Here is a 57,671-nt window from a genome sequence, read left to right as displayed (position 1 = left end):
TGCGAGGGCCGCAGTTTCTTGACCTCCAGGAGGAACTGGTCCTTCTGCGCGTTGCTGGCGTACGAGCCGTCCCCGGTGGTCTCCCAGTCGGCCGCCAGCAGGTCGCCGTGGACCGAGGCGCATTGCTCGACGAAGTATTGCGCCTGGGCCGCGATATTCCCCGGCCACAGGAAGTGGTAGAAACCGACCACGGCGCCCGCCTCGCGTGCCCGGGCGGCCTGTGCCGACTGGTGCGGATTGACGTAGGAGCGGCCTTCGGTGGCCTTGATGAATACGAAGTCCAACCCCTGGGCGGAATAACCGGTGTTGTAGGAGCTGACATCGACACCGTGCAGCATGAGCGACCTCCTGCCGAATCGGATCTGCGAAATGCGAAGCGTCATCTGCGCGAAACGGCAGCGGCCCCCCAGCAGTTCAGCATGTTCACGACCGGAGACGCCAGATCGACGCGCTGAAGTTCCCGGCTGCGCAGGCGAGTTGGTGACGCATGGCACCGGTGGGACGGATGGTGCGGGAGGGGGTGCGGGGCCCGCTCAGAGGCCGGTCGTCGGAACGCCGCCGGCGCCGGGCTCCGGCCGCGCGTCCAGGCGCCGCCGCAGCCGCCGGACCTGTTCGCGCCCCCGGGCCCGGCCCGCCGTGGCGGCCCGGCGCAGCACCCGGCCGCGGCGGGTCGCCCGCAGGTCCCGGAAGAGCAGCTGGTACCGCTCGGCTATCGGCTCGGGGTCGTAGCGGTACGCGCCCGCCAGCGCGGCGGCGCCCATCTCCCGGCGGCGCTCCGGGTCCTCGATCAGGTCGAGCAGCGCGCCGGCCAGCGCCCGTCCGTCGCCGCGCGGCACCAGCACACCGTCCGCGCCGTCGTGGACGATCTCGGCCGGGCCCAGCGGGCAGTCGGTGCTGACGACCGGTACGCCGCAGCGCATCGCCTCGACGAGGGGCATCCCGAACGACTCGGCGTCCGAGGCCGAGGCGACGATCGACGCCTTGGCGAACTCCTCCTCGATCGGCGACCGCGGCCCGGTGAGTTCGGCCCGCCCGGACAGCCCCAGCCCGTCGATGAGGTGCTGCAGCCGGGTGCGTTCGGCGCCGTCGCCGTGGATGCGCAGCCGCCAGTCGGGGTGCTTGACGGAGACCGCGGAGAACGCCTCGATCAGCAGGTCGAAGCGCTTGCCGCGGACCAGCCGGCCGGCCGCCGCGATGATCTTCGAGCTGCCGTCGGACGGCGGCCCGGCGGGCGCCGGGACGATGTCGGGGACCGCCAGGATCCGTACGCCGGGCAGCGGCATCCGCGTGCGGTAGACCGCCGCGTCCGCCTCGGTCGTGGTGACCACCGCGTCCAACGCCCGGTAGTGGTGGGCGAGTTCGGTCCGCAGCTCGGCGCTGTGCGCGTCGTGCCGCAGGTGCTCCTGGGCGATCCGCAGGGCGCGGCGGGGGGCGAAGCGGGCCAGGTAGACGTTGATGCCGGGCCGGGTGCCGATGAGCACGTCGGCGTCGCTGCCGCGCAGGAACTCCGCGGCGCGGACGTCGACCAGCCGGCTGTAGTGGTGGTGCCGCTTCTCGGCGAGCGGGAAGTCCACCGCGGGCTCGCCGAACAGCGGATGCGCCATGTCGTCGCTGCCCACCCGGGCGTCCACCAGGGGAATCAGCCGTACCCGGGGGTCCACCGCGAACCGCGGGACCTCGCGGTGCCGCAGCATCGACACGATCTCGACGTCGTGCCGGTCGGCGAGCGCGGCGGCGAGGTTCAGGGTGGTGCGGATGGTGCCGCCGATGGCGTACGCGTCGTGCAGCAGGAGGGTCACCTTCAGGCGGCCCCGGCGCCCGGCCCGGCCCGTACGGCCGGTGCGATCCGCACGGCCCGTGCCGTCCGTGCGCCCTGCGTCATCCGTGCTCTTCATGCGGTGCATATGGTGCTCTTCACGCGGTGTCGGCCCGGTGTGTCCGGGGGTGCCGGCCTGCTGCGGCCGGCCGGGACCCGGGGCGGTGTCGTCCGCCCCCGCCGGCCCGTCCGGCACCGGTCACCGTCCCGGGACGGGGTAAGCCGAGGACGTGCGCCGGGTGAGAGCCCGGTAAGAAACCCACCGGCCGCAGACCCCCCGGACCGGTCTTGGCAGACTTGCCGGGTGACCCATTCCGTACTGCTCGCCGAGGACGACCGCCCCATCCGCACCGCGCTGGAGCGCGCCCTGACCCTGGAGGGGTACCGGGTCACCGCCGTCGCCGACGGGATCCAGGCGCTGGCCACCGCCCACCGCGAGCGGCCCGACGTGATCCTGCTGGACGTGATGATGCCGGGGATCGACGGGCTCCAGGTGTGCCAGGTGCTGCGCGCCGAAGAGGACCGCACCCCGATCCTGATGCTCACCGCACGGGTCGGGACCGCGGACCGGATCGCCGGCCTGGACGCCGGGGCCGACGACTACGTGGTCAAGCCCTTCGAGGTCGAGGAGGTGTTCGCCCGGCTGCGGGCGCTGCTGCGGCGGACCACGGCCGGGCCGGCGGCTTCGGGGGACCGCGGGGCCGGGTCCGCCGAGGCCGGGGAGGCGTACGACGCCAGGGCGGCGGGCAGCGGTGTCGTCGAGGCGGCCGACCTGCGGATCGACGGTCCCTCGCGGCGGGCCTGGCGCGGGGAGCGGGAACTGGAGCTGACCCGGACCGAGTTCGAGCTGCTGGAGCTGCTGGCCCGCAACGCCGGGATCGTCCTGGACCACGCGACGATCTACGACCGCATCTGGGGCTATGACTTCGGTCCCGGCTCGAAGAACCTCGCGGTGTACGTCGGCTATCTGCGGCGCAAGGTCGACGTACCGGGCAGCCGGCCGCTGATCCACACCGTGCGCGGCGTCGGCTACGTCCTGCGGGAGGACTGAGTGCCCCCGTCCCGCGGCCCGCGGTGGTCCGGCCTGCGGCGGCTCGCCGCCCGGCCGGCCACCCGCCTGTGGGGCTGCCGGCCGGTCGCCTGGCTGCGCACCCGCAAGCCCGCCAGCCTGCGCACCTCGTTCGCGCTGGCCTTCGCCGCCGGGGCCGCGGGGGTGACCGTCCTGGTCGGGTTCCTCGGCTACGACGCGGCGGCCCGGCTGGTGCGGATGGACGAGAGGTCCGTGTTCTCCGAGGTCGTACGGGATCTGCGGTCCCAGGTGCGGGAGCGGCCGTACACGCCCGCCGACTACGCCGTCGCCGACCGCGGCCACGACGGGCCGCGCGAGGACCTGACCCGGCCGGCCCGGACGGACGTGCAGATCCTGGGCGCCGGCGGGCGGGTCGTCGAACCGGGCCACCCCGCACTCCCGGCCGGGGACGCCGAGCGGAACATCGCCGCCCACCGTGAGGCGGGCCGCTACGTACAGGGCGAGGCGCAGCTCGACGGCCACGCCTACCACCTCGCCACCGTGGCGCTCGGCGACGGGCGCGGCGCCGTCCAGGTCGCCCGCACGGTCAGCGGGACCGAGGACCTGCTCGCCGCGCTCCAGAAGCGCACCGTGCTGCTGGCGGCCGGCGTCATCGCCCTGGCCGGCGCCGTCGGCTGGTGGCTGGCCCGCCGGATCACCGGCCGGCTGGTCCGGCTGACGTCGGTCGCCGAGCGCGTCGCGGAGCACGGGCCGGCGGACGTCCAGGTACCGGTCGCCGGGCGCGACGAGGTGGCCCGGCTCGGGCGGGCCTTCGACGACATGCTCGGGCGGCTGACCAGCGCGGTGCAGGACCAGCAGCGGCTCGTCCAGGACGCGGGCCACGAACTGCGCACCCCGCTGACCTCGCTCCGTACGAACATCTCGCTGCTCCGGCGCTTCGACGAGCTGCCGCCGGACGCCCGCGGAGAACTGCTCGCCGACCTGGCGGGCGAGGCCCGCGAACTGACCGACCTGGTCAACGAGTTGGTGGACCTGGCGGCCGGACAGCGTGACGACTCCCCGCTGTCGGACGTGCGGCTGGCCGAGGTCGCGGACCGCGCCGCCGCCTCCGCCCGCCGCCGCACCGGCCGCGAGATCACCGTGCGCACCAGCCGCCCGGCGGTCGTCGCGGGCCGGCCGGCCGCGCTGCACCGCGCGCTCGGCAACCTCCTGGAGAACGCCGCCAAGTTCGACGCCGACGGCACCGAGCCCATCGAGGTCGTCGTCACCGGCGCCCGCGTCGAGGTCCTCGACCGCGGTCCGGGCATCGCCGAGGCCGACCTCGCCCGGGTCTTCGACCGCTTCTACCGCGCCCCGGCCGCTCGCGGCCTCCCCGGCTCGGGCCTGGGCCTCGCGATCGTCCGGGAGATCGCGGCGGCCCACGGCGGGCAGGTCTTCGCGACCGTGCGCCCCGGCGGCGGGGCCGGCATCGGCTTCACGGTGGGCGGCGGGGAGCCGGGTGCGGAACAGCGCCGCCCGGCCGCCCCGGCCCGCGGTGCCTCGGGCCCCTGTCTCAGCCCCTGCCCCGGTCCCCGTGGTGCTCGCCCTGGGCCGACTCCACCGTCTGGTGCAGATCTGCCGCCGCCTCCACCGCGGCGGCCGCGGAGAAGGTGATACAGGCCAGCAGCGCGGCGGCTATCAGCCGGCGGCCGTGCAGGCCGGGGTGGCGGCGGGGGTGGTCGGCCGGGTGGTCGGGGGTCAGCAGCGCGGCGACCCGGCGCGGGACCGGACCGGTGGTGGCGGCGAGCGCGGTGCTCGGGCGGGGGAGCGCCGTGGCGTGCGCGCGGGCGGCCAGCGCGGCGCGGCCGATGGCGCGGGCGGTGACCCGGCGGTCGCCCACCCGGGAGGCGGCCGATTCGTCGGCCCAGCGCTCCAGGGCGTACGCCAGCGAGGGCCGCAACCCGCGAAGCAGCGGATGGCAGGCCGAGGCCAGCGCGACCGTCAGCAGGAAGAGGTGGTGGCGGCCGGTGAGGTGGGCCCGCTCGTGGGCGAACAGGGCCTCCCGCTCGGCCGGCGGCAGCGCCCGCAGCATCCCGGCGGTGACCACGACGCGGTCCGGCCGGCCGGGCAGCGCGAAGGCGTCGGGCGCGGCATCGGGCAGGACGCACAGATCGCCGGCGAGGGAGTGCGCGTCGGCGGTGCGCCGGGCGGCGCGCAGCTCGGCGCGGTGGCGCAGCGCGCGGCGGATGACGGCGATCGCGCAGCAGGTCAGCAGCGCGCCGGCCACCGAGGCGGCCGGCACGGTCACGTCCGCGTCGCCGCCCAGCAGCGACAGCGAGAGATGGCCGAAGGCGGCGACCGGCGGCAGCCACAGCGCCCCGGCGGCCAGCAGCAGGCCGAGCGCGGCGGTCGTGCAGGCGGCCAGGGCGGCGGCGCAGCCGGTGAGCAGCCAGGCCGCGGCGCGCGGCGGCAGCGACTCGGCGAGCCGGCGGGCGGCCGGCACCGCGAGCAGCGGCATCAGCAGCGGGATCCAGACGGCGAAGATCATGGCGCGGCCCCGGGCAGCGGGCCGCCGGCGCCGTCGGCCTCGGCGTCGTCCAGCAGCGAGCGCAGCAGCTGCTCGTCCTCGGTGGTCAGCTCCGAGACGAAGCGGGCGAGCGCGGTGCCGCGGTCGTCCTGCTTGTCGAGCTCGCTGCGCATCCGCCGGGCGGTCAGTCCCGCGGAGTCGTGTATCGGCGAGTAGGCGAAGCCGCGGCCCGCCCGGGTGCGGGACACCGCCCCCTTGTCGTGCAGCCGGGTGAGGATGGTGGTGACGGTCGTACGGGCGAGCCGGCCGCCCACCGCGCTCTGCACCTCGGCGGGGCTCAGCGGGCCCTCGGCCGCCCAGAGCGCCGCCAGCACGCCCGCCTCCAGCTCACCGGCCGGGCGCCGCTGCACGGGTGATGTCTCCGACATGGAACGCCCTCCACCTTTCCGTCGTCTACAGTTCTGTAGACCGTCTACGGGGCTGTAGACGGTGGGGTCGGCCGCTCGGCAGGCCCGGAACCCATTATGGGAGGGGCCACCGACATGGCCGTAGCCGCCGCAGATCTCCACCTGGGTGCGGTCACCCAGGCGGTCAACATCCTCGACGCCGGCTCACTGCTCGCCGCCTTCGGCGCCCTCGGAGTCGCCGTCGTCCTCTTCGCCGAGACCGGGCTGCTGGTCGGCTTCCTCCTGCCCGGCGACTCGCTGCTGTTCACCGCGGGACTGCTGTGCGCCCCGGGCGTCGGCGGCGCCGTCCACCTCTCGCTGCCCCAGGTCCTGGTGTCCGCCGTCGTCGGCACGCTCGCCGGATCCCAGACCGGCTTCTGGATCGGCAGGCGCGGCGGCGGCGCGCTGCTGGCCCGCGGCCGTTCCCGCAAGCTCCAGGACGGCGCCGCCCGGGCCGAGGAATACCTGGAGCGCTACGGCCACGCCAAGGCGATCATCCTGGCCCGCTTCGTGCCCGTCGTCCGCACCGTGCTCAACCCGCTGGCCGGCGCCCTGAACGTGCCCACCCGCACCTTCACCCTCTGGCAGATCACCGGCGGCCTGGTCTGGACGTTCGCCCTCACCCTCGCCGGATACGCCCTGGGCTCGTCCGTCCCCAACGTCGACCGGTACCTTCTCCCGGTCGTCGGCCTCGTCGTGATCGCCTCGCTGACCCCGCTCGCCCTCGAAGTGCTGCGTTCCCGCAAGCGGCGTCCGGGCGCCGAACAGGGCACCGAACCGGTCGCCGAATCCGGCACCGCGCCTCCGGCACACTGAAGGACCCGGCACACTTGCTGAAGCACGCGGCCGGCCCCGGCTTCCCGAAGGCCGTCCCGTCCCCAGCCCACGCACCACGTAGCGACCCGCCAAGGAGAAACCCCAGTGACCGACCTCGCCTTCGGCGGAGCCTCGATCGACGGCGGCCTGTACACCTCTGTGACCGGCTTCGCCCAGGAGATGCCGCACTTCCTGAACGTCCTGGTCTCCGTCTGGACCGACTTCGGCCTCGGGATCTTCGCGGTCCTGATGCTCGTCGGCTGGTGGCGGGCCCGCCAGCGGCTCGGCGGCAGCTCCCGCCGCCGGCTCGACCCCGGTGAGATGCGGCACACCGCCCCCGTCGCCATGGCGAGGGCACTGGCCGTCCCCGTGATCGTGGTCCTCGCCTACGTGGCCAACGACGTGGTCAAGGCGTTCTTCCACGAACAGCGCCCCTGCCAGACCATCCACACCGTCACCGTCGAGGCGTGCCCCCCGCTGGGTGACTGGTCCTTCCCCAGCAACCACTCGGCCATCGCCGCCTCCGCCGCGGTGGCCCTGATCCTCCTGGACCGCCGGCTCGGCTGGATCGCCGTCCCGGCAGCCCTCCTGATGGGCGCCTCGCGCGTCTGGGTCGGTGCCCACTACCCGCACGACGTCCTTGTCGGACTGATCGTCGGCGCCCTGGTCGCCGCGGTGCTCATGCCGCTCGCCCGGCGCGCCGCCCCGCTCGTCGAACGGCTCCGCGACACCTCGCTGCGCCCCCTGGTGTCCGCCAGGTGACGACGCCGGGGGCGGACCCGGCACCGGGGCCCCGGCCGGGCCCCGGTCCGGAGCGCGCACCGCGCCCCGGACCGGCACCGGCCCGCCCGCTCGCCGTCGCGGCGGCGGCCGCGGCCCTCTTCGCCGCCGCGGCCACCGTCATGGCCGTACGCGACGGAGCCCCGCTCGCCCCCGAACTGGCCGCCCTCCACTGGAGCACGGCCCACCGCGGGGAGCCGCTGCGCTCCCTGGCCCGCGCCCTGACGACGACCGGCACCGGCGTCGTCCCGTACCTGATGGCGGTCCTCGCCGGACTGCTGGCCGGCCGCACCTGGCGCGGCCGGCGCCGCGCGGTGACGTGGGCGGTGGTCGTGCTGGCCGCCGGCCAGGCGATCCGCTACGGCCTGATGGAACTGCTCGCCCGCCCCCGCCCGCCGGTCGCCGACTGGGCCGCCGGGGCAACCGGCTACTCCTTCCCCTCCGGCCACTCCACCACCTCCGTACTGGCCGCCGGCATCCTCGCCTGGGGCGTGCTGCACCGCACCCGCCCCCGCGCCGGCCGCCTCTGGTGCGCCCTGCTCGCCCTCTGGGCCGCCGGCGTCGGCCTCACCCGCGTCTACCTCGGCGTCCACTGGGCCGGCGACGTCCTGGCCGGCTGGCTCCTGGCCACCGCCCTGCTCGCCGCCGCGCTCCTCCTGGAACCGCTGGTCGGCGCCCGCCGGGCCCGGGGCGCGCCGGAAGCTCCCCCCTCCGCTTGTCCATGAATCGCTGACGAACGGCCCAGGTCTTCGCCAAGGCCGCATGGACGCCCGGCACGCCGAGCACCACTGTCCTGGGTACCGGCGACCGGGGAGCGCTCACCGGCACCTGAGCCGATTCACCGTGCACCACCGCGTGACAGGGGGGACAGCAATGGATCATTCGCTTGACGTCCCGACGGCCGGCCGTCCGGCCGCCTGGGGCGATCCCCGCGGCCGCTGCGCCGCCGCCGCGGTCGCCGACCCGACCCCGTGCGAGGGCCCGCGCGACGCCGCCACCATCGTCGCCCGCGACGGCAGAGAGGTCGCCGGCTGCGTCCACCACTGCGCCCGCCTCCTGGCCGGCCTGGACGGCGCCCGCGTCCACCCGTTCGTCCCGTCCGCACAGGCCCTGGACATCTACTCCCGGGCCCGCGAACTCCCGCCCTTCGCCTGGGAGATCGGCAGATAGCCCGGCCCGTGCAGCCGGCCGGACGCCCCCGGACGCCGGCCGGCGCCCCGCCGCCCGGGCGAACTCCTCGCCCCGGAAGGCCGGTTGCCCCGCTCCGTGCGGGACGGTGCCGACCGCCGGGGCCGCGGCGAGGTCGTCAGTCCGTCGACCGAGCGGCCGGCCCCGGAACGGCCGGGTCAGCACTCGATGATGTTCACCGCCAGCCCGCCCCGGGCCGTCTCCTTGTACTTGACGCTCATGTCGGCGCCGGTCTCCTTCATGGTCTTGATGACCTTGTCGAGGGAGACGTGGTGGCGGCCGTCGCCGCGCAGGGCCATGCGGGCGGCGGTTACGGCCTTCACGGCGGCCATGCCGTTGCGTTCGATGCAGGGGATCTGGACGAGGCCGCCGACGGGGTCGCAGGTGAGGCCGAGGTTGTGTTCCATGCCGATCTCGGCGGCGTTCTCGACCTGTTCGGGAGTGCCGCCGAGGACTTCGGCGAGGCCGCCGGCGGCCATGGAGCAGGCGGAGCCGACCTCGCCCTGGCAGCCGACCTCGGCGCCGGAGATGGAGGCGTTCTCCTTGAAGAGCATGCCGATGGCGCCGGCGGCGAGCAGGAAGCGGACGACGCCTTCCTCGTCGGCTCCGGGGACGAAGTTGGTGTAGTAGTGCAGGACGGCGGGGATGATGCCGGCCGCGCCGTTGGTGGGGGCGGTGACGACGCGGCCGCCGGCGGCGTTCTCCTCGTTGACGGCCATGGCGTAGAGGGTGACCCATTCCATGGCGCGGGCGGCGGCATCGCCTTCGGCGCGCAGGGCGCGGGCGGCGTTGGCGGCCCGGCGGCGGACCTTCAGACCACCCGGCAGGATGCCCTCACGGGACATCCCGCGCTCGACGCAGCCCTGCATGACCCGCCAGATCTCCAGCAGGCCGGTGCGGATCTCCTCCTCCGTCCGCCACGCCTTCTCGTTCTCCAGCATCAGGGCGGAGATCGACAGGCCGGTCTGCGAGGAGAGGCGGAGCAGCTCGTCGCCGGTGCGGAAGGGGTGCGTCAGGACGGTGTCGTCGAGCTTGATGCGGTCCTGGCCCACCGCGTCCTCGTCGACGACGAAGCCGCCGCCGACCGAGTAGTAGGTCTTCTCCAGCAGGGGTGCGCCGGCGCCGTCGTAGGCGAACAGCGTCATGCCGTTGGCGTGGTACGGCAGCGAGCGGCGGCGGTGCAGGACGAGCTGGGTGGACTCGTCGAAGGCGATCTCGTGGGCGGTGCCTATCTCGGCGCCGAGGAGGCGCAGGCGGCCGGTGGTGCGGATGCGTGCGACCTCGTCGTCGGCGGTTTCCACGTCGACGGAGCGGGGCGAGTGGCCTTCGAGGCCGAGGAGGACGGCCTTGGGGGTGCCGTGGCCGTGGCCGGTGGCACCGAGGGAGCCGAAGAGCTCGGCGCGTACGGAGACCGTCTGGGCGAGCAGACCGTCCTTCTTGAGCCGGCCGGCGAACATCCGGGCGGCGCGCATGGGGCCCACGGTGTGCGAGCTGGAGGGGCCGATGCCGATGGAGAAGAGGTCGAAGACGGAGATGGCCACGGGGGCGGACTCCTTTGTCTGCTCGTGATGGATGGTGGAGCAAGTCGGGCAGGAGGGGTGTTTCCGTCCCGACTGTCGAGCGTAACCCGCTCGGGTGGTGCTGCCGCCGGACGGTGGGCGTCGGGCGGATGTCGGCGGGAACAACGGAGGAATCCGGGCAGCAGGGCGCGAGCCCGGGGCCGGTGGCCGGCCCCGGGCTCGCCGCCCGCCACGTCCCGGCCCGCGAACGGGCCGGTGCTCACGCCATGAGACGCGTCACAGGGACGGGTAGAGGGGGTACTTCTCGGCGAGCGCCGTGACCCGGGCCTTGAGGGCGTCGCGGTCGTAGGTGGGCTTGAGGGCTTCCGCGATGATGTCGGCGACCTCGCGGAAGTCGTCGGCCTGGAAGCCGCGGGTGGCCAGCGCGGGGGTGCCGATGCGCAGGCCGGAGGTGACCATCGGCGGGCGGGGGTCGTTCGGGATGGCGTTGCGGTTGACGGTGATGCCGACCTCGTGGAGGCGGTCCTCCGCCTGCTGACCGTCGAGCTCGGAGTCGCGCAGGTCGACCAGGACGAGATGGACGTCGGTGCCGCCGGACAGGACCGAGACGCCGTACTCCTTGACGTCGTCCTGGACGAGGCGCTCGGCGAGGATCTTGGCGCCTTCGAGGGTGCGCTGCTGGCGCTCCTTGAACTCCTCGGAGGCGGCCACCTTGAAGGAGACGGCCTTGGCAGCGATGACGTGCTCCAGGGGGCCGCCCTGCTGGCCGGGGAAGACCGCGGAGTTGATCTTCTTGGCGAGTTCGGCGGTGGAGAGGATGACGCCGCCGCGGGGGCCGCCGAGGGTCTTGTGGGTGGTGGTCGTCACGACATGGGCATACGGGACCGGGGACGGGTGCAGGCCCGCGGCGACGAGGCCGGCGAAGTGGGCCATGTCGACCATGAGGTAGGCGCCGACCTCGTCCGCGATGCGGCGGAAGGCGGCGAAGTCGAGCTGGCGCGGGTAGGCGGACCAGCCGGCGACGATGAGCTTGGGGCGGTGCTCCTTGGCGAGGCGCTCGACCTCGTCCATGTCCACGAGGTTGGTCTTCTCGTCGACGTGGTAGGGGACGACGTTGTAGAGCTTGCCGCTGAAGTTGATCTTCATGCCGTGGGTGAGGTGTCCACCGTGGGCGAGGTTGAGGCCCAGGATGGTGTCGCCCGGCTTGATCAGCGCGAACATGGCGGCGGCGTTGGCCTGTGCGCCGGAGTGCGGCTGGACGTTGGCGGCCTCGGCACCGAAGAGGGCCTTGATCCGGTCGATGGCGATCTGCTCGACGACGTCGACGTGCTCGCAGCCGCCGTAGTAGCGGCGGCCGGGGTAGCCCTCGGCGTACTTGTTGGTGAGGACGGAGCCCTGGGCCTCCATGACGGCGACCGGAGCGAAGTTCTCCGAGGCGATCATTTCGAGGGTGGACTGCTGGCGGTGCAGCTCGGCGTCGACGGCGGCGGCGACGTCGGGGTCGAGCTCATGGAGGGAGCTGTTGAGAAGCGACATGAGATCTTCCTGGAGGATCGGGAGGGGTGCGAAGCTCCGGCAGGGGCGGGCTCAGCCGGCGGCGAAGGCGGTGTACTCGTCGGCCGTGAGCAGGTCTTCCGGCTCGCCGCTGACCTTCACCTTGAACAGCCAACCGCCCTCGAACGGGGCGGAGTTCACCAGCGAGGGGTCGGCGGCGACGTCCTCGTTGACCTCCGTGATCTCGCCGTCGACGGGGGAGTAGAGGTCGCTGACCGACTTGGTCGACTCCAGCTCACCGCAGGACTCGCCCGCGGTGACCGTGGCGCCGACCTCCGGGAGCTGCACGAAGACGACGTCGCCGAGCGCGTTCGCCGCGTGCTCGGTGATGCCGACCGTCGAGACGCCGCCCTCGGCGTCCGACAGCCACTCGTGCTCCTTGCTGTAGCGCAGCTGCTGGGGGTTGTCCATGGTTCGATTCTCCTGTACGCGAGGGTGTGGTGGTGACGGGGGTCGCCCCTGGCGAGGCCGGGGGAGGGTCGTGCCGGGAGAGGCGCGGCGGTGCGCCGCTGCCGCTTCCGCGGCCGGTGAACCGTTACTGCGGCGCGGCCGACCGCTACTTCTGCCGCTTGTAGAAGGGCAGCGCGACGACCTCGTACGGCTCATGGCTGCCACGGATGTCCACCCGGACACCCTCGGTGCCCGGCGTGGCGTAGGCCGCGTCGACGTACGCGATGGCGATCGGCCTGCCGAGGGTGGGGGAGGGCGCCCCGGAGGTGACCTCGCCGATGACCGTGCCGTCGGCCGCGACGACCGGGTATCCGGCGCGCGGCACCCGGCGGCCCTCGGCGATCAGGCCGACCAGCTTGCGCGGCGGTGCGGTCTCGGCGCGCTCGGCCGCCGTCGCCAGCGCGGCGCGGCCCACGAAGTCCCCGCCGTTGGTGGTCTTCTCGAACTTCACCACCCGGCCCAGACCGGCGTCGAACGGCGTGGTGGCGGAGGTCAGCTCGTGCCCGTACAGCGGCATACCGGCCTCCAGGCGCAGCGTGTCGCGGCAGGACAGTCCGCAGGGGACCAGGCCCACCGAGGCGCCGGCCTCGGTCAGCGCCTCCCACAGGGCGACCGCGTCCGCCGGCCGGACGAACAGCTCGAAGCCGTCCTCGCCGGTGTAACCGGTACGGGCGATCAGCGCGTCCACGCCGGCGACCTTGCCGGGCAGGCCCGCGTAGTACTTGAGCCCGTCCAGGTCGGCGTCGGTGAGCCCCTTGAGGATGCCGGGGGACTCCGGGCCCTGCACCGCGATCAGCGCGTAGGCGTCGCGGTCGTCGCGGATCGCGGCGTCGAAGCCGCCGGCCCGCTCGGTCAGCGCGTCCAGCACCACCTGGGCGTTGGAGGCGTTGGCGACGACCATGTACTCCTGGTCGGCGAGCCGGTAGACGATCAGGTCGTCGAGGATGCCGCCGTCGGGCGCGCAGATCATGGTGTAGCGGGCACGTCCGGTGGCGACGCCGCCGATGTTGCCGACCAGCGCGTAGTCGAGGAGGTCGGCGGCCCGCGGGCCGCTGACGGTGATCTCGCCCATGTGGGAGAGGTCGAAGAGGCCGGCGCGGGTGCGGACCGCGACATGCTCGTCGCGCTCGCTGCTGTAGCGCAGCGGCATGTCCCAGCCGGCGAAGTCGGTCATGGTCGCGCCGAGCGCGCGATGGGTGGCATCCAACGCGGTGCGGCGGGGGGCTTCAGTCATCGTTCCGGGCTCCCAGGCATGGGTGACAAGACGGTCTCCCCATCTGTCATCGGAACCTGAGAGGTTCACCGGGATCCCGCGAACGGACCCGGTTTGCACCTTGGGTGGAGCCGCGCCTGCAACCGGGCACTGGCTCGCTTTTCAGATCTGCCTCGCCCGCGCGGTATAGGGGCCTGAGAGATTCAAGGGAGGACTTGCTCCTTCGGCGCCCCGCCGTGGTGGCCGGGGACTCTCCCGCGCGGGTTCAAGCGGCCGGTATGGAGTTGGCAGCGCACGAGTGACCAGAGGTGTGCCCGTGGCGGCCACATCATTACACGGGATCGCCGGATAAAGGAGCCCTGGTCGTCGCCCCGTTCCGGTCGGCTCCGCCGGGCCGCCCGCGCGGTTCCGGAACCCGCCGGGTGCGCGGCGCCTCCGGCGGCGGCCGTCGGGCGGCGGCCCGGTGCGCCGTCAGCCCGGCGCCCGCCACCTCGTCGGATCGGGCAATCGCCTTGATGGGCATTACCTTTTCTTGACACTCTGCGGGTGCGGCTCCGGTCCCGAACCGGAGCCGGAACCGGACCGGGAGGGGTGTTCACGGTGCACAGGGGAGCGGCACACGCGGCCACTTCGGGCAGTGCGCCCTCGGCCCCGGTGGACGCAGCCCGGCTCCAGCTCCCGCCCCGGACCCGGCGCCGCCCGCCGTCCGTCCCGCAGTCCGGTCGCCGCCCCCGGACCACCGACCTCCGGGGCGCCCGCCCGGTCCGCCGCACCGCCGAACTCCGTTTCCCGCCCGGGGATCTGGTCGTGGTCTCCGGCCTGCCGGGCAGCGGCAAGAGCACCCTGATGCGGCGCCTGGTGCCGCGGCTGGACGCGCGCGGCGCCGCGGTCCACCGCATCGACTCCCAGGACGCCCGGGAGCGCTGGGAACGCGGCCGGCTGCACCGGGTGCCGTACGGCCTGTACCGCCCGCTGGTCCGCGCGGCGCACTACCTCGCACTGCGCCGGGCGCTGCGCTCCGGCGGCAGCGTGGTGGTGCACGACTGCGGGACGCTGGTGTGGATGCGCCGCTGGATCTCGCGGACGGCCCGGCGCGGCAGCCGGGGGCTGCACCTGGTGCTGCTCGACGTGCCGCCGGAGGTGGCGCCGAGCGGCCGGCGGACCCGCGGGCGCGGGGTGTCCCGGTACGCCTTCGCCCGCCACCGCAAGGCGGTACGGCGGCTGGTGGGCGGCGCGGAGGCGGACCGGCTCCCGGCGGGCTTCCGTTCCGCGGTACTGCTCGACCGCCGGGCGGCCGGCACGCTGGAGGCGGTCGGCTTCGACCGACGGGGGCGGCCGGTGCGCGTACGGCCGCCGCCCTCGCTCCTGTGTGCGGCTCCGGCTGCGGTCGTTGCCGGACCTCCCGCTAGTGTCGTTGGCCAGAAAGCGCGCGGTCGGCAATGGGTGGGTGACATGGACTATCCGGAGAACTATCCGGGGAACTTTCCGGCTCCGGGGGACTTCCCGGACCAGGGGATTCCGCAGCTGGCCTGGCCGGCGAACGAACTCGAAGAGGTGCTGGCCGCATCGGTCGGGCATCCGGAGGCGGGCGGCCGGATCGTCGAGGTGCTGGGCCGCAGCCGGGTGTGGGTGCCGCTGCCCAAGGGCGGTGGCCCGGACAGTGCGGGCTTCGGGGCGGCCGGCCTCGATGTGCCGACCGTGGAGATCGGCGGGGCCGCGTACGTCCCGGTCTTCAGTTCCGAGCAGGAGTTCATGAAGGTCGTCGGGGCGCATATGGGCTTCACCGTCGCGCCCGCCCGGGAGTTCGCCCGCGGGCTGCCGCCGCTGGTGGGCATCGCGGTCAACCCCGACGGCACGGTCGGGGTCCCGCTGCCGCCGCCCGCGGTGGCCGAACTGTGCCGGGCCGGGCGTGCGGAGCAGGCCGGCGGTCTGCCGAGCGGCGCCCGGGTGCGGCTCTTCGAACCGGACTGGCAGGACGAGCCGGTGGACTTCCTCGCCGCGGCCGGACTGGAGTTCTCCGGTGCCGGAATTGTCGTGACTGCCCGGCGCGCCCTGGCAAGTGTCGAGGGCGACACGCCCGCGCTGTTCGTCGGCGTGCAACTCGACGTGCCCGCCGAGCGGCTGCACGACGGCAGCGCCCGCGAGGAGGCGCTGGCGGCCCTGGGACGTGCGCTCGGTGCGGTGCCGGTGCCCTGGCCCGTCCAGCTCGTCCTGCTCGACATCGCCCAGGGGGATCCGGTCGCCGACTGGATGCTGGAGCGCGTGCGGCCCTTCTACGCACGGGACCACTCGTAAGCTGGTTGGATGACGGGCGGGCGCACCCTCACGTGCCCTGCTGACAGAAGGGACGGGACCACGTGAGCGCGGGTGCGCATCAGGGAGCCGCGGCGGCCGGCCAGGTCGAGCAGATGCTGCGACAGGTCTCGCCCGGCCGCTACGACGCCTACGAGGCGCTGTTGCACGCGCTCGCCCAGAGCCAGGTCTGGATGCTCCTCTGGCACGGCCGCGCCGGGATGCCCGACGCCCAGTACGGGAACATGGAGGTCGACGGGCTGGGCTACGCCCCCTGCGTGACCTCCGCCGCCGAACTCGCCGCCTCCGGCTGGAACCGCGACCACGAGCTGGTCACCGGCACGGAGATCGCCGCCTCCCTCTTCCCCGACCGCTGGGGGCTGTGGCTGAACCCGCACGCGCCCGGCGGCGGCGTCGGCGTGCCCTGGCTCGATCTGCGGCGGATCGCCGGCGGCCTCGACCGGCTGCCCGCCGGTCCGCTGCGGATCTCCGAACCGGCCGTCGACATCCCGCAGTTCTACGCCCTGCTCGCCCAGAACGCCCACCGGACGCCCGCCGTGCGGTCGTTGCGCCGGGCCTGGGTGCAACCCGCCCTCGGTGCCCCGTATCTGGCGATCGGGCTGGATCTGTACGACACCGGCCAGCTGTCGGTGGATTCGGTGCGGTTGATGATCCAGCAGTCGATGGGTGCCGTTCCGGACGGTCTGCCCGTTTCGACCGTCGCGATGAACGACGAGTTCGACCCGGTCGGCATGTGGATGCGGGCCTGCGCGCGCCCCTTCTTCGACCGCGACGGCTATGCGCAGCCGCCCGCTCCCGGACCGACCTACGGTTACGGATACCCGCGTTCCTACTGACGCCGGCGGGCCTTCCCGGCGCCGCCGCGGGCTGCCGTACTTGGCTTGAATTCCCCCTGTCCGTACGGAAGTTGGACCCCTGTCGGAACCCCCTTCGGGCCTCCTTTCGGTCCGGTCAGCCCGCACCGTTGTTCGTATAACGGAAGGTCGTGGGCCAGATCACAGTTGTGCATCCATTCCCCGCGGGGGCTGGTGAGTGATCGCCGGTCGGATGAAGACTCCGGCCGCACAGGGCCTCGGTCCTTTGTGCGAGCGGCACTTCTGCACGGCAAGGCAGCACCTCTGATCTACCGCACCACCTCTGATCTTCCGTTGAGTGAACGCCCCTGACGCCATGACGAGTTGGCGGCAGGGGAAGCGTCAGTGATGGGAAACCGGGCCGCTACCGCGGCGGGCACCGGCCGGCCACCGCCGGCCGAGAGGGGTCAAGGGCACCGTGACCACACCGATCGAGACCACCGGGGCGGCTGCGCAGGCGCAGCCGGAAGCGGTGCTGGAGGGCGTGGAGAGCAAGCGGATCGAGGGGCGCTCGCTCGGCCAGATCGCCTGGCTGCGCTTCCGCCGCGACAAGGTCGCCGTGGCCGGTGCCGTCGTCGTCGTCCTGCTCGTCCTGGTCGCCGCGCTCTCCCGCCCCCTCCAGGCGCTTTTCGGACTCGACCCGAACCTGCCGCATCCGGACCTGATCGACCCCAACACCACGCTCCCCAAAGGGGACTTCGGAGGGATGAGCGGCGACCACCTGCTCGGGGTGGACCCCAAGTTCGGCCGCGATCTGCTCGCCCGGATCCTGGAGGGCTCCTGGGTGTCGCTGCTGGTGGCGTTCGGCGCGACGCTGCTGTCGGTCGCCCTCGGCAGCGTGCTCGGCGTCGTCGCCGGCTTCTACCGGGGCCGGGTGGACGCGCTCATCAGCCGCATGATGGACGTCTTCCTCGCCTTCCCGCTGCTGCTGTTCGCCATCGCGATCTCCGCCTCGCTCCAGGGCGGTGCGTTCGGCCTGCAGGGGCTGCCGCTGCACATCTCGGTGCTGATCTTCGTGATCGGCTTCTTCAACTGGCCGTACATGGGCCGGATCGTGCGCGCGCAGACGCTGTCGCTGCGCGAACGGGAATTCGTCTCGGCCGCCCGCGGCCTGGGCGCGCGCGGGCCGTTCATCCTCTTCCGGGAACTGCTGCCCAACCTCGTGGGGCCGATCATCGTCTACTCGACGCTGCTGATCCCCTCCAACATCCTCTTCGAGGCGGCGCTGAGCTTCCTGGGTGTCGGCATCCAGCCACCCCAGTCCTCCTGGGGCGGCACGCTCACCCAGGCGGTCAAGTACTACGAGGTCGACCCCCAGTACATGATCGTCCCCGGCCTCGCCATCTTCGTCACCGTGCTCGCCTTCAACCTGCTCGGTGACGGGCTGAGGGACGCACTCGACCCGCGCGGCCGCTGACGGCCGCCGGGCGCCCGATCTGCACCACCGCCGTTTCGTAAGGATGTTTCACGACGAACGAAGGGGATACCGACCACTATGCGAAGGTCAGTTCCGGTCGCTGCTGTCGCGGCCCTCACCAGTGCGGGCCTTTTGCTGGCCGGCTGCAGCGGAAAGGGTTCCTCGGCCGGCTCGGCCGAGGCCAACGCCGCCACCAAGAGCGTCGTCAACGCCTCGGACGAGAAGGGGGGCACGGTCACCTACGCGATGAGCGACGCCCCCGAGTCCTTCGACCCGGGCAACACCTACTACGCCTTCGTCTACAACTTCAGCCGCCTCTACGCCCGCCCGCTCACCACCTTCAAGCCGGGCCCCGGCACCAAGGGCGAGGAGCTGGCCCCGGACCTCGCCGAGTCGATGGGCAAGCCCAGCGACGGCGGCAAGACCTGGACGTACAAGATCCGCAAGGGCGTCAAGTACGACGACGGCACGACGGTCACCTCCCAGGACGTGAAGTACGCCGTGGAGCGCAGCAACTTCGCGCGCGACGTCCTCTCGCTGGGCCCGAACTACTTCCAGCAGTTCCTCGTGGACAACGACGGCGGTTACAAGGGGCCGTACAAGGACAAGTCCAAGGAGGGGCTCAAGTCCATCGAGACCCCTGACCCGCAGACCATCGTCTTCCACCTCAAGCAGCCGTTCGCCGAGTTCGACTACCTGGTGAGCGCCCCGCAGACCGCCCCGGTCCCGCAGGCCAAGGACAAGGGCGCGGACTACACCAAGAGCGTGGTCTCCTCCGGCTCCTACAAGTTCGAGAACTACCAGGAGGGCAAGCAGCTCACCCTGGTCCGCAACCCGAACTGGTCGGCGCAGACCGACCCGCTGCGCAAGCAGCTGCCGGACAAGATCGTGCTCAACCTGAAGGTCGCCCAGTCGACCATCGACAAGGACCTCCAGTCCGGCAACACCCTGGTCGACATGGCCGGCCGCGGCGTCGACGGCCAGACCCAGGCCCAGCTCCTGACCGACCCGAAGCTGAAGGCCGACACCGACAACGCGCTCGGCCAGCGCCTCGTCTACACGGCGCTCAACACCAAGGTCGCGCCGTTCGACAACGTCGAGTGCCGCAAGGCCGTCGAGTACGCCATCGACAAGAAGGCGGTGCAGACCGCGCTCGGCGGTCCGATCCGCGGTGAGATCGCCTCCACGGTCCTGCCGACGGACATCGCCGGCTACCAGAAGTACGACCTGTACCCGCAGAAGTACAGCGGCGACAACCTGGACCTGACCGAGGCCAAGAAGCACTGGGCCAAGTGCGGTGCGGGCAACGTCAACACCACGATCCTGGCCCGCAACGACCGCCAGGACGAGGTCGACGCGGCCACCTCGGTCATCGGCTCGCTGAAGAAGATCGGCATCAACGCCAGGATCCAGTCGTACCCGACCAGCAAGTACTTCTCGGACTACGCCGGTGTCCCGGCGTTCAACAAGTCCAACAACGTGGGCCTGATCATGATGCAGTGGGGCGCCGACTTCCCGACCGGCTACGGCTACCTCCAGCAGATCCTCAACGGCAAGGCGATCAGCCAGTCCGGCAACTCCAACCTGTCCGAGCTGGACGATCCGGAGATCAACAACCTGCTCAACAGCGCCATCGCCAACACCGACAAGGGCGCCCGCGAGAAGGCGTACGCCGATATCGACAAAAAGGCGATGGAGCAGGCGGCGATCGTCCCGCTGACCTACTTCAAGGTCCTGATGTACCGCTCGCCCAAGGCCACCAACATGATGTCCACCTCGGCCTTCAGCGGTGAGTACGACTACCTCAACATCGGCGTCAAGAAGTAGCAGCCCTGGAAGGCAGGTGAAGGCATTGGTGTCCGCGGGCCGGTCGCGCCCGGCCCGCGGCACCGGCGCCGCATCCCCGTGTTCTCGTACATCATCCGCAGGTTGATCAGCGCAGTGATCCTGCTGCTGATCGTCAGCGCGGTCACTTTCGGCATCTTCTTCCTGCTGCCGAAACTGGCCGGGCAGAGCACCGACCAGCTCGCCCAGCAGTACATCGGAAAGGCCCCCACCACCGCGGACATCGCCGCGGTGAAGAAGAACCTCGGGCTGGACAAGCCGGTGTACGAGCAGTACTGGGAATTCCTCAAGGGCATCTTCGTCGGCGTCGACTACAAATTCGGACCGGACGCGGCCAAGTGCCATGTGCCGTGCTTCGGTTACTCCTTCAAGACGCATATCGAGGTCTGGCCGGAAATCCAGTCCCGGCTCCCGGTGACGGTGTCGCTGGCCGCCGGCGCCGCGGTGCTGTGGCTGGTCTCCGGCGTCGCCACCGGAGTGCTCTCCGCGCTCCGCCCCGGCTCGGTCTTCGACCGGATGGCGATGGGCGTGGCGCTGGCCGGCGTCTCGCTCCCGATGTTCTTCACCGGCGCGCTGGCGCTGGCCCTGTTCACCTACCAGTGGCCGATCTTCGAGCGCAGCGACTACGTACCGCTGCTCCAGGACCCGTTCCTGTGGGCCCGGACGCTGGTCCTGCCATGGGTCACCCTGGCCTTCCTCTACTCCGCGCTCTACGCCCGGCTCACCCGGGCGGGCATGCTGGAGACGCTGAGCGAGGACTACATCCGCACCGCCCGCGCCAAGGGCCTGCGGGAGCGCAAGGTGGTCCTGCGGCACGGGCTCCGGGCCGCGCTCACCCCGATCATCACCGTCTTCGGCATGGACCTGGGTCTGCTGCTGGGCGGTGCCCTGATCACCGAACAGGTCTTCTCGCTCAAGGGAGTCGGCGCCTTCGCGGTCGACTCGATCAACGCCAACGACCTGCCGAACATCCTCGGCGTCACCCTGCTCGCCGCGTTCTTCATCGTCATATGCAACCTGGTGGTGGACGTTCTGTACGCCGCCGTCGACCCGCGGGTGAGGCTCACGTGACCGACGCTTCCGAGAACACGACCGGGACGGCCGAAGAGACCGGGGAAGCCGGGAAGGCCGGGGAGACAGGGCCCGCCGGGCCCACCGCCTTCCTCGAAGTCCGCGATCTGAAGGTGCACTTCCCCACCGACGACGGTCTCGTGAAGTCCGTCGACGGCCTGACCTTCAGCCTGGAGAAGGGCAGGACGCTCGGCATCGTCGGCGAGTCCGGCTCCGGCAAGTCGGTGACCTCGCTCGCCGTCATGGGGCTGCACCGCGCCTCCCGGCGGCAGCGCGGCACGGTCCGGATGTCCGGCGAGATCTGGCTGGGCGGCAGGGAGCTGGTCTCCGCCGACCCCGACGAGGTGCGTCGGCTGCGGGGCCGCGAGATGGCGATGATCTTCCAGGACCCGCTGTCCGCGCTGCACCCCTTCTACACGGTCGGCAACCAGATCGTGGAGGCGTACCGCGTCCACCACGACGTCGACCGGAAGACCGCGCGCAGGCGGGCCGTCGAGATGCTCGACCGGGTCGGCATCCCGCAGCCGGACAAGCGCGTCGACGACCATCCGCACCAGTTCTCCGGCGGGATGCGCCAGCGCGCCATGATCGCCATGGCGCTGGTCAACAACCCCGAGCTGCTGATCGCCGACGAGCCGACCACCGCCCTGGACGTCACCGTCCAGGCGCAGATCCTCGACCTGATCCGCGACCTCCAGAAGGAGTTCGGCTCGGCGGTCGTCCTCATCACCCACGACCTGGGCGTAGTGGCCGAACTCGCCGACGACCTGCTGGTGATGTACGGCGGCCGGTGCGTGGAGCGGGGCCCGTCGGAGAAGGTCTTCTCGACCCCGCAGCACCCCTACACCTGGGGCCTGCTCGGCTCCATGCCGCGGATCGACCGCGACCAGACGGACCGGCTGATCCCCGTCAAGGGCTCGCCGCCCAGCCTGATCAACGTGCCGTCCGGCTGTGCCTTCAACCCCCGTTGCCCGTACGCGGACGTCCCCGCGGACAACGCCACCCGCACGGTGCGCCCCGAACTGCGGCAGGTCGCCGGCCGGCACTTCTCCGCGTGCCACATGGCGCAGGAGGAGCGGGAGCGTATCTGGACCGAAGAGATTGCGCCGAAGCTGTGACCGAGACGAGCGAGACCACTCCGACGACCGAGACCACTCCGACGACCGAGACGACGCGGACCACCCCGGCGACCAGAGCCACACAGACGACCGAGGCGACCGGGAACCCGACCCAGGACGGGCCGCTGCTGAGGGTGCGCGGCCTGGTGCGGCACTTCCCGATCACCAAGGGGCTCCTCAAGCGCAGGGTCGGCGCCGTCCAGGCGGTCGACGGCATCGACTTCGACGTGCTGCCGGGGGAGACGCTGGGGGTCGTCGGCGAGTCCGGCTGCGGCAAGTCGACGATGGGCCGGCTGATCACCCGGCTCGACGAACCGACCGGCGGCACCATCGAGTTCGCGGGCCGGGACATCACCCATCTGTCCTCGGGCCGGCTCCGGCCGCTGCGCCGCGACGTCCAGATGATCTTCCAGGACCCGTACGGCTCGCTGAACCCGCGGCACACCATCGGCGGCATCGTCTCCACCCCCTTCCGCCTCCAGGGCGTCGAGCCCGAGGGCGGGGTGAAGAAGGAGGTGCAGCGGCTGCTGGAGCTGGTGGGCCTGAGCCCGGAGCACTACAACCGCTATCCGCACGAGTTCTCCGGCGGTCAGCGGCAGCGCATCGGGATCGCCCGGGCGCTGGCCCTCAAGCCGAAGCTGGTGGTCGCCGACGAGCCGGTCTCGGCCCTGGACGTCTCCATCCAGGCCCAGGTCGTCAACCTCATGGACGACCTCCAGGAGGAGCTGGGCCTGACCTACGTCATCATCGCCCACGACCTCTCCGTCATCCGGCACGTCTCGGACCGGATCGCGGTGATGTACCTCGGCAAGATCGTCGAACTCGCCGACCGCGCGTCCCTGTACGCGTCGCCGCGGCACCCGTACACCAAGGCGCTGCTGTCCGCGGTCCCGGTGCCCGACCCCCGGCGGCGCACCGAACGCGACCGGATCCTGCTGAAGGGCGACGTCCCCTCGCCGATCGACCCGCCCTCCGGCTGCCGGTTCCGCACCCGCTGCTGGAAGGCGACGGAGGAGTGCGCCACCACCGAGCCGCCGCTGGTCGAGCTGCGCACCGGGCACCGGGTGGCCTGCCACCATCCCGATGGTGAAGGTCCCAACTCGGCCACGGTGGCCGAAAGTTCGGCCGGTAATGTAGCAACAGATCAGTAACTACTGACGACTTGGCAAAGTCGCTGGTGAAGTACGGCGGGAGAGTGCAGAGTTGGCACGGTTGTTCTAATCGTATCCGTGTGTTGGAAGGGACGGCTCATGGCACTCTCCCGCTCTGCGCGTCGCACCTCCCGCTGGCTCGCCCTGGCGACCGCGGTGGCCTCGGCCGCCACCATCGCCGCCGCCCCCGGCGCCACCCCCGGCGCCCCCGGGGTCGGTGACCCCTATTTCCCCAAGATGGGCAACGGCGGCTTCACGCCCCTCCACTACGACCTCGGCGTCAGCTACCACCCCGACTCGGGCCGGCTCGACGGCCGGACCACGCTGACCGCCAGAGCCACCCAGAACCTCTCGACGTTCGACCTGGACCTCCAGAAGCTGACCGTCGACTCGATCCGGGTGAACGGCCGCCGGGCCCACTTCCAGCGGACCGGCGACAAGATCGTCATCCGCCCCGAGGCCCCGCTCTCCCGCAGCGCCCGCTTCGCCGTCACCGTCGTCTACCACGGCGTCCCGCAGCCGCTCAGCGGCCCGATCGTCTTCGGCTCCAAGTACGGCTGGATGAAGACCAAGACCGGCGTCTTCGTCGCCTGCGAGCCGAACGCGGCCTCGACGTGGTTCCCCTCCAGCGACCACCCCAGCGAGAAGGCCACCTACGACATCCACATCGACGCCCCGAAGGGCCTGACCGGCGTCTCCAACGGGCGGCTCATCAGCTCCGGCGAGTCGCACGGCCGCTCCTGGTCCCACTGGCGCGAGAGCCGCCCGATGGCGACGTACCTGGCGACCGCCACCATCGGCAAGTTCGACACCCGGACCGGCACCACCCCCGGCGGCACCCCGATCTACGTCGCCGTCGACCCGACCCTCCCCACCGGCAAGGTCGACATCTACGGCATCACCGCGGAGGCCACCGACTACTGGTCCAAGATCTTCGGCCCGTACCCCTTCGAGGAGACCGGCGCGATCGTCGACGACATGCCGGAGGCCGGCTTCTCCCTGGAGGTGCAGTCCAAGCCGGTCTACTCGGCGGTGCGCAACGAGACCACGATCGTCCACGAGCTGGCCCACCAGTGGTTCGGCGACTCGGTCTCGGTCAAGCAGTGGAAGGACATCTGGCTCAACGAGGGCTTCGCCACGTACGCCCAGTGGCTGTGGGCCGAGCACCGCGGCACCACGACGGCCCATGACGCCTTCCGCAAGGCGTACAACTCCCTGCCCGCGAACGACCCGCTCTGGAAGATCAAGGTCTCCGATCCGCAGCGGGACACCATGTTCTCCGACGCGGTCTACGAGCGGGGCGCGATGACCCTCCAGGCGCTGCGCGAACGCATCGGCGACAAGGCGTTCTTCAAGCTGCTGCCCACCTGGACCGCGCAGCACCGCTACGGCAACGCGAACACCGCCCAGTTCGTCGCGCTCGCCGAGAAGGTCTCCGGTCAGCGGCTGGGCGACCTGTTCCACACCTGGCTCGACACCCCCGGCCGGCCGGCCCTGCCGGGGAACTGACCGCTCACGCGGCCACCGGGCCGCGCGGCTACGCGCCGTCCCCGGGCTCCTCGGGCTCCTTCGCCCCCCGGGCGCGCAGCTGCTGCGGCCGGGGCAGATGCAGCCCGAGGTAGACCGCGCCCATCCGCAGCGCGAACACCACCCCTGCCGAGACCGCCGCGGCGGGGGTGGCCCCGACACCGAGTTGGTGCAGCAGCAGATAGCAGCAGCCGCCGGCCAGCGCCGCGATGGCGTAGACGTCCTCGCGCAGCAGCAGCGGCGGGAACTCCCCGCACAGCACGTCCCGGATGACCTCGCCGGCCACCCCGGTCAGCACCGCCAGGATGATCACCGCGAGCGGTGTGGCCCCCGCCGTGATCGCCGCCCGCGCCCCGATCACCGTGACGACGGACAGCCCGATCGCGTCCGCGACCAGCAGCGACTTCCGCGGCAGCGACCAGAACCGCAGATAGGCCATGGTGCCGACGCCGACGCAGATGATCACCGTGAGCAGTACCCAGTCGTGCGTCCAGTACAGGGGCCGCCGGTCCAGGATCAGATCGCGCAGCGTGCCGCCCGAGATGGACGCGGCGAACGCCAGCACCAGCCCGCCGAACGGATCCATGTTCGCGCGGTAGGCGGCCAGCACACCGCTCGCCGCGAAGGCCGCGACGCCGATCAGGTAGAGCACATGAAGCATGCCGCCATCATTACAGCCGCGGAACACGCGGGTCCGGGGCGGTCGGTAGGTGGACACCGGCGGTCGGTCGGCGGTCCGCAGGGGCCCGCCGGCGGCCCTTGAAATTGACACTACCGGTCGGTAATAAACCGGTGTACGGTGCCGCCATGGCAACGGCGACCGTAGGAAACAGTGAGTTCGACCGCGACACCGCGGTCATCCGGCGCGCCACCGGCGCCTACGACACCCACCTCTCCGCGGGCTGGACGATCATCAACGCGGTCAACGGCGGCTACCTCCTCGCCCTCATGGGCCGGGCCCTGGGCGACACCCTCCCGCACCCCGACCCGCTCACGGTCACCGCGCACTACCTCACGGCCTCCGTCCCCGGCCCGGCCGTCATCCGCACCGAAGTGGTCCGCACCGGCCGCACGCTGTCCACCGGCACCGCCTCCCTCGTGCAGTTCGCCGAGGACGGCACCGAGGTCGAGCGGCTGCGCGTGCTCGCCGCGTACGGGGACCTCGCGACCCTTCCCGACGACGTCCGCACCACCGCCAAGCCCCCGGCCATCCCGCCGTACGAGCACTGCCTGGGCGCCGAGAGCGCCCCCGGCGAGCGCCCGGCCATCCCCGGCAGCACCGCGATCGCCGGCCGGCTCGACCTCCGCCTCGACCCGGCCACCGCGGGCTGGGCGGTCGGCGCCCCCTCGGGCAAGGGTGAGATGCGCGCCTGGTTCGGCCTCGCCGACGGCCGCGACCCCGACCCCCTCTCGCTGCTCCTGACGGTCGACGCACTCCCGCCCACCGCCTTCGACATGGGCCTGATCGGCTGGGTCCCCACCGTCGAACTGACCGCCCACGTACGCCACCGCCCGGCCCCCGGCCCGCTGCGGGTCGCCATCACCACCCGCAATCTGGCCGGCGGCTTCCTGGAGGAGGACGCCGAGGTCTGGGACTCCGAGGACCGGCTCGTCGCCCAGTCCCGCCAGCTGGCCCGCACGGTCCTGATCGACTAGCTCCGCGAGGGGCGGGGCTGTCCGAGGAACTCCCGCAGGGCCACCGCCAGTTCGGCCGGCGCGTCCTCGTGGACCAGATGGCCCGCCCCCTCGATCACCCGCAGCTCGGCCCCGGGGATACGGGAGGCCGGCTCGCGCCCCTTGGCGACCGGGATCCGGGCGTCCTCGGCGCCCCAGCAGACCAGCACCGGCACCGCGACCTCCCCGTACCGCCCGGTCACCTCGTCCGTGCACCGCTGGTCGTTCTGCGCGATCTGCCGGTAGAACGCCGGCCGGCGCCCGCGCCGCGCCCCGCACTCCTTGCGGGGGTGTCCAAGGGGTGAGGTTCAGCGCGGGCTCATCCCGGATGACGTCGTAGCTCACTCGCGCTCCAGGCCGAGGCGAGCCCGTACTTCGTCGTGGGGCACGCCGTGCACGGTGCCCGCCGCCTGCCGTGCCCGGTACTCGGCGAGCGCGAGAGCGTCCTCGATGTCCGCGAGTTCCTGGGGGTTTATCAGTACCGCGGCCGGTTGCCCGTGATCGGTGATGGTGATGCGCTCGCGGGCGAGCGCGGTCCGGCGCACAAGGGAACCGAAGTGTGCCCGGGCCTCGGCCATCGCATAGGTCTCAGACATGTACAGAACTGTATATTTTTGCCTTCACGGTGCGCAGCGGCGTGCGCCGTGCGGTTTGCGCCCCCGCGCGGGGCATGCGCCGGGGGCGGGCTCGTAGAATCGGCCCACCATGGTTTACCTCGACCACGCCGCCACCACTCCGATGCTTCCGGAGGCGGTCCAGGCGATGACCGCCCAGCTGACCGTCACCGGAAACGCCTCCTCCCTGCACGCCGCCGGCCGGCGGGCCCGGCGCACCGTCGAAGAGGCCCGGGAATCACTCGCCGCCTCCCTGGGTGCGCGCCCCAGCGAAGTCGTCTTCACGGCGGGCGGCACCGAGGCCGACAACCTTGCGGTCAAGGGCCTTTACTGGTCCCGCAGGGCCGCCGACCCGGCCCGTACCCGGGTCCTCGTCAGCCGTGTCGAGCACCACGCCGTCCTGGACGCCGTCGAATGGCTCGGCGAGCACGAGGGCGCCACCGTCGACTGGCTGCCGGTCGACCGCTACGGCCGGGTGCACGCCGACGTGCTGCGCGAGGCCATCGCCCGCAACCCCGGCGATGTCGCGCTGGCCACCGTCATGTGGGCCAACAACGAGATCGGCACCGTCCAGCCGGTCCGTGAACTGGCCGAGGTGGCAAGGGAGTTCGGGATCCCGCTGCACGCCGACGCGGTGCAGGCGGTGGGTCAGCTGGACGTCGACTTCGCCGCCTCCGGGCTGGCCGCGATGACCGTCTCCGGCCACAAGATCGGCGGCCCGTACGGCATCGGCGCGCTGCTGCTGGGCCGCGAACACGCCCCGGTGCCCGTCCTGCACGGCGGCGGTCAGGAGCGGCACGTCCGCTCCGGCACCCTCGACACCCCGGCCATCGCCGCGTTCGCCGCCGCCGGCCGGCACGCGGTCGCGCACCGCGAGGAGTTCGCCCGCGAGATCGGCGCCCTGCGCGACGACCTGATCAAGGCCGTACGCGCCGCCGCCCCGGACGCGGTCCTGGGCGGCGACCCGGACCCCGCGGGCCGGCTCCCCGCCAACGCGCACTTCACCTTCCCCGGCTGCGAGGGGGACTCGCTGCTGCTCCTGCTGGACGCCCAGGGCATCGCCTGCTCGACCGGCTCGGCCTGCACCGCGGGCGTCGCGCAGCCCAGCCATGTGCTCCTCGCCACCGGTATGTCCCAGGACCTCGCCCGCGGCACCCTGCGCTTCTCGCTGGGGCACACCTCCACCGCCCAGGACGTCGCCGCCCTCGCGGCGGCCATCGGCCCGGTGGTGGAGCGGGCACGGGGCGCGGGGCTCAGCTAGGGCCCGTCCGACGGGTCATGGCCGGGCCCCCGCCCCGGCGGCCGGTGGCGTGGCCCGGGGCGGCTTCGCGGGCGGCTTGCGCAGCTCGGCGTGGACCAGCCGCAGATAGCGGTCCCAGTCCCAGTGGGGGCCGGGGTCCGTGTGGTCCGTCCCCGGTACCTCGACGTGGCCGATGACGTGCTCCCGGTCGGCGGGGAAGCCGTACCGCCGGCAGATCCCGGCCGTCAGCCGCGCCGATGCCGCGTACAGGGGGCCGGTGAAGGACTCCGGCCGGTCCACGAAGCCCTCGTGCTCGATCCCGACGCTGCGCTCGTTGTAGCCGCGGTTCCCGGCGTGGAACGCCACGTCCAGCTCCCGGACCGCCTGCGCCACGTGCCCGTCCCGGCGGACGACGTAGTGCGCCGACGCCTCGTGGAAGGGGTCCCGGAAGACCTTCAGCGCGGTCGCGAAGTCGCCCTGGACGACATGGATCACCACGCGGTCGACCGCGTAGTCGTCGGGGCGGTCGGCCCGGCGGTAGTTCGCCGGGGACGCCGCCACCCACTCGGCGCCCGGGAAGTCGACCTCCCCTTCCTTGCGCGGCCTGCCGTTCCCCGGCAGCCGCCACCACCAGTACGCCAGCTCCTCCCGGGCCGCCACCGCCGCCGCCCCCGCGGCCACCACGGCGCCGCCGCCGAGCAGCAGGGCCCGGCGCCGGGTGAGCCCGGACCGCCGGCGAGGCCGGTCGTCGGCCCCCTCCACGGAGCCGTCCGGCCCGCCTCCTGACTGCTCCGCGGCCCCGTCCCCGGCCTGCCGCCCGTCCCGTGTCCCGTCCGTTTCCCCCATGCCCCGCACAACGCTTTCCGGCCGCTCTCCGGTTCCGTCTACTCTGGAGTGGTTATGACTGATGCCGCCGCTCCCCGCCGCCTCCGCGTACTCGCCGCCATGTCCGGCGGCGTGGACTCCGCCGTCGCCGCGGCCCGCGCCGCCGAGGCGGGCCACGACGTGACCGGCGTCCATCTCGCGCTGTCCGAGAACCCGAAGTCGTTCCGCACCGGCGCCCGCGGCTGCTGCACGATCGAGGACTCCCACGACGCCCGCCGCGCCGCCGACGTGATCGGCATCCCCTTCTACGTCTGGGACCTCGCCGAGCGCTTCCGCGAGGACGTCGTCGAGGACTTCTTCGCCGAGTACGAGGCCGGGCGCACCCCGAATCCCTGCCTCCGCTGCAACGAGAAGATCAAGTTCGCCGCCCTCCTGGACAAGGCCCTCGCCCTGGGCTTCGACGCGGTGTGCACCGGCCACTACGCCACGGTCGTGCTGCGCGAGGACGGCAGCCGCGAGCTGCACCGCGCCTCCGACATGGCCAAGGACCAGTCCTACGTCCTCGGCGTCCTCGACGACCGCCAGCTGGCGCACGCGATGTTCCCCCTGGGCGACACCCGCACCACCAAGGCGGAGATCCGCGAAGAGGCCGCCCGCCGCGGCCTGTTCGTCGCCAAGAAGCCCGACAGCCACGACATCTGCTTCATCGCCGACGGCGACACCCAGGGCTTCCTCGCCAAGCGCCTGGGCACGGCCGAGGGCGACATCGTCGACGAGTCGGGCACGGTCGTCGGCACGCACGAGGGCGCGTACGGCTTCACCATCGGCCAGCGCAAGGGCCTGCGCATCGGCCGCCCGGCCCCCGACGGCAAGCCCCGCTACGTCCTCGACATCTCCCCGGTGGACAACACGGTCACCGTCGGCCCCGCCGCCTCCCTCGACGTCACCGCCCTCACCGCCATCCGCCCCCGCTGGTGCGGACGCCCGCCGACGGCCGGCCCCGCCACGTACACCGCGCAGCTGCGCGCGCACGGCGGCGAGACCGAGGTGAGTGCCGAGCTCGTCGACGGCACCGAGCTGCGGGTCGCCTTCACGGAGCCGGTGCGCGGTGTCGCTCCCGGCCAGGCCATCGTGCTCTACGACGGCACCCGGGTGGTCGGCTCGGCGACGATCGCCACGACCGACCGCCGGACGGCGGCGGAGGCGGGCCGGTCGGCCTGACCCGCCGGTCCGCCGGTACTGACAAATGTCACGGTGTTCCAGGGACAGTTGAGACTGCCGCCGGGGCGGCGCGGTACCCGAAGCTGATGGGGCAAAGGAACGGCGCACAGCCGCAGTTCACAGCCCAGCTCGGGGGAGTCCGCCATGCGTCAGAGTCAATCCGCCGTCGACCCGGCCGCCGGGACGTCCGCCGTCCGGCGGCCCGGTGACCAACAGCCCGCCGGGAACCGGCTGCTGGCGGCGTTCGGGCCACTGATCCTGGACGCCGGGATCCCGCTGGGCCTGTACTACGCCCTCAGCAGCGGCGCCGGGATGAGCGATGTGGCCGCCCTGGGATGGAGCAGCGTGGTCCCGGCGCTGCGCACGGTCTGGGGGCTGGTCCGCACCCGGAGCGTCAACGGCCTGGCGCTGCTGATCCTGGCCGTCAACGCGGCGGGGCTGGCGCTGAGCACCGTGGCGGGCGATCCGCGACTGATGATGGCCAAGGACAGCGGCGTCAGCAGCGTGGTCGGGATAGCGGTGCTGCTCTCGCTGCGGACCAGGCGGCCGTTGATGACCGCCGGCCTCAAGCCCTGGGTGACGAAGGGCAGTCCGGCCGGAGAGGCCGCCTGGGACCGGCTGCTGGCCACCTCGGAGCCCTTCCGGCGGGCGGAGCGGCGGTTCTCGCTGATCTGGGGGTGCGCACTGCTGGCCGAGTGCGTCATCAGGGTGGTCGGCGCCTACACCCTGCCGGTGCACGTCATGGTCTGGCTGGGCACCGTGCTGGCCATCGTGGCCGTCCTGTTCGCCATGGTGGTGGCGGGCGCGGTCGGCGCCCAGCCCCTGGAGCAGATGGTCGGCGCCGAGGTGGCGCGGGACGAGGCGGTACGCCGTGCCGAGGCCGCCGGGACCCGGGCGGCCGAGCCGGTCGCCGCGGCGGACTGAGCCCGGCCGCCCCGGCCGCAGCGCGCCGCCGGGGGTGCGGCCGCCCAGGACTCCGGGGTACGGGGGTCCTCGAAGTCCCGGGCGGCGGCACCCACCCGGAGGGCCACGTGACGTCAGGGAGGTAACGGGCCATATCGGGCGGAGGAGTTGGGGAAAGTTCTTGCGGGATTGGCGTGTCGGGCACCCCGCGGTCGATGCGGCGTGCCCGCGGCCCATAAGGTCGGCGGTGCGACGGGACGTCAGAGGCCCGCACCGGCGGTTCGACGGTGAACCGGCGGCATGCGGCTTTCGTCGGCCACGAAGGGAACGCGAGTCATGTCGACTGTTCAATCTGAGGTCAGGTCCGGCGCGCGCGCCGCCGGGACGGCATCCCTGCACGCCGAGTTGGTCCGCCGGAATCCCGGCGAGCCCGAGTTCCACCAAGCCGCCCTCGAAGTCCTGGAGACGCTGGCGCCCGTGCTGGCGGCCCGTCCGGAGTTCGTCGACGCGAGGATCCTGGAGCGGATCTGCGAGCCGGAGCGGCAGATCATGTTCCGGGTGCCGTGGCAGGACGATTCCGGGACGATCCGGGTCAACCGCGGCTTCCGGGTGGAGTTCAACAGCGCCCTCGGCCCGTACAAGGGCGGGCTGCGCTTCCACTCGTCCGTGAATCTGGGGATCGTGAAGTTCCTCGGCTTCGAGCAGATCTTCAAGAACGCGCTGACCGGCCTGAACATCGGCGGCGGCAAGGGCGGCAGCGACTTCGACCCGCACGGCAGGTCGGACGCCGAAGTCATGCGCTTCTGCCAGTCGTTCATGACCGAGCTGCACCGCCACCTCGGCGAGCACACGGACGTGCCGGCCGGCGACATCGGCGTCGGCGGCCGGGAGATCGGCTACCTCTTCGGCCAGTACCGCCGCATCACCAACCGCTGGGAGGCCGGCGTCCTCACCGGCAAGGGCCTGGCATGGGGCGGCTCCAGGGCCCGTACGGAGGCCACCGGCTACGGCAACGTGCTCTTCACCCAGGAGATGCTCAAGCAGCGCGGCGAGGAGCTGGACGGGCAGCAGGTGGTGGTCTCCGGGTCCGGCAACGTCGCGATCTACACCATCGAGAAGGCGCAGGCCCTCGGCGCCCACGTCCTGACCGTCTCGGACTCCGGCGGCTACGTCGTCGACGAGAAGGGCATCGACCTGGCGCTGCTCAAGCAGGTCAAGGAGGTCGAGCGCGGCCGGGTCGCCGACTACGCGCGGCGCCGCGGGGTGTCCGCCAAGTACGTCGAGGGCGGCCGCGTCTGGGACGTCGCCTGCGACGTGGCGCTGCCGTCGGCCACGCAGAACGAGCTGGACGCGGACGCCGCGCGGATCCTGGTCCGAGGCGGCGTCAAGGCGGTCTCCGAGGGCGCCAACATGCCCACCACCCCGGAGGCCGTGGCGCTCCTCAAGGAGGCCGGTGTGGCCTTCGGTCCGGGCAAGGCCGCCAACGCGGGCGGGGTGGCGACCAGCGCGCTGGAGATGCGGCAGAACTCCGCCCGCGAGGCGTGGCCGTTCGCGCGCGCGGAGGGTGAACTGGCCGCGATCATGCGGGGGATCCACGACACCTGCCACCAGACCGCCGAGCGCTTTGGGCTGCCCGGCGACTACGTGGCGGGCGCGAACATCGCCGGCTTCGAGCGGGTAGCGGACGCCATGCTGGACCAGGGTCTGATCTGATCCGGCGGCACCGCCGTTCCCGGGGGCGGAGCCGCGCGCACCGCCCCCGTAGGGTGACCGCATGAACATCTGCGTCTTCTGTTCCGCCGCCGACCTCGACGACCGTTATGTCACCCCCGCCCGGCAGTTCGCCACCCTGATCGGAAAGGGCGGTCATGCCCTGGTATGGGGCGGTTCGGACACCGGGCTGATGAAGGTCATGGCCGACGGCGTGCAGGAGGCCGGCGGAAAGCTGATCGGCGTCTCCGTGGAGTTCCTGGCCCACAAGGCGCGGGCCGGCGCTGAGGAGATGGTCGTCACCAAGGACCTCGCCGAGCGGAAGGCGCAGCTGCTGGCGCGCGCCGACGCCGTCGTCGTCATGGTGGGCGGTACGGGCACCCTGGACGAGGCCACCGAGATCCTGGAGCTGCGCAAGCACGCGATGCACCGCAAGCCGGTCGTCCTGCTCAACACCGCCGGTTTCTATGACGGGTTGAAGGAGCAGCTCCGGCGGATGGAGGTGGAGGGGTTCCTGCCGCTTCCCCTCACCGACCTGGTGTTCTTCGCGGACGACGGGGCCGCTGCGCTGGCCTACCTGGAGGAGCGGGCCGGCGCCGGGGAGTGATCCCGTGCGCCCCCCGTGCGGCGCGCGCCCTCGTTAGGATCGGCCCCATGGGAACGCACTTGATCACGGGCGCAGGGTCGGGCATCGGAGCGGCGGTCGCGCAGCGGCTGCTGGCGCGCGGTGAGGAGCTGTGGCTGCTGGCGCGGGACGCCGTACGGGCGAAGGAGCTGGCCGACCAGTTCCCCGGGGCACACGCCATCGTCGGCGACCTCGCCCGCCCCGAGAAGCTGTCCTTCGCCCTCGGGCAGCAGCCGCTGCCGGACCGCATCGACTCGCTCCAGCACATCGCGGGCGTCATCGAACTGGGCGCCGTCGGCGACCTGCCCGTCAAGGCGTGGCAGCGCCAGCTCGCCGCCAACCTGGTCGCGCCCGCTGAGCTGACCCGGCTGCTGCTGCCGCTGGTACGGATCGCCAAGGGCGACGTCGTCTTCGTCAACTCCGGTGCCGGGCTGGACGCGCACGCCAACTGGAGCGCCTACGCGGCGAGCAAGCACGGCCTCAAGGCGCTGGCCGACTCGCTGCGCGCCGAGGAGCACGGCAACGGCGTGCGGGTGACCTCGGTCTACCCGGGGCGCACGGCGACGCCCATGCAGGAGAGCACCCACCGCCAGGAGGGCAAGGAGTACGACCCGTCCCGCTGGATCGACCCGGAGTCGGTCGCGACGGCGATCCTCACGGCGATCGATCTGCCGCGCGACGCCGAGCTGAAGGACGTGGTGGTCCGGCCGGGGCGGTGAGCCCGGGGCCGCGACGGCAGGTGCAAAGGGGACGGCTGCCCTGCGGGGCGGCCGTCCCCGTTCGCTTCCGCGGCGGCGACGTACGCTTCAGGGGTGACCACTGAAGCGAAGCCGACCGCGGCGGCGGGGTGCGGGTTCCGGGAGATCCGGGGACTCGTCACCGAGCTGAGCCGCCGCCTGGACGCCCACCAGCGCAGCCGGATCGCCGAGCTGGACCTGACGCCGACGCAGGCCAAGGCGCTGGAGGAGCTGGGCGAGCCGAAGACCGCGCGGGAGCTGGCGGGCGTGCTGTGCTGCGAGCCGCCGAACGTCACCTATGTCATCTCCAAGCTGGAGAAGCAGGGCATGGTCGTACGGCGGCCGCACCCCCAGGACAGGCGGGCCAAGCAGCTCGTACTGACCGAGGCGGGGCGGGAGTTGCGGCTGGACCTGCTGCGGCGGATGGGCACCCGCTCGCCGCTGGACCATCTCTCCCACGAGGAGCGGGTGGCGCTCCGCGATGAACTGCTGAGGGCGCTGGGGCGGGTCGAGGGCGGGTAGCCCGCCCGTTCCGCGTCCGGCTCCGAAGGCCCCCGGGTGAGACCCGAGGGCCTTTCGTATAACTTCGATAAAGTTATAGCTGTAACCATTGCTGGGGAAGATAGCTACAGCTTTAACTAAATGCATGATCACTGAAACGGCGCCGCGCACCGCAACGGGCTCGCAGCCAACCCGCCCCGTCACACCCCGCGGCGGCACCCAACTCCTCGTCCTGGCCCTCGGGTTCGTGATGGCCAGCCTGGACACCGGCATCATGAACGTCGCCGCCCACGACCTGCGGGCCCGGCTCGGGCTCACCATGTCCGGCCTGACCTGGGTCGTCGACGGCTATGTCCTCGCCTTCGCCTCGCTGCTGCTGCTCGCCGGCTCGCTGGCCAAGCGGTTCGGCGCCCGGCGGATCTACCTCGTCGGCCTGGCCGTGTTCACCGCCGCGTCGCTGCTGGGCGCCGCCGCGCCGGACGGCGGCGTCCTGGTGGCGGCCCGCTTCGCCCAGGGAGCCGGCGCCGCGCTGTTCATGCCCAGCTCGCTGTCGCTGCTGATGAACGCCTTCCCGGAGCCGGCCCGCCGGGCGAGGATCCTCGGCATCTGGTCCGCGATCGTCTCCACCTCCGTCGGCCTCGCGCCGACCATCGGCGGCCTCCTCGTGGGCACGCTCGGCTGGCGCAGCATCTTCCTGGTCAACCTCCCCATCGGCGTCGCGGGGCTGCTGCTCACCCGCCGGGTGGTCGCCGCGGTCCCGGCCCGCCGCTCGGCGCTCGGCGGCACCGGCCACGTCCTGGGCCTGCTGGCTCTCGGGTCGCTCAGCTACGCGCTCATCGAGGGGCCCGCCAAGGGGTGGGCCGCGCCGGACGTCCTGGGGGCGGGCGCGCTGGCCGTCCTCGCCGCCGCCGGATTCGTGGTCCGCGAACGGGCCGCGAGTGCGCCGATCCTGCCGGTCGCGCTCTTCGCGGACAGCCGGTTCTCCGCCGCCAACGTGGTCGGCTTCCTCTTCAACTTCGCCTTCTACGGCGCGCTGTTCGTCCTCGGCCTCTTCCTCCAGACCGCGCGCGGAGCGAGCCCGGTGACGGCCGGGCTCCAGATGCTCCCGGCGGTACTGGTCATCCCGGTCGGCAACATCCTCTACTCCCGCATCGGGCAGCGCATCGGCAACCGCGCCGCGCTCGCCGCCTCCCTGGCGCTCTCCGCCGCGGGCTATGCGCTGCTGTTCCTGCTCCTCGCGCCGGGCCTGCCGTACGGGGTGATCGCGGTGGTGCTGGCCGTCGCCAACCTCGGCAGCGGGGTCAGTTCCCCGGCGATGACCGGCGTCCTGATGGAGGCCGCGGGCCGCGAGCACGCCGACATCGGCAGCGCCACCCTGAACGCCAACCGCCAGGTCGGCTCGCTGGTCGGCATCGCCGGGATGGGCGCCGTGCTGGCCGGCGCGGGCGGCGGCTTCCAGGGCGCGGGCCACGCCTTCGCGCTGACCGCGGTGGCGCTGGCCGCGGCGGCGGTCGTGGGATGGCTGGGCGTCCGCGGCCGGGCCTGAACGGAGCGGGGCGGACACGGGACGTGGGGAACGGGCCACGGAGGACGTCCGGCAAGGGGCGGGGCGGACGGGGGCCGGGGCGGCCCGGCCGCCCCGCCGCATACCCTTCCTGGGTGAGCGAGAACAGCACGCACAAGTGGGCCGCGGGCGCGGCGACCGGGATCGGGTCGATGCCGGGCGGTGACGCGCGGGAAGCGGCGCGGACCGTCACCGGCTCCCTGGAGGACTTCCCCCACCTGCCGGAGCTTCCCGCACGGGGGCCGGGCGCCGACATGATCGGGCGGACCCTGGGGATGCTGGTCGAGCTCTACGCCCATGTGGAGCCCAGCGGCTGGCGGATCAGCGACCGGCCGGGCCGCGACACCCGCCGGGCCCGCGCCTGGCTCGGCGAAGACCTCGACGCCCTGGAGGAGTTCACCCAGGGGTACGAGGGGCCGCTGAAGGTCTCCGCGGTCGGCCCGTGGACGCTGGCCGCCTCCCTGGAGCTGCGCAACGGCGAGGCCGCCCTCGGCGACCCCGGCGCCCGCCGGGACCTGGTGGCATCCCTGGCGGAGGGGCTGCGCGGCCATCTCGCGGACGTCCGGCGGCGGGTGCCGGGCGCCGAGGTCGTGCTCCAGCTCGACGAGCCGTCGCTGACCTCGGTGCTCCAGGGCCGGGTGCCGACCGCCAGCGGCTACCGCACCCACCGGGCCGTGGACCGGGCGGACGTCGAGAGCGCGCTGCGCGAGCTCGTCGGGGCCGCGGACGGCGGTCCGGTCGTCGTCCACTCCTGCGCGCCGCAGGTGCCGTTCGGGCTGCTGCGGCGGGCCGGCGCGGCGGGCGTCTCGTTCGATTTCGGGCTGCTCACCGAGCGTGAGGAGGAGGCGATCGGGGAGGCGGTCGAGGGCGGTACGGCGCTGTTCGCGGGCGTGGTCCCGGGCGTGGACGGCCGATTGTCAGACCCTGCCGGTAGCGTCATGGGTGTCAGGACGCTGTGGCGCAGGCTGGGGCTGGCGCCGGGGACTCTCGCGGAGTCCGTGGTGGTGACCCCCGCGTGCGGGCTGGCGGGCGCTTCGCCCGCATATGCCCGTTCGGTGCTCGCCCACTGCGTCCGGGCGGCGAGGTCGCTCGCGGACAACCCAGAGTGACCGGTCTCAAGGACACGGGAGGACATGACGGTGGCTGGCGAACAGCACGCAGTGGTATCCAAGGTGCCCGCAGCGGCGCGGGAGAAGCACGCGCAGCTCGCTGAGCAGATCGAGGAGCACCGCTTCCGGTATTACGTGAAGGATGCCCCGGTCATCAGCGACGCGGAGTTCGACAGGCTGCTGCGCTCCCTGGAGGCGCTGGAGGACGAGCACCCGGAGCTGCGCACCCCGGATTCCCCGACCCAGAAGGTCGCCGGCGCGTATGCCACGGAGTTCACCGAGGTCGCGCACCGCGAGCGGATGCTCTCGCTGGACAACGCCTTCGACAACGACGAGTTGGCGGCCTGGGCCGAGCGGATCGCCGGGGAGCTGGGCGGCGACCCGCGCGGCGCCGGCTACCACTTCCTGTGCGAGCTCAAGGTCGACGGCCTGGCGGTCAACCTCACCTACGAGCACGGCCGGCTGACCCGCGCGGCCACCCGCGGCGACGGCCGCACCGGCGAGGACATCACGCCCAACGTCCGCACGATCACCGAGATCCCGCACCGCCTCACGGGCGACCGGGTCCCCGACGTGGTCGAGATCCGCGGCGAGGTCTACTTCCCGATGGAGAAGTTCCTGGAGCTCAACGAGCGCCTGGTCGCCGACGGGAAGCCGCCGTTCGCCAACCCCCGCAACGCCGCGGCCGGTTCGCTGCGCCAGAAGGACCCCAAGGTCACCGCGAGCCGCCCGCTCCACATGGTCGTGCACGGCCTCGGCGCCCGCGACGGCCTGGAGATCGACCGGCTCTCGGAGGCGTACGCCCTGCTGGAGGAGTGGGGCCTGCCCACCGCCGCGCACAACCGCGTCGTCGACTCGCTCGCCGCGGTGCGGGAGTTCATCGACCACTACGGCGACCCCGACACCCGCCGCACGGCCGTGGCGCACGAGATCGACGGGGTCGTCGTCAAGCTGGACGAGATCCGGCTCCAGGGGCGACTGGGCGCGACCTCGCGGGCACCGCGCTGGGCGATCGCCTGGAAGTACCCGCCGGAGGAGGTCAACACCAAGCTGGTGGACATCCGCGTCGGCGTCGGCCGCACGGGCCGGGTCACGCCGTACGCGGTCGTCGCGCCGGTCACGGTCGCCGGCTCCGAGGTGGAGTTCGCCACCCTGCACAACCAGGACGTGGTCAAGGCCAAGGGCGTGCTCATCGGGGACACCGTCGTGATCCGCAAGGCCGGCGACGTGATCCCGGAGATCCTGGGCCCGGTCGTCGACCTGCGGGACGGCACCGAGCGGGAGTTCGTGATGCCGGCCGGATGCCCCGAGTGCGGGACGGCACTCCAGCCCGCCAAGGAGGGCGACATCGACCTCCGCTGCCCCAACGCCCGTGCCTGCCCCGCCCAGATCCGCGAGCGGCTGTTCTACCTGGCCGGCCGCAAGTGCCTGGACATCGAGAACTTCGGCTATGTCGCGGCCACCGCCCTCAGCCAGCCGCTGGAGCCCGCCGAGCCGCCGCTGAAGGACGAGGGCGGACTCTTCGACCTCTCCATCGAGGAGCTGCTGCCCATCAAGTCGTATGTCCTCGACCCCGATTCGGGACTGCCCAAGCACGACCCGAAGACCGGCGAGGAGAAGGTCGTCACCTTCTTCGCCAACCAGAAGGGCGAGCCGAAGAAGAACGCCCTCGCCATGCTGGAGAACATCCAGGCCGCCAAGGAGCGCCCGCTGGCCCGGATCCTCACCGGCCTGTCCATCCGGCACGTGGGCCCGGTCGCGGCGCAGGCGCTGGCCCGGGAGTTCCGCTCGATCGACCGCATCCGGGACGCCAGCGAGGAGGAACTCGCCGCCGTGGACGGCGTCGGCGGGACCATCGCCGCCTCGCTCAAGCAGTGGTTCGCCGAGGACTGGCACAGGGACATCATCGAGCGCTGGCGGGCCGCCGGCGTCCGCATGGAGGAGGAGCAGGCGGGCGACGAGGGCCCGCGCCCGCTGGAAGGCGTCACCGTCGTCGTAACGGGCACACTTCAGTCACACACCAGAGATGGCGCGAAAGAGGCCCTACAAGCTCTTGGTGCGAAGGTGACCGGATCCGTTTCGAAGAAGACCGGATTCGTGGTGGTGGGCGACAACCCGGGTTCGAAGTACGACAAAGCCATGCAGCTGAAGGTCCCTGTGTTGGATGATGATGGCTTCGCTGTGCTGCTGGAGCAGGGTCCCGAGGCGGCACGAGCGGTAGCTGTCACTCCGCCTGAGGAGGAGTGAGGTGTCACCCTATCGGCGCATACCAGATGGATCTGGGAGGCCGGGTCGCATTCGGGCAACCGCTGCCGATCGCTGCCCGCGATGGCCTTCCGCGGCCTACTGTTGACGTGTGCGCCTGCCGTGGCGCGGGCACAGCCGGCTGTGAGAGGGATCGGAATGAAACCGACCGACAGCGCCGCTCCGGCGTCGCGGCTCCGCCGGCTCGTGGTGCCCGCGCTGCCCGCGGCCATCGTCATGACGGCGGGCCTGGCGCTCGCCGCAGGTGTGGTGGGCACGCTCGGCGAAGGCGAGGCGCTGTTCCCGGGCGGCGCCGTCGGCTGGTCGCTGGCGATCCTGACCGGCGTCATCGTCGGCCATCTGGTCGCCCTCGGCCGGGACCGCTGGTGGGGCGGCACGGGCTCCGGCGCCGCCCTCGCCCTCGCCGTACTCCTCCTGTACGGCTGGGTGCCGGCCACCCTGGTCAGTCTCTCCGTCGTGGTCCTGGTCGGTGCCGCCCGCCGGCACCGCTGGCGACAGGCCCTGGTGCACGGGGCAGTTGACGTCCTGGGCATCGGTGCCGCGGCGCTCGCCCTGGCCGCCTGCGGAGTGCACGCGACGGTCCGTCACCCCTGGGCGCCCGATGCCTGGGACCTCTCCGTGCTGCCCCAGGTGGTGGTGACGGCGGCGGGCTACCTCCTCGTCAGCCGGGCGCTGCTCTGGTTCAGCCTGGCGCCGCGCACCGGCGGACTGCCCACCATCGCCCGCACGGCCGTGGTGCGCCAGGCACTGGTCGGTGTCGCACTGCTCGGCATCTCCCCGCTGATCGCCGTCTGCGCGGTCAACGCCCCGCTGCTGCTGCCCCTGTTCGCGGTGCCGCTCATCGCGTTGGACTCCACCCTCTGGATAGCCCGCGCGCGGGCCGAGGAGCAGCTCCGCGACCCGCTGACCGGCCTCCCCAACCGCCAGTGGCTGCTGGAGCGCACCTGGTCCGCCCTGGACGAGGCCGAGCGCGTCGGCGTCCGGTCGGCGCTGGTCCTCATCGACCTGGACCGCTTCCGCTCGGTCAACGACACCCTCGGGCACCTCGCCGGCGACCGCCTGCTGCTGCAGATCGCCGACCGGCTCCGGCACGCCCTCCCACGCGGCGCCGAGGCCGCCCGGCTCGGCGGCGACGAGTTCGCCGTCCTGCTGCCGACCACCGACTCCCTCACCAGCTCCCAGCGGGTGGCCCGCAACCTCGTCGCCGCCCTGGGCTCCCCGCTGGACCTCGACGGACTGACCCTCGTGCTCGAAGCCAGCGCGGGGGTCGCCGTCTTCCCCGACCACGCCCTGGACGCCGAAGGGCTGCTGCGCCGCGCCGATGTGGCGATGTACCAGGCGAAGCGGGACCGCAGCGGCGTCGAGCTCTACGAAGCCAAGCGGGACGGCAACACCCCCGACCGGCTGGGCCTGTTGGGCGATCTGCGCCGCGCCCTGGACGCCGGCGACGTCGAACTGCACTACCAGCCCAAGGTCGGCTTCGACGGGCAGGTCTCCGGCCTGGAGGCGCTGGTCCGCTGGGTCCATCCGGACCGCGGCAGGGTGCCACCCGACGAGTTCATCGCCATCGCCGAGTCCTCCGGGCTGATGCCCCGGCTGACCGAGTACGTCCTGGAGACCGCGCTCGCCCAGGTGGCGCGCTGGCGCGCGATGGGCCTGGAGGTGCCGGTCGCGGTCAACGTCTCGCCGCGCGACGTGCACTCGCCGGGCTTCGCCGGGGCGGTCGCCGCCCGGCTGGCCCGGCACCGCGTCCCGCCCGGGGCACTCCAGCTGGAGATAACCGAGCACGTCCTGCTGGAGGACCCGCAGCGGGCCGCCGACACCCTCGCCGGGCTCACCGCCCACGGCGTGAAGATGTCGCTGGACGACTTCGGCACCGGCTACAGCTCGCTGGTCCACCTGCGCCGCCTCCCGGTCAGCGAGCTCAAGATCGACCGCTCCTTCGTGGCCCGGCTGGCCGTCGACACCGAGGACGCCGAGATCGTCCGCTGCACCCTCGACCTCGCGCACTCCCTGGGCCTGCTGGTCGTCGCCGAGGGCGTCGAGGACGACGAGACCTGGGAGCGATTGCGGGACCTCGGCTGCGACGCCGTGCAGGGCTGGCTGGTGGCCGCCGCGATGCCACCGGACGAGACCACGGCCTGGCTCAGGGCCCGCGGCGAACGCGGCTGGCACCGCGAATCGGAGACGACCGCCCTGGCGGCGGAGAAGGCAGCCGAGCGCCCTTCGGGACAGGTCCTGAAGTGACCCGGCCTCCGGCCGTCCCGTGTCCCCGCTCCGAAGAACCACCGCAGCTCCCGGCCCCGCCGCACCCGGCGGCCGAGCCCCGGCCCGGCGAAAGCGGCCCCGCCGACCCCGGGCCGCAGCAGTCGCCGGACGACCCGGCGCCCCCGGAGGAGGGCGGCGCCTGACGCCTCGGCCCGCGGCCGTGCCGGCACCGTGCGCCGGTGCCGGCCGGGCCGTCCCGCACCGCCGCGGGCGGCCCGGCGAAAGCGTTTCGCGACAGCGATCCCGTACGCCATAGGATTGGCCCGGAAAACCCCAGCGGAGAATTCGACCGGAATTCTCCGCACCGGAACATCCCGCCCAGAACACTCCGCCGAAAACACCAGAGGATCGCTGCATGCCTGGCATCACGCGCGAGGAGGTCGCCCACCTCGCCCGGCTGGCACGTCTGGAGCTGAAGGACGAAGAGCTCGACCACTTCGCCGGACAGCTCGACGACATCATCGGCGCGGTCGCCCGCGTCTCCGAGGTCGCCGATCAAGACGTACCGCCGACCTCCCACCCGCTGCCCCTGACCAACGTCATGCGGTCGGACGAGGTCCGTCCGTCGCTGACCCCCGAGCAGGCGCTCTCCGGCGCCCCGGCCCAGGAGCAGCAGCGTTTCAAGGTGCCGCAGATCCTGGGCGAGGAGTGACCATGGCCGACCTGATCAAGCTCACCGCCGCCGAGATCGCGGCGAAGATCGCCTCCGGCGAACTCACCGCCGTCGAGGTGACCGAGGCCCACCTGGCCCGTATCGAGGCCGTCGACGAGAAGGTGCACGCCTTCCTGCACGTGGACCGCGAGGGCGCGCTGGCCCAGGCCCGCGCCGTCGACGAGAAGCGGGCCCGCGGCGAGGAGCTGGGCCCGCTGGCCGGCGTCCCGCTGGCCCTCAAGGACATCTTCACGACGGAGGGCATGCCCACCACCGTCGGCTCGAAGATCCTCGAAGGCTGGATCCCGCCGTACGACGCGACCCTGACCAAGAAGCTCAAGGCCGCCGACGTCGTCATCCTCGGCAAGACCAACATGGACGAGTTCGCCATGGGGTCCTCCACCGAGAACAGCGCCTACGGCCCGACCGGCAACCCCTGGGACCTGACCAAGATCCCCGGCGGCTCCGGCGGCGGCTCCTCCGCCGCGCTGGCGTCCTTCCAGGCCCCGCTCGCCATCGGCACGGACACCGGCGGCTCCATCCGCCAGCCCGCCGCCGTCACCGGCACCGTCGGCGTCAAGCCCACCTACGGCGGCGTCTCCCGCTACGGCATGGTGGCCTTCTCCAGCTCCCTGGACCAGGGCGGCCCGTGCGCCCGTACGGTGCTGGACGCGGCGCTGCTCCACGAGGCCATCGCCGGCCACGACCCGCTGGACTCCACCTCCATCGACGCGCCGGTCCCGCCGGTCGTCGAGGCGGCCCGCAACGGCCGCGTCGAGGGCATGCGGGTCGGCGTCGTCAAGCAGTTCCGCGGCGAGGGCTACCAGGCCGGTGTGCTCCAGCGCTTCGACGAGTCCGTCGCCCTCCTCAAGGAGCTGGGCGCCGAGATCGTCGAGCTGGACTGCCCGTCCTTCGACCTGGCGCTGGCCGCGTACTACCTGATCGCGCCGTCCGAGTGCTCCTCCAACCTCGCCCGCTTCGACGCCATGCGCTACGGCCTGCGGGTCGGCGACGACGGCACGAAGTCCGCCGAGGAGGTCACCGCCCTGACCCGCGAGGCCGGCTTCGGCCCCGAGGTCAAGCGCCGCATCATCCTCGGCACGTACGCGCTCAGCTCCGGCTACTACGACGCGTACTACGGCAGCGCCCAGAAGGTCCGGACCCTCATCACCCGCGACTTCGAGAAGGCGTTCGAGCAGGTCGACGTGATCGTCTCACCGACCACGCCGACCACCGCGTTCCCGATCGGCGAGCGGGCCGACGACCCGATGGCGATGTACCTCGCCGACGTGTGCACGCTCCCCGTCAACCTGGCGGGCAACGCCGCCATGTCGCTGCCCTGCGGTCTGGCTCCCGAGGACGGCCTGCCGGTCGGTCTCCAGATCGTCGCCCCGGCCATGAAGGACGACCGGCTCTACACGGTCGGTGCCGCGGTCGAGGCCGCGTTCACCGAGAAGTGGGGCCATCACCTGCTTGAGGAGGCACCTGCACTATGAGTGGCAAGCTCGCGAAGGCCAAGGGCTTCAAGAAGTCCAAGCCCGGCACGTATCTGTCCATCGGCACCACGCTGTTCGGCGCGGTGAGCGTCGTGAAGCAGGCGAAGAAGGCCAGGGGGGAGCACGACACGCTCCAGCTGGTCGACGCCGTCGTCTCCGCCGCCGCCATCGTCACCGGCGTCGCCCTGCTCATCCGCGAACTGCGCCGTCTCAACGACGACGACGTCCTCGCGGACTGACCGGCGCCGGACCTGAGAGGTTAGTTTCACCGTGACTGTCACCGACCTGGTGCCGTACGAGGACGCGCTGGCCACCTACGACCCCGTGATGGGTCTCGAGGTGCACGTCGAACTCGGCACCGCCACCAAGATGTTCTGCGGGTGCGCCACCACCCTGGGCGCCGAGCCCAACTCGCAGACCTGCCCCACCTGCCTGGGCCTGCCCGGCTCGCTGCCGGTCGTCAACGCGACCGGTGTGGAGTCCGCCGTCAAGATCGGCCTGGCACTGAACTGCACCATCGCCGACTGGTGCCGCTTCGCCCGGAAGAACTACTTCTATCCGGACATGCCCAAGAACTTCCAGACGTCCCAGTACGACGAGCCGATCGCCTTCGACGGCTACCTGGACGTGCAGCTGGAGGACGGCGAGGTCTTCCGCGTCCACATCGAGCGCGCGCACATGGAGGAGGACACCGGCAAGTCCACCCACATCGGTGGTGCCACCGGCCGGATCCACGGCGCCCGGCACTCGCTGCTGGACTACAACCGCGCCGGCATCCCGCTCATCGAGATCGTCACCAAGCCCATCGAGGGCGCCGGCGAGCGGGCCCCCGAGGTCGCCAGGGCGTACGTCGCCGAGCTGCGTGAGCTGATCAGGGCGCTGGGCGTCTCCGAGGCCCGTATGGAGATGGGCCAGATGCGCTGCGACGTGAACCTCTCGCTGCGCCCCAACGGCACCGAGAAGTTCGGCACCCGCTCGGAGACCAAGAACGTCAACTCGCTGCGCTCCGTGGAGCGCGCCGCCCGCTACGAGGTCCAGCGCCACGCCGCGGTGCTGTCCTCCGGCGGCACGATCATCCAGGAGACCCGGCACTTCCACGAGGAGGACGGCTCCACGACCTCCGGCCGGGTCAAGGAAGAGGCCGAGGACTACCGCTACTTCCCCGAGCCGGACCTGGTGCCGGTGGCCCCCTCCCGCGAGTGGGTCGAGGAACTGCGGGCCGGGCTCCCCGAGTTGCCGCGGGTGCGCCGCAACCGGCTGCGCGAGGAGTGGGGCGTCTCCGAGCACGACATGCAGTCGATCCTCAACGCCGGCGCGGTCGACCTGATCGTCGCCACCGTCGAGGCCGGTGCGGACTCCGCGGCGGCCCGCAAGTGGTGGATGGGCGAGCTGGCCCGCCGCGCCAACGAGGACGGCACGGACCTGGCGGCACTGCAGATCACCCCCGAGCAGGTCGCCCGGGTGACCGCGCTGGTCGCCGACGGCTCGCTCAACGACAAGCTGGCCCGCCAGACCATCGAGGGCGTGCTGGCCGGCGAGGGCGACCCCGACACGGTCGTCGAGAAGCGCGGGCTGAAGGTCGTCTCCGACGAGGGTGCCCTCGGCACCGCCGTCGACGAGGCGATCGCCGCCAACGCCGGCATCGCCGACAAGATCCGCGGCGGCAAGGTCGCCGCGGCCGGCGCCCTGGTCGGTGCGGTCATGAAGGCCACCCGCGGCCAGGCGGACGCCGCCCGGGTGCGGGAGCTGATCTTGGAGAAGCTCGGCGTCGAGGGCTGATTCCCGGATCGTGCCGGTACGGAGCGGCCGTCCCTCTGCGGAGGGGCGGCCGCTCCGTCGTATACGCCGACGCCCCCTCCCGCTCCCCTCTCCCGGCGGGAATTCTCGATCTTCCCGCTCCGCGGCGGAATGCCGCGCCCGCCCGCGGTGCTGTCACCGGCAAAGGATCAACGGATACGGGACCTCGGGTCACCGCCCGCCGGACACTGGAGGAACGAGCAATGACGCAGCAGGACACCGCCGTTCAGGACCCGCGGGCGATCGCCGCGCGGCTCGGCCGGGTCGGCGTCTGGCACGGCGGGCTGGGCCGGGCGTCGGCCGCGGCGGGGCGCGAGTTCGCGGCCGAGATCGAGCGGCTGGGATACGGGGCGCTGTGGTTCGGCGAGGCGCAGGCCACCAAGGAGGCGTTCAGCCACGCCGGGCTGCTGCTGGCCGCGACCGAGCGGCTGACCGTCGCCACCGGTATCGCCAACATCTGGGTCCGCGACGCGACGGCGATGAACGCCGGGGCGCACACCCTCGCCGAGGCGTACGACGGCCGGTTCCTGCTGGGCCTGGGCGCCAGCCATGCCCCGCAGGTCGAGGGGCGCGGCCACACCTACGCCAAGCCGCTCGCCGCGATGCGCGCCTACCTGGACGCGATGGACGCGGCCCCGTACGACGCCCCCGCGAGCCCGCCGCCGGCCCGCGTGCTGGCGGCGCTGGGCCCCAGGATGCTGGAGCTGGCCGCCGAGCGGGCGGCCGGCGCGCACCCGTATTTCGTCACGCCCGAGCACACCGCCCGCGCCCGCACGGCCCTGGGCGAGGGCCCGCTGCTCGCCCCCGAGCAGGCCGTGCTCCTGGAGACCGACCCGGTGACCGCCCGCGCCCAGGTGCGCGCACACCACCTCGGCTTCTACCTGGCGCTGCCCAACTACGTGAACAGCCTGCGCCGGCTCGGCTTCGAGGACGCCGACTTCCAGGACGGCGGCAGCGACCGGCTGGTCGACGCCATCGTGGCCTGGGGCGACGTGGACGCGATCCGGGCGCGCATCCGGGAGCACCACGACGCGGGCGCCGATCATGTGGCGATTCAGCCGGTCGTCCCCGGACCGGGCCTGGGCCTCGACCAACTGCGGGAGCTGGCACCGGCGTTGACCGCGCACTGAGCGGCGGGGCACTCCGGAGCGGTCGTGGGGGCGCCTCGGAACGGCCGCGTGGGGTCCACCGGACCGCACCGGTACGGCCGGGGGCCGCGGTGGGAACGGTCAGGAGCCGGCCGCCGGGCGGTAATCGGGCGGTATGGGGTGTTTGTCCGGGAATAACAGGCCCATAAGTGGTCTGGGTTGCCTATTCCCCGGTCTTTGTGGGGAAGGCCACAAACCGGTCAAAGGATCTTTTCGGGCTGGCACCCTGCACCGAGAGCCCGGCCCTCCGCACCTTCTCCGGAACGCGACGGGGCCGCCCCGCGCCTGCTCCGCGCAGCCCTGTCCGTCCGCGTTCGGCACCACCCGCTCCCGGGAGATATCGGCGCACAACCCGGGAAGCAGCCCGTGACCGCTCTCGCTCGGTGGTGCCTCCGGCGCCGCATCGTGGTGATCGTCCTCTGGCTCGCCGCCTTCGCGGGGGTCGCCGTCGCCGCCGGGCTGACCGGAGCCGCGTACTCCAGCGACTACGAGGTCCCCGGCACCGAGTCCGGCCAGGCCGGCGCGCTGATGGCGAAGGCGTTCCCCAGGCAGTCCGGGGACAGCGACAGCATCGTGTGGCACACCGCGTCCGGCACGGTGCGCTCCGCCGCCGTCGAGAAGAAGATGGCGCACACGCTCGCCGAGGTCTCCCGGCTGCCCGGCGTCGCCGAGGTCCAGGGCCCCTACGGGCCGCAGGGCGCCGGGCAGATCAGCCGCGACGGCCGCACCGCCTACGCCTCCGTCCTCTTCAAGAGCTCCACCGACGACCTGCCCGCCGGCCAGGTCCGCGCGGTCGTGAGCACCGCGAAGGCCGCGTCCGGCCACGGACTCCAGGTGGAGCTGGGCGGCGCCGGGATCTCGCTCACCCAGGCGCCGCGCGCCCAGCTGCCGGAAGTCATCGGGCTGTGCGCGGCGGCCGTGGTCCTCTTCCTCGCCTTCGGGTCGCTGGCCGCGACCCTGCTGCCGATCGTCACCGCGCTGGCCGCCGTCGGCACCGCCTCCGCCGGGATCAGCCTGCTCAGCCACGCCATGACGGTCGCCGACTTCGCCCCGATGCTGGGCATGCTGATCGGCCTCGGCGTGGGCATCGACTACGCGCTCTTCATCGTCACCCGGCACCGCAGAGGGCTGCGGGCCGGCCTGTCCGTCCAGGAGGCCGCCGAACGCGCCGTGACGGTGTCCGGGCGCGCGGTCGTCTTCGCCGGGGCCACCGTCTGCATCGCGCTGCTCGGCATGCTCACGCTGCGGCTGGGCTTCCTCAACGGCGTCGCGCTCGCCGCCTCGCTCACCGTCGTCCTGACCGTCGCCGCCTCCGTCACCCTGCTGCCCGCGCTGCTCGGCCTGATCGGCACCCGGGCGCTGGGCCGCCGCGAGCGCCGCCGGCTGGCCGCCCGCGGCCCGCGGCCCGAACGCCGCGCCGGGATGGCCGCCCGCTGGTCCGGCTTCGTCGAACGGCACCCCAAACTGCTCGGCGCCGTCGCCGCCGCCGTCATGCTCACCCTCGCGCTGCCCACCCTCGGCCTCCACCTCGGCACCTCCGACCAGGGCAACGACCCGGCGACGTCCACCACCCGCAAGGCGTACGACCTGCTGGCGGACGGCTTCGGGCCCGGGTTCAACGGGCCGCTGACGGTGGTCGGTTCGCTCGACGGGGCCCAGGACCGGCTCGCGTTCGCCAAGCTGCCGGAGGAGCTGCGGCACACCCCCGGCGTCGCCCACGTCAGCGGGCCGGAGTTCGACGGCGGCCACGCCACCGGCGTGATCACGGTCGTACCGACCAGCTCACCGCAGTCCCAGCAGACCTCCGACCTGGTGCAGCGGCTGCGCGGCAACATCCTGCCGGCCGCCGAGGACGGCACCACGATGCGGGTGCACGTCGGCGGGGTGACCGCCGGCTACGACGACTTCGCCGGCGTCATCATCGGAAAACTCCCGCTCTTCATGGGCGCCGTCATCGGTCTCGGCTCCCTCCTGCTGCTGCTCGCCTTCCGCAGCGTCGGCATCCCCCTCAAGGCCGCGCTGATGAACCTCGCGGCCGTCGCCGCGTCCTTCGGGATCGTCGTCGCGATCTTCCAGTGGGGATGGGGGAGCGAGGCGCTGGGGCTGGGCAGCGCGGGCCCGATCGAGCCCTTCCTGCCGGTGATCATGGTCTCCGTCCTCTTCGGGCTCTCCATGGACTACCAGGTCTTCCTGGTCAGCCGGATGTACGAGGAGTGGCAGCTGACCGGCGACAACCGCCGGGCCGTACGCGTCGGGCTCGCCGAGACCAGCCGGGTGATCAACTCGGCGGCGGTCATCATGATCGCGGTGTTCGCCGCCTTCATCCTCAGCGGCGACCGCATCATCGCGATGTTCGGCATCGGCCTGGCCGCCGCCGTCGCCCTGGACGCCTTCGTCCTCCGTACGCTGCTCGTCCCCGCCCTGATGCACCTGCTCGGCGGCGCCAACTGGTGGCTGCCGGTCTGGCTGGAGCGCCGACTGCCGCGGCTGAGCATCGAACCGCCGCCGGAACGGCCCGGGGCGCGGGACGGGGAGGACGCGCCCACGCTGCTGGAGGTCTGAGCGCCGGCGTGCCGGGCTCTCATACGACTCTCAGACAGGGCCCCTACGGTCGCGCCCATGGGAACGACGACCGACAAACGATCCGACGACGAGACGACCGCGGCCGGCACGACGGGGAAGGCCGAGGAGGCAGGCAAGGCCGAGCAGAACGGGACGGCCGGGACCGCGGAGCGGGCCGGCGCCACGGGGAAGGCCGCGGAAGCGGGTAAGGGCACGGAGCCGAAGCCCGAGGACGGCGCCGACGAGAGCGCTCAGGCCATCGCCGACGCCGACGCCGACACTGCCGACACCGACGAGGAGCCGGCACCCGGACCGGCCGCCACCGGAGTGGCCGCCGGCGCCGGCGCCGTGGTCGCCGCCGGACTGGGCCTGGCCTCCCTCACCGGTACCTGGCTCGGCACGCTGATGGCCGAACGGCAGACGCTGCTGGGCCAGATCAAGCTCCAGTCCGGCAAGGCCACCGACCAGATCGCCACCGTCTACGGCGCGCCCTGGCACACCACCGCCCTGGTCAACGGGGTCTTTGCGGTGCTCGCCATGCTCGTCGCCGCGGTGGTGCTGACCGGCCGCCGGAGCACCTGGGTGCGGGCCGTCGCCTGGGGCGCGCTGGCGCTGGGCGTACTGGGGCTCCTGATCTCCGCGGGGATGTACCTCGACCTGTTCGCGAGCATGCCCACCATCCCTAAGGGGCCCGGCGGCGGTGCCTAAGCCCTCCGGGGGCGGCGGTGCCGCTCCCTAAGCCCCCTCCGTGACACGGCCCCGGTTTCTAGGCACCACCGGGCCGCGGAGATCGGGAACCCTCCCGATGTGGCGGACCCCCCTCGGCGACGAGAGTGGAGCACGGCGGCGCCCCGGCAGACGGCCGGGGCGCCGGCCCACCACCGTCGAGGGAGACATCATGTACGCCTCCGAACTGGAGATCCGGGTCCGCTACGAGGAACTGCGCCGCGAGGCCGACCGGCGCCGCCTGGTCCGCGAGGCCACCGAAGTGGCGCGCGCCGCCGCCTCTTCAGGGGGCGGCGAACCGGAAAGGCGGGTGAGCGTACGGCGTTGGCGGGTGCGGCGCGCCGGCGCCTGACCGCGGCGGACAGCACACCTTGCCCACTGCCGCATTGTCAGACCCGTGTGCGATGCTCGGCAGCGTGGAGAACAGAGCCATCAGCCCCGTGTTCGTCGGCCGCGCGGCCGAACTCACCTCGCTGCGCGACGCGCTGGCGCGGGTCACGGCGTCCGGTGAGCCCCAGGCCCTGTTGATCGGCGGCGAGGCCGGGGTCGGCAAGACCCGGCTCATCGAGGAGTTCGGCGAGACGGCCCGCGCGCAGGGCGCGCTGGTCGCGCTCGGCGGCTGCATCGAGATCGGCTCCGAGGGCCTGCCGTTCGCCCCGTTCTCCTCGATCCTGCACACCCTCAACGCCCGTCTGCCCGCGGAGCTGGCCGCCGCCGTAGCCGGCCAGGAGGGCGAACTGGCCCGCATCCTGCCGGAGTTGGGGGAGACCGCCGGCGAGACCCACGGCGAGGAGACCGGCCGCGCCCGCCTCTTCGAGCTGACCGCCCGGCTCCTGGAGCGGCTGGCCGCCCACCGCACCCTGGTCATCGTCATCGAGGACCTCCACTGGGCCGACCGCTCCACCCGCGAGCTGCTCGCCTACCTCCTGCGCGCCCTGCACGACGCCGACGTCCTGCTGGTGGCGACGTACCGCTCCGACGACATCCACCGCCGCCATCCGCTGCGCCCGTTCCTCGCCGAGATCGACCGGATGCGGACCGTCCGCCGCGTCGAACTGGCCCGCTTCACCCGCGACGAGGTCCGCTCCCAGATGGCCGGGATCCAGGGCAGCGAGCCCGAAGAGGACACCGTCGACCGCGTGTTCAAGCGCTCCGAGGGCAATGCCTTCTTCGTCGAGGAGCTGGCCCGCGGCCTCGCCGAGGGCTCCCGGTACGGCCTCAGCGATCCGCTGCGCGATCTCCTGCTGGTGCGGGTCGAGGCGCTGCCCGAGGACGCCCAGCGGGTGGTGCGGATCGCCGCCGAGGGCGGCTCCACGGTCGAGCACGAACTCCTCGCCGCCGTCTGCCGGATGCCCGAGGACGACCTCATCGAGGCGCTGCGGGCGGCCGTCGGCAGCAACACCCTCCTCCCCACCCAGGACGGCACGGGCTACCGCTTCCGGCACGCCCTGGTCCGCGAGGCCGTCGTCGACGACCTGCTGCCCGGCGAGCGCACCCGGCTCAACCGCCGGTACGCCGAGGCGCTGGAGGCCGACCGCTCGCTGGTCCGCTCCGACGTCTGCGCCACCCGCCTGGCCAGCTACTGGTACAAGGCCCATGACGCCGCCAAGGCGCTGCCCGCGGTGCTCGCCGCCTCCGTCCAGGCCCGCCGCCGCCATGCCTACGCCGAGCAACTGCGGCTGCTGGACCGCGCCCTGGAGCTGTGGGACGACGCGCCCCCGGAGGTCCGCCAGGGCGTGCGCCCGATCGACTACGCCGAGGCGTACCCGGCCTGCGGCTGCGACGACGACGCGCTGCGCTTCCTCGACCTGCTCGCCGAGATCGCGGTGGCCGCCCGGCTGTCCGGCGACAGTGAGCGGGCCTTCACCATCACCAGGCGCGCCCTGCGCGCGCTGCGCGGCGAGGACGGCGCCGCCCCGGGCCCGCACCACGGATCGGGCAAGGGGGACCCCCATCGCACCGCCTGGTTCCTGCTCCAGCGCTCCCGGCTCTGCCAGGGCACCGGCCGCGGCGACGGCTGGGAGGACCTGGGCCGGGCCCAGGAGCTGATGCGCGGTCTGCCGCCGTCCTCCGTGCACGCCGCCGTGACGGCCGCCGTCGCCACCTGGCAGATGCTCCACGAGCCGGGCCCCGGCACGTTCACCACCGCCGAACGGGCCGTGGAGCTGGCCCGGTTGGTGGGCGACGAGGAGGCGGAGCTGAATTCCCGGGTGACGCTGGCGGGGCTGCGGACCGACGCCGGGGAGATCGAGGAGGGCCTGGCCGACTTCCGTACGGTGCTGGACCGCGCCGTGGCCCGCGGCTATTTCGCCGTCATCGGCCGCGGCCACATCAACCTCGCGGGCATCCTCGAAGGCGTCGGCCGGTCCCGCGAGGCCGTCGAGGTCACCCGGCAGGGCGTCGAACTCACCACCCGCTACGGCCTCAAGGACACCACCAGCTGGGTGCTGAGCAACCGCGCCGAGTCGCTCCAGTCGCTGGGCCGCTGGGCGGAGGCGGGCCGGGCCGCCGCCGACGCCCACCGCTTCGCGCAGAACCCCCGCGCCACCGCCCTGGCCGCCAGCCGTCTCACCGGCCTCGCCCTGGACGGCGGCGACCTCGCCGCCGCCGAGCGCGAACTGGCCGTCGCCCAGGAGCACTACGGCACCCACGACCCCCAGCCGCAGCACGCCCTGCCCATGGCGCGGCACGCGCTGCGGCTCGCCGCCCGCCAGGGCCGCATCCTCGACGCGCGCGCCATCCTCGTCCAGTCGGCCCTCGATGCCGGCTTCGCCCCCGGCCTCCAGCGCTACGCCTGGCCGCTCCTGTGGTCGGCGACCGCCGCCGAGTCCGACGTCCGCGGTCTGCCGTCCGCCGAGCCGGGCCGGGTCCGGATCCTCACCCGGATCCGCGACGCCGCCAAGCGGCTGCCGCGGATCGCCCCGGTCTGGGACGCGTTCGGCCTCGCGGTCGAGGCCGAACTCCTCCGTGCCGAGGGCCGCGAGGCCCCCGACGCCTGGGCCGAGACGGTCGCCGCCTTCGAACGGCTGGAGCGCCCGCACGAACTCGCCTGGGCCTGCTACCGCTGGGCCGAATCGCTGCTGCACGGCGCCGAGCGGGCCACCGCCGGCCTCGACGGCCGCACCCCGCGCGAGGCCGCCGTCCTGCTGCTCGGCCAGGCGCACGCAGCCGCCGCGGCGATGGGCGCCCGCCCGCTCGCCGACGAGCTCGAACTCCTCGCCCAGCGCGCCCGGATACCCGTCCCCGGTCTGGCGGCCCCCGCCGCGCCCGAGGCGTCCCGCGCCGCCGGGGACCGGGCCCGGGACGCGCCGGCCGGCACCGTCCCCGCGGAATCCCTCGGCCTGACCCCGCGCGAGCGCGATGTGCTGCGCCTGGTCGCCGACGGCCGCAGCAACCGCCAGATAGCCGACGCCCTGTTCATCTCGCCGAAGACCGCCAGCGTGCACGTCTCCAACATCCTCGCCAAGCTGGGCGTCTCCGGCCGCGGCGAGGCGGGCGCGGTCGCCCATCGGCTGCGGCTGTTCGAGGAGCCGACGGCGAGCAGATAGCCGGCGACGGCTCCCGCCCGCGGTGGCGCGGTTCAGTGCGCTCCTGTACCGCCCGACCACGACCCCCGACGCGAGATCTGTCGGTCCGTGCCCGGGATCCCCGTCGCCGACGTCGTCCACCACCAGCGACAGCTCTGCCGCTCCTTCGGCGTGCTTGCGGCCGGGCGCGAACAGCTCTTCCACCACGTTGAACACGGTGCCCCCTTCGGGAGCGACCCGTCCCCCGGGGTCCGTCCCTGGCCCCGAGCCTCAGCGGGTGCCACGAAAAGGGGATCAGCTCACTGTGAGGCGGAGAATCCGGTCATCCCCCTCGCGGGGCTTGCCGCGTCCGTCCGTGTTGCTGGTGACCAGCCACAACGCCCCGTCGTCGGCCGCCACCACGGTCCGCAGCCGCCCGTACTCGCCCTGCAGAAAAGCCTGCGGCGCGGCGACCGGCTTCGTCCCGTGCAGCGGGATCCGCCACAGCCGCTCCCCGCGCAGCGCCGCCATCCAGATCGAGCCCTTGGCGTACGCGATCCCGCTGGGCGAGGCGTCGGCGGGCTTCCACTGGACGACCGGATCGACGAACCCGCCGGGCGAGGAGCCGCCCTTGCCCTCGACCTCCGGCCAGCCGTAGTTCCTGCCCGGTTCGATCAGATTGAGCTCGTCCCAGGCGTCCTGCCCCAACTCCGAGGCCCACAGCCGCTGGTCGCCGTCCCAGGCCAGCCCCTCCACATTGCGGTGGCCGTAGTCGTACACCACCGAGTCGGCCTCCGGGTTGCCGTGCACCGGCTGGCCGTCCGGAGTCATCCGCAGGATCTTCCCGGCCGGCGACTTCTTGTCCTGGGCCAGCTGCTTGTCACCGGTCTCACCCGTCCCCGCGTAGAGCATCTTGTCCGGGCCGAAGGCGATCCGCCCGCCGTTGTGGAGGCGGCCTTTGGGGATGCCCTTGAAAATGGTGTTGGGCGCGCCCAGTTGGTTGCCCGGCTCGCGCTTCTCGTCGTAGATCATGCGCGCGATGCGGTTGTCGGACTCCGTGGTGAAGTACGCGTACACCTGGTGGTCGGCGCCGAACGTCGCGGGCACCGCCAGCCCCAGCAGCCCGCCCTCGCCCCCGGGGGCCACGCCCGGAACCGACCCCAGTTCCGTGATCCTGCCGCCGTGCGCCGCGACCCGGACGATCTTCCCGGTGTCCCGCTCGCCGACCAGCAGGTCCCCGCCGGGCAGCACCGCGACCCCCCACGGCGACTTCAGACCGGTGGCCAGGACCCCGGTGACCCGCACCGAGCCCTTCGCCGGCGGCACCACCGCGGACGGGCTGGGCGAGGCCGCCCCCGGACGCCTGCCCGGCCCGGCAGACCCCGCGCCACCCCCGACCGGCCCCCCACCGGACGAACATCCCGCCGCCAGGAGCAGCGAAGCAGCGGCCAATACAGCGGTCAGGGAACGACGTTGCACGGCAGGAGTCCTCTCGTCGGCAGGCGTGACAAGCACACCACATCCACCCGTACCGCCCCCCTCACACCAACCCCCACCCCCACCGTTTCTTCCCACCACCCACGGGAGGGGACGGGCCGGAGGGGTGGGGTGTCCGGACGTAGAGCGAAGCAGTCCGGACACCCCACCCCGGAGGACCGTCCCCGCACCCCGAAAGCCCCGCGCAGCGGACAAAATCCCCCACGGCGGGGAACCCGGCAATGTGGAGAGCAGCCAAGCGCAGCGGCCCGCGCCGCAGGCGCAAAAGGCAATCCCCCACGGCGGGAAACCCGGCAACGCGGGAAGCAGGCCAAGCGCAGCGGCCCCGCGCCGCAGGCGCAAAAAACGAACCCCCACGGTGGGGAAGCCGACAACGTGGGAAGCAAGCCAAGCGCAGCGGACTAGTACCAAGACCCCCGAGCCCGCGGCAGCAACGCGATCTCCCGCAGATCCTCCTGAGTGAGCGTCAGGTCGGCCGCCTTGGCGTTCTGGGCCGCCCAGCGCTCCTTCTTCGTTCCCGGTACGGGGACCACATGGCGGCCCTGGGCCAGTACCCAGGCCAGCGCCACCTGCCCCGGCGTCGCCCCGTGCCGGGCGCCGACCCGGCGCAGCCCGGCCACCACCGGCTGGTTGGCGGCCATCATCTCGGCGGTGAAGCGCGGATGGCGGGCCCGTAGGTCCTCCGGTTCGAAGCCCTGGCCCGGGGTGAGGGTGCCGGTCAGATAGCCGTTGCCCAGCGGCATCGCCGCCAGTAAGCCGACCCCGCGCGACTCGCACCAGGGGAGCAGTTCCTCCAGTGCCTCCGGCGACCACACGGACAGCTCCGCCTGCACGCTGCTGACCGGGAACACCTGCTGGACGCGCTCCAGTTGGCGCAGCGTCCCGTCGTGTATGCGCGAGCGGGGGCGCCCTCCCGCCCCGGTCGCACGCGGCTCCATCCGGGCCGCGCGCGGCGGTCGCACGGCGCGCGCCCCGACCGCGCACAGGCCCAGCGACCGCACCTTCCCGGCCGCCACCAGCTCCGCCATCGCCCCCCAGGTCTCCTCGATGGGCACCTCGGGGTCGGCCCGGTGGAGCTGGTAGAGGTCGATGCGGTCGGTCTGGAGCCGGCGCAGCGAGGCGTCGCAGGCGCGCTTGATGTAGCCGGGCCGTCCGTTGGCGACGATGTGCTGATCCCCGGCCAGCAGCCCGCACTTGGTCGACACGAACGCGTCCTGGCGCCGCACCTTGAGGGCCCGCCCCACCAGCAGCTCGTTGGTGAACGGGCCGTACATGTCGGCGGTGTCCAGCAGGCTGCACCCCCGGTCGAGCGCGGCGTGCACGGCCCGCAGCGAACCCTCCCCGCTGCGCTGCGACTCGGTGTACCCCCAGCTCATCGGCATGCAGCCGAGCCCGATTGCGCCCACTTCGAGGGCTGCCGCGCCGATTGTCCTGCGCTCCACCTGGTCGTGCCTCCGTCCCCTCGCCCCCGATCAAGGGCCAGACCAAACTAACGTCTGAACCAAACGTCTCTTCGCATAGCCTCAGGCCATGGCAACAGCAGACCCGCACGCAGCCGCCGGCGACGTATGGCTCCCGATCCCGCCGGGCGACATCGACGGCCTTCCCGGCGGCCTGAGCTACGTCCACTGGGACGCCGGCCCGGACTATCCGGCCGACCCCGCCCGCTGCGTCTTCTACGCCGTCCCCTACATGAAGCGGGCCGACGTCTGCCTGCGCCCGCTGCCGCGGATGGGCCGGGTGCGGGTGGTGCAGGCCCTGACCGCCGGGACCGAGCACCTGCTGCCGGAGCTCTCCCGGATGCCGTCCGGCGCGCAGCTGTGCAATGCCCGCGGGCTGCACGACGCCAGCACCGCCGAGCTCGCGCTCACCCTGACCCTCGCGTCGCTGCGCGGTGTCCCGGACTTCGTCCGGGGCCAGGACGCCGGTGAGTGGCGGGCCGGCTTCCAGCCGGCACTTGCCGACAAGTCGGTGCTCATTGTGGGCTATGGTTCGATCGGCAGTGCCATCGAGGACCGGCTCACGCCTTTCGAGTGCGCGCGGGTGATACGCATCGCGCGCACCGCGCGTGACACTGTGCGCGGTCCGGTGCATCCACTCTCCGAGTTGACCGCCCTCTTGCCCGAGGCGGACGTCGTCGTGCTGGCCACTCCGCTCACCGAACAGACCCGTGGCCTGGTCGGACGCGGTTTCCTGGCCCGGATGAAGGACGGCGCACTGCTCGTCAACGTCGCCCGCGGCCCGGTCGTCGACACGGGGGCGCTACTTGCCGAACTGGAGTCGGGACGGCTCCGCGCCGCCCTCGATGTGACCGATCCGGAACCCCTCCCCGCGGGCCATCCGCTGTGGCACGCTCCCGGCGTGCTCATCACTCCACACGTCGGCGGTCCCAGCTCTGCCTTCCTGCCCCGTGCGA

The 57,671-nt window shown here is 72.8% G+C and carries 49 protein-coding genes, 3 pseudogenes and 2 riboswitches (2 of these 54 cut by a window edge); of the genes and pseudogenes, 37 read left to right on the top strand and 15 right to left on the bottom strand.

Annotation, left to right across the window (positions count from 1 at the left end):
• Together GR130_RS32295 and GR130_RS32290 are read right to left on the bottom strand one after the other, a co-directional pair.
• On the bottom strand, positions 1–338 hold the 5' portion of the coding sequence (locus GR130_RS32295) for a GH25 family lysozyme (RefSeq protein WP_159507978.1). The gene continues 217 nt to the left of window position 1, outside the view; 338 of the gene's 555 nt are visible here — the first part of the coding sequence; the start codon lies at positions 336–338; the stop codon falls past the left edge of the window.
• 195 nt (positions 339–533) lie between these two features.
• Entirely contained in the window at positions 534–1,805 is a 1,272-nt protein-coding gene (locus GR130_RS32290) for a glycosyltransferase family 4 protein (RefSeq protein WP_159510348.1), read from the bottom strand.
• Between the two features lie 315 nt (positions 1,806–2,120).
• Here GR130_RS32290 and GR130_RS32285 point away from each other — a divergent pair, with 315 nt between their 5' ends.
• Both GR130_RS32285 and GR130_RS32280 read left to right on the top strand, forming a co-directional pair.
• Entirely contained in the window at positions 2,121–2,867 is a 747-nt protein-coding gene (locus tag GR130_RS32285; RefSeq protein ID WP_159507977.1) for a response regulator transcription factor, read from the top strand.
• Between the two features lie 66 nt (positions 2,868–2,933).
• Complete coding sequence (locus GR130_RS32280) at positions 2,934–4,499, top strand: sensor histidine kinase (protein ID WP_159510347.1); 1,566 nt, start codon at positions 2,934–2,936, stop codon at positions 4,497–4,499.
• Here the strand turns inward: GR130_RS32280 and GR130_RS32275 are convergent.
• Together GR130_RS32275 and GR130_RS32270 are read right to left on the bottom strand one after the other, a co-directional pair.
• On the bottom strand, positions 4,399–5,373 hold the full coding sequence (locus GR130_RS32275; RefSeq protein WP_159507976.1) for a M56 family metallopeptidase: 975 nt from the start codon (positions 5,371–5,373) through the stop codon (positions 4,399–4,401). The genes GR130_RS32280 and GR130_RS32275 overlap by 101 nt on opposite strands.
• On the bottom strand, positions 5,370–5,780 hold the full coding sequence (locus tag GR130_RS32270; protein WP_159507975.1) for a BlaI/MecI/CopY family transcriptional regulator: 411 nt from the start codon (positions 5,778–5,780) through the stop codon (positions 5,370–5,372). Before GR130_RS32270 ends, GR130_RS32275 begins: the two co-directional genes overlap by 4 nt.
• A 114-nt stretch (positions 5,781–5,894) precedes the next feature.
• Here GR130_RS32270 and GR130_RS32265 point away from each other — a divergent pair, with 114 nt between their 5' ends.
• The 4 genes from GR130_RS32265 to GR130_RS32250 all read left to right on the top strand — a co-directional run bounded on the left by GR130_RS32265 (position 5,895) and on the right by GR130_RS32250 (position 8,564).
• Positions 5,895–6,614 (top strand): DedA family protein, encoded by a 720-nt coding sequence (locus GR130_RS32265; protein WP_236573745.1) that lies wholly within the window; start codon positions 5,895–5,897, stop codon positions 6,612–6,614.
• A gap of 105 nt (positions 6,615–6,719) precedes the next feature.
• On the top strand, positions 6,720–7,376 hold the full coding sequence (locus GR130_RS32260) for a phosphatase PAP2 family protein (RefSeq protein ID WP_159507973.1): 657 nt from the start codon (positions 6,720–6,722) through the stop codon (positions 7,374–7,376).
• Complete coding sequence (locus tag GR130_RS32255) at positions 7,373–8,119, top strand: phosphatase PAP2 family protein (protein WP_236573743.1); 747 nt, start codon at positions 7,373–7,375, stop codon at positions 8,117–8,119. The genes GR130_RS32260 and GR130_RS32255 overlap by 4 nt, the downstream gene beginning before the upstream one ends.
• 148 nt (positions 8,120–8,267) lie before the next feature.
• Positions 8,268–8,564 carry a hypothetical protein gene (locus GR130_RS32250; RefSeq protein ID WP_159507972.1) on the top strand — a complete coding sequence of 99 codons (297 nt, stop codon included), beginning with the start codon at positions 8,268–8,270 and terminating at the stop codon, positions 8,562–8,564.
• Positions 8,565–8,740: 176 nt separating this feature from the next.
• Here GR130_RS32250 and GR130_RS32245 read toward each other — a convergent pair whose 3' ends face one another.
• From GR130_RS32245 to gcvT, 4 genes are all read right to left on the bottom strand, one after another.
• On the bottom strand, positions 8,741–10,123 hold the full coding sequence (locus GR130_RS32245) for an L-serine ammonia-lyase (protein ID WP_159507971.1): 1,383 nt from the start codon (positions 10,121–10,123) through the stop codon (positions 8,741–8,743).
• Positions 10,124–10,378: 255 nt separating this feature from the next.
• Positions 10,379–11,638, bottom strand: a complete 1,260-nt coding sequence (glyA, locus tag GR130_RS32240; RefSeq protein ID WP_159507970.1) for a serine hydroxymethyltransferase — start codon at positions 11,636–11,638, stop codon at positions 10,379–10,381.
• A gap of 51 nt (positions 11,639–11,689) precedes the next feature.
• Positions 11,690–12,067 carry a glycine cleavage system protein GcvH gene (gcvH, locus tag GR130_RS32235; protein ID WP_159507969.1) on the bottom strand — a complete coding sequence of 126 codons (378 nt, stop codon included), beginning with the start codon at positions 12,065–12,067 and terminating at the stop codon, positions 11,690–11,692.
• Positions 12,068–12,212: 145 nt separating this feature from the next.
• Complete coding sequence (gene gcvT, locus GR130_RS32230; protein ID WP_159507968.1) at positions 12,213–13,340, bottom strand: glycine cleavage system aminomethyltransferase GcvT; 1,128 nt, start codon at positions 13,338–13,340, stop codon at positions 12,213–12,215.
• A gap of 33 nt (positions 13,341–13,373) precedes the next feature.
• A riboswitch (glycine riboswitch) is annotated at positions 13,374–13,491 on the bottom strand.
• A riboswitch (glycine riboswitch) is annotated at positions 13,492–13,587 on the bottom strand.
• 278 nt (positions 13,588–13,865) lie between these two features.
• On the opposite strand from gcvT, the pseudogene GR130_RS41700 reads away from it, so the two are divergent.
• The 9 genes and pseudogenes from GR130_RS41700 to GR130_RS32185 form a co-directional block, all read left to right on the top strand.
• Positions 13,866–14,483, top strand: a pseudogene (locus tag GR130_RS41700) (AAA family ATPase); the annotation flags it as partial.
• A 288-nt stretch (positions 14,484–14,771) separates the two neighbouring features.
• Entirely contained in the window at positions 14,772–15,614 is an 843-nt protein-coding gene (locus GR130_RS32220; RefSeq protein WP_159510345.1) for an enhanced serine sensitivity protein SseB, read from the top strand.
• Positions 15,615–15,676: 62 nt separating this feature from the next.
• A complete protein-coding gene (locus tag GR130_RS32215) occupies positions 15,677–16,468 on the top strand; it encodes an enhanced serine sensitivity protein SseB C-terminal domain-containing protein (protein WP_159507967.1) in 792 nt (263 codons plus the stop codon).
• A gap of 436 nt (positions 16,469–16,904) precedes the next feature.
• On the top strand, positions 16,905–17,903 hold the full coding sequence (locus tag GR130_RS32210; RefSeq protein ID WP_159507966.1) for an ABC transporter permease: 999 nt from the start codon (positions 16,905–16,907) through the stop codon (positions 17,901–17,903).
• 78 nt (positions 17,904–17,981) lie between these two features.
• Positions 17,982–19,730: an ABC transporter substrate-binding protein gene (locus GR130_RS32205; RefSeq protein ID WP_159507965.1), complete on the top strand. Its 1,749-nt coding sequence runs from the start codon at positions 17,982–17,984 to the stop codon at positions 19,728–19,730.
• A 78-nt stretch (positions 19,731–19,808) separates the two neighbouring features.
• Positions 19,809–20,819 (top strand): ABC transporter permease, encoded by a 1,011-nt coding sequence (locus GR130_RS32200; RefSeq protein WP_159507964.1) that lies wholly within the window; start codon positions 19,809–19,811, stop codon positions 20,817–20,819.
• A complete protein-coding gene (locus GR130_RS32195) occupies positions 20,816–21,937 on the top strand; it encodes an ABC transporter ATP-binding protein (protein ID WP_201305058.1) in 1,122 nt (373 codons plus the stop codon). The genes GR130_RS32200 and GR130_RS32195 overlap by 4 nt, the downstream gene beginning before the upstream one ends.
• A complete protein-coding gene (locus GR130_RS32190) occupies positions 21,934–23,088 on the top strand; it encodes an ABC transporter ATP-binding protein (protein ID WP_159507962.1) in 1,155 nt (384 codons plus the stop codon). Before GR130_RS32195 ends, GR130_RS32190 begins: the two co-directional genes overlap by 4 nt.
• A 99-nt stretch (positions 23,089–23,187) precedes the next feature.
• Positions 23,188–24,597: a M1 family metallopeptidase gene (locus GR130_RS32185; RefSeq protein ID WP_159507961.1), complete on the top strand. Its 1,410-nt coding sequence runs from the start codon at positions 23,188–23,190 to the stop codon at positions 24,595–24,597.
• A gap of 28 nt (positions 24,598–24,625) precedes the next feature.
• Here the strand turns inward: GR130_RS32185 and GR130_RS32180 are convergent, their stop codons facing one another.
• Entirely contained in the window at positions 24,626–25,276 is a 651-nt protein-coding gene (locus GR130_RS32180) for a trimeric intracellular cation channel family protein (protein ID WP_159507960.1), read from the bottom strand.
• 146 nt (positions 25,277–25,422) lie between these two features.
• Between GR130_RS32180 and GR130_RS32175 the strand changes: the two genes are divergently transcribed.
• Positions 25,423–26,271 carry a thioesterase family protein gene (locus GR130_RS32175; RefSeq protein WP_159507959.1) on the top strand — a complete coding sequence of 283 codons (849 nt, stop codon included), beginning with the start codon at positions 25,423–25,425 and terminating at the stop codon, positions 26,269–26,271.
• On the opposite strand, the pseudogene GR130_RS32170 reads toward GR130_RS32175, so the two are convergent.
• Positions 26,268–26,546 (bottom strand): annotated as a pseudogene (locus GR130_RS32170) (alpha/beta fold hydrolase); the annotation flags it as partial. The gene GR130_RS32175 and the pseudogene GR130_RS32170 overlap by 4 nt on opposite strands.
• A gap of 84 nt (positions 26,547–26,630) precedes the next feature.
• Complete coding sequence (locus GR130_RS32165) at positions 26,631–26,885, bottom strand: type II toxin-antitoxin system Phd/YefM family antitoxin (protein ID WP_159507958.1); 255 nt, start codon at positions 26,883–26,885, stop codon at positions 26,631–26,633.
• A gap of 109 nt (positions 26,886–26,994) precedes the next feature.
• Here GR130_RS32165 and GR130_RS32160 point away from each other — a divergent pair, with 109 nt between their 5' ends.
• Complete coding sequence (locus GR130_RS32160; protein ID WP_159507957.1) at positions 26,995–28,164, top strand: cysteine desulfurase family protein; 1,170 nt, start codon at positions 26,995–26,997, stop codon at positions 28,162–28,164.
• Between the two features lie 15 nt (positions 28,165–28,179).
• Here GR130_RS32160 and GR130_RS32155 read toward each other — a convergent pair whose 3' ends face one another.
• Positions 28,180–28,989 (bottom strand): N-acetylmuramoyl-L-alanine amidase, encoded by an 810-nt coding sequence (locus tag GR130_RS32155; protein WP_159507956.1) that lies wholly within the window; start codon positions 28,987–28,989, stop codon positions 28,180–28,182.
• 54 nt (positions 28,990–29,043) lie between these two features.
• Here GR130_RS32155 and mnmA point away from each other — a divergent pair, with 54 nt between their 5' ends.
• The 19 genes from mnmA (at position 29,044) to GR130_RS32060 (ending at position 53,800) form a co-directional block, all read left to right on the top strand.
• The gene (gene mnmA, locus GR130_RS32150; protein ID WP_159507955.1) at positions 29,044–30,189 is read left to right on the top strand and encodes a tRNA 2-thiouridine(34) synthase MnmA; all 1,146 of its coding nucleotides are present in this window, start codon (positions 29,044–29,046) and stop codon (positions 30,187–30,189) included.
• A 144-nt stretch (positions 30,190–30,333) separates the two neighbouring features.
• The gene (locus tag GR130_RS32145; RefSeq protein ID WP_236573739.1) at positions 30,334–31,113 is read left to right on the top strand and encodes a VC0807 family protein; all 780 of its coding nucleotides are present in this window, start codon (positions 30,334–30,336) and stop codon (positions 31,111–31,113) included.
• A 315-nt stretch (positions 31,114–31,428) separates the two neighbouring features.
• Positions 31,429–32,805, top strand: a complete 1,377-nt coding sequence (gene gdhA, locus GR130_RS32140) for an NADP-specific glutamate dehydrogenase (RefSeq protein WP_159507954.1) — start codon at positions 31,429–31,431, stop codon at positions 32,803–32,805.
• Positions 32,806–32,866: 61 nt separating this feature from the next.
• Complete coding sequence (locus tag GR130_RS32135; RefSeq protein ID WP_159507953.1) at positions 32,867–33,409, top strand: TIGR00730 family Rossman fold protein; 543 nt, start codon at positions 32,867–32,869, stop codon at positions 33,407–33,409.
• A gap of 47 nt (positions 33,410–33,456) precedes the next feature.
• A complete protein-coding gene (locus GR130_RS32130) occupies positions 33,457–34,146 on the top strand; it encodes an SDR family oxidoreductase (protein WP_159507952.1) in 690 nt (229 codons plus the stop codon).
• 144 nt (positions 34,147–34,290) lie between these two features.
• Positions 34,291–34,686 carry a MarR family winged helix-turn-helix transcriptional regulator gene (locus tag GR130_RS32125; protein ID WP_159510342.1) on the top strand — a complete coding sequence of 132 codons (396 nt, stop codon included), beginning with the start codon at positions 34,291–34,293 and terminating at the stop codon, positions 34,684–34,686.
• A 124-nt stretch (positions 34,687–34,810) separates the two neighbouring features.
• Complete coding sequence (locus GR130_RS32120) at positions 34,811–36,211, top strand: MFS transporter (protein ID WP_159507951.1); 1,401 nt, start codon at positions 34,811–34,813, stop codon at positions 36,209–36,211.
• 113 nt (positions 36,212–36,324) lie between these two features.
• Positions 36,325–37,338 (top strand): methionine synthase, encoded by a 1,014-nt coding sequence (locus tag GR130_RS32115; protein WP_159507950.1) that lies wholly within the window; start codon positions 36,325–36,327, stop codon positions 37,336–37,338.
• Between the two features lie 30 nt (positions 37,339–37,368).
• Complete coding sequence (gene ligA, locus GR130_RS32110; protein ID WP_159510341.1) at positions 37,369–39,585, top strand: NAD-dependent DNA ligase LigA; 2,217 nt, start codon at positions 37,369–37,371, stop codon at positions 39,583–39,585.
• A 156-nt stretch (positions 39,586–39,741) separates the two neighbouring features.
• Positions 39,742–41,850, top strand: coding sequence for a putative bifunctional diguanylate cyclase/phosphodiesterase (locus GR130_RS32105; protein WP_159507949.1), 2,109 nt, complete (start codon positions 39,742–39,744; stop codon positions 41,848–41,850).
• A gap of 376 nt (positions 41,851–42,226) precedes the next feature.
• Positions 42,227–42,523, top strand: coding sequence for an Asp-tRNA(Asn)/Glu-tRNA(Gln) amidotransferase subunit GatC (gene gatC, locus GR130_RS32100; RefSeq protein WP_159507948.1), 297 nt, complete (start codon positions 42,227–42,229; stop codon positions 42,521–42,523).
• A gap of 2 nt (positions 42,524–42,525) precedes the next feature.
• A complete protein-coding gene (gene gatA / locus GR130_RS32095; RefSeq protein ID WP_159507947.1) occupies positions 42,526–44,019 on the top strand; it encodes an Asp-tRNA(Asn)/Glu-tRNA(Gln) amidotransferase subunit GatA in 1,494 nt (497 codons plus the stop codon).
• Positions 44,016–44,258, top strand: coding sequence for a membrane protein (locus GR130_RS32090; protein ID WP_043266235.1), 243 nt, complete (start codon positions 44,016–44,018; stop codon positions 44,256–44,258). Before gatA ends, GR130_RS32090 begins: the two co-directional genes overlap by 4 nt.
• Before the next feature lie 31 nt (positions 44,259–44,289).
• Positions 44,290–45,798: an Asp-tRNA(Asn)/Glu-tRNA(Gln) amidotransferase subunit GatB gene (gatB, locus tag GR130_RS32085; RefSeq protein WP_159507946.1), complete on the top strand. Its 1,509-nt coding sequence runs from the start codon at positions 44,290–44,292 to the stop codon at positions 45,796–45,798.
• A gap of 221 nt (positions 45,799–46,019) precedes the next feature.
• The gene (locus tag GR130_RS32080; RefSeq protein ID WP_159507945.1) at positions 46,020–46,946 is read left to right on the top strand and encodes an LLM class F420-dependent oxidoreductase; all 927 of its coding nucleotides are present in this window, start codon (positions 46,020–46,022) and stop codon (positions 46,944–46,946) included.
• Positions 46,947–47,330: 384 nt separating this feature from the next.
• Positions 47,331–49,526 (top strand): MMPL family transporter, encoded by a 2,196-nt coding sequence (locus GR130_RS32075; protein WP_159507944.1) that lies wholly within the window; start codon positions 47,331–47,333, stop codon positions 49,524–49,526.
• 57 nt (positions 49,527–49,583) lie between these two features.
• Positions 49,584–50,234: a hypothetical protein gene (locus tag GR130_RS32070; RefSeq protein ID WP_159507943.1), complete on the top strand. Its 651-nt coding sequence runs from the start codon at positions 49,584–49,586 to the stop codon at positions 50,232–50,234.
• Positions 50,235–50,424: 190 nt separating this feature from the next.
• Complete coding sequence (locus GR130_RS32065) at positions 50,425–50,604, top strand: hypothetical protein (RefSeq protein ID WP_159507942.1); 180 nt, start codon at positions 50,425–50,427, stop codon at positions 50,602–50,604.
• Positions 50,605–50,656: 52 nt separating this feature from the next.
• Positions 50,657–53,800, top strand: coding sequence for a helix-turn-helix transcriptional regulator (locus GR130_RS32060; RefSeq protein ID WP_159507941.1), 3,144 nt, complete (start codon positions 50,657–50,659; stop codon positions 53,798–53,800).
• Between the two features lie 66 nt (positions 53,801–53,866).
• Here GR130_RS32060 and GR130_RS41450 read toward each other — a convergent pair.
• From GR130_RS41450 to GR130_RS32050, 3 genes and pseudogenes are all read right to left on the bottom strand, one after another.
• Positions 53,867–53,983: pseudogene (locus tag GR130_RS41450) on the bottom strand (DUF6191 domain-containing protein); the annotation flags it as partial.
• A 90-nt stretch (positions 53,984–54,073) separates the two neighbouring features.
• Entirely contained in the window at positions 54,074–55,237 is a 1,164-nt protein-coding gene (locus GR130_RS32055; protein WP_159507940.1) for a PQQ-dependent sugar dehydrogenase, read from the bottom strand.
• Positions 55,238–55,656: 419 nt separating this feature from the next.
• A complete protein-coding gene (locus GR130_RS32050) occupies positions 55,657–56,697 on the bottom strand; it encodes an aldo/keto reductase (RefSeq protein ID WP_159507939.1) in 1,041 nt (346 codons plus the stop codon).
• Between the two features lie 88 nt (positions 56,698–56,785).
• Here GR130_RS32050 and GR130_RS32045 point away from each other — a divergent pair, with 88 nt between their 5' ends.
• Positions 56,786–57,671, top strand: the 5' portion of a protein-coding gene (locus tag GR130_RS32045; RefSeq protein WP_159507938.1) for a 2-hydroxyacid dehydrogenase. It continues 107 nt past the right edge of the window; only the first 886 of its 993 coding nucleotides appear in the window; the start codon lies at positions 56,786–56,788; its stop codon lies off the right edge, out of view.

Source organism: Streptomyces sp. GS7 (assembly GCF_009834125.1).
Classification (GTDB): domain Bacteria; phylum Actinomycetota; class Actinomycetes; order Streptomycetales; family Streptomycetaceae; genus Streptomyces.
Note: the sequence above shows the minus strand (reverse complement) of the source record. Positions and strands in the feature narration are given on the sequence as shown.

Excerpts from the sequence above, each read along its gene's own strand:
- glyA (WP_159507970.1), bottom strand. The coding sequence starts at position 11,638 with ATGTCGCTTCTCAACAGCTCCCTCCATGAGCTCGACCCCGACGTCGCC.
- GR130_RS32105 (WP_159507949.1), top strand. The coding sequence starts at position 39,742 with ATGAAACCGACCGACAGCGCCGCTCCGGCGTCGCGGCTCCGCCGGCTC.
- GR130_RS32130 (WP_159507952.1), top strand. The coding sequence starts at position 33,457 with ATGGGAACGCACTTGATCACGGGCGCAGGGTCGGGCATCGGAGCGGCG.
- GR130_RS32165 (WP_159507958.1), bottom strand. The coding sequence starts at position 26,885 with ATGTCTGAGACCTATGCGATGGCCGAGGCCCGGGCACACTTCGGTTCC.
- GR130_RS32205 (WP_159507965.1), top strand. The coding sequence starts at position 17,982 with ATGCGAAGGTCAGTTCCGGTCGCTGCTGTCGCGGCCCTCACCAGTGCG.
- GR130_RS32080 (WP_159507945.1), top strand. The coding sequence starts at position 46,020 with ATGACGCAGCAGGACACCGCCGTTCAGGACCCGCGGGCGATCGCCGCG.
- GR130_RS32250 (WP_159507972.1), top strand. The coding sequence starts at position 8,268 with ATGGATCATTCGCTTGACGTCCCGACGGCCGGCCGTCCGGCCGCCTGG.
- GR130_RS32060 (WP_159507941.1), top strand. The coding sequence starts at position 50,657 with ATGCTCGGCAGCGTGGAGAACAGAGCCATCAGCCCCGTGTTCGTCGGC.
- gatA (WP_159507947.1), top strand. The coding sequence starts at position 42,526 with ATGGCCGACCTGATCAAGCTCACCGCCGCCGAGATCGCGGCGAAGATC.
- GR130_RS32175 (WP_159507959.1), top strand. The coding sequence starts at position 25,423 with ATGGCAACGGCGACCGTAGGAAACAGTGAGTTCGACCGCGACACCGCG.
- GR130_RS32160 (WP_159507957.1), top strand. The coding sequence starts at position 26,995 with ATGGTTTACCTCGACCACGCCGCCACCACTCCGATGCTTCCGGAGGCG.
- GR130_RS32070 (WP_159507943.1), top strand. The coding sequence starts at position 49,584 with ATGGGAACGACGACCGACAAACGATCCGACGACGAGACGACCGCGGCC.
- GR130_RS32180 (WP_159507960.1), bottom strand. The coding sequence starts at position 25,276 with ATGCTTCATGTGCTCTACCTGATCGGCGTCGCGGCCTTCGCGGCGAGC.
- gdhA (WP_159507954.1), top strand. The coding sequence starts at position 31,429 with ATGTCGACTGTTCAATCTGAGGTCAGGTCCGGCGCGCGCGCCGCCGGG.
- gcvT (WP_159507968.1), bottom strand. The coding sequence starts at position 13,340 with ATGACTGAAGCCCCCCGCCGCACCGCGTTGGATGCCACCCATCGCGCG.
- GR130_RS32135 (WP_159507953.1), top strand. The coding sequence starts at position 32,867 with ATGAACATCTGCGTCTTCTGTTCCGCCGCCGACCTCGACGACCGTTAT.
- GR130_RS32185 (WP_159507961.1), top strand. The coding sequence starts at position 23,188 with ATGGCACTCTCCCGCTCTGCGCGTCGCACCTCCCGCTGGCTCGCCCTG.
- GR130_RS32275 (WP_159507976.1), bottom strand. The coding sequence starts at position 5,373 with ATGATCTTCGCCGTCTGGATCCCGCTGCTGATGCCGCTGCTCGCGGTG.
- GR130_RS32265 (WP_236573745.1), top strand. The coding sequence starts at position 5,895 with ATGGCCGTAGCCGCCGCAGATCTCCACCTGGGTGCGGTCACCCAGGCG.
- GR130_RS32090 (WP_043266235.1), top strand. The coding sequence starts at position 44,016 with ATGAGTGGCAAGCTCGCGAAGGCCAAGGGCTTCAAGAAGTCCAAGCCC.
- GR130_RS32065 (WP_159507942.1), top strand. The coding sequence starts at position 50,425 with ATGTACGCCTCCGAACTGGAGATCCGGGTCCGCTACGAGGAACTGCGC.
- GR130_RS32145 (WP_236573739.1), top strand. The coding sequence starts at position 30,334 with ATGCGTCAGAGTCAATCCGCCGTCGACCCGGCCGCCGGGACGTCCGCC.
- GR130_RS32270 (WP_159507975.1), bottom strand. The coding sequence starts at position 5,780 with ATGTCGGAGACATCACCCGTGCAGCGGCGCCCGGCCGGTGAGCTGGAG.
- mnmA (WP_159507955.1), top strand. The coding sequence starts at position 29,044 with ATGACTGATGCCGCCGCTCCCCGCCGCCTCCGCGTACTCGCCGCCATG.
- gcvH (WP_159507969.1), bottom strand. The coding sequence starts at position 12,067 with ATGGACAACCCCCAGCAGCTGCGCTACAGCAAGGAGCACGAGTGGCTG.
- GR130_RS32120 (WP_159507951.1), top strand. The coding sequence starts at position 34,811 with ATGATCACTGAAACGGCGCCGCGCACCGCAACGGGCTCGCAGCCAACC.
- gatC (WP_159507948.1), top strand. The coding sequence starts at position 42,227 with ATGCCTGGCATCACGCGCGAGGAGGTCGCCCACCTCGCCCGGCTGGCA.
- GR130_RS32220 (WP_159510345.1), top strand. The coding sequence starts at position 14,772 with ATGGACTATCCGGAGAACTATCCGGGGAACTTTCCGGCTCCGGGGGAC.
- GR130_RS32155 (WP_159507956.1), bottom strand. The coding sequence starts at position 28,989 with ATGGGGGAAACGGACGGGACACGGGACGGGCGGCAGGCCGGGGACGGG.